Raw genomic sequence first — 57,671 nt, 5'->3', positions numbered from 1 at the left:
GGCCTCACCCAGCAGGTTCATGGGGTCCGGCACGTCGCTACCTGCCAGCTGGACCGGAGAGGCACTGATGCCACAATTGCCCACCACCACGGTGGTCACCCCCTGACTTAGCTTGGGCAGCATGTCAGGGGTGCGCACCACATTGGTGTCATCGTGGGTGTGAACGTCGATAAACCCAGGCGTGAGGGTCAGACCTTGCGCCTCGATGACGTCGAGAGCCTCGTGTCCCGCCAACTGCCCCAGCGCCACGATGCGGTCGCCCTCGATGGCCACATCGGCGATGAACGGGTCGGCGCCAGTGCCATCCAGCAGGGTGGCGCCACGGATCAAGAGGTCATGCTGCATATCAGTCTCCCAGTGGCTGACGATTGTCGCCGCCACGATGGTCATCCAGTGCAATCTTCAATCGCCGCAGCTTGGCACGCGCCTGGTCGCGATGACGCATGGCCAGTTCCAGCGCCAGTACGTCGATCGCGGCCATCAGCGCGTAACGCGACGCCGAAGGGTGAAGAATGAAATCGGTTTCTCGGGTGGCGATAGGCAACACAACATCAGCCGCTGCGGCCAGGGGCGAACCAACAGCGGTTAGGGCGATGACCTGGGCTCCGTATTGACTGGCAATCTGAGCCGACTCGACCATCTCCGGGGTGTAACCAGACACCGACAGCACGACCACCACATCGTCGGGATCCAAGGTGGCGGCGACCATGCGCGGGACCAGGCCATGCGGATAGGCACTGACCGGATAGCCGAGGCGCATCAGCCGAAACTGCAGCTCCTGGCACATCACGCTTGAGCCTCCGCCGCAGCCGAAGGCCAGGATCTGACGTGCCTGGTCCAGTCGCTCCACCGCGCCGGCAATGTCCGCCTCGAGCAACAGTTCGCGATTGATCGCCAGCGTCTGGGTGGCAACGTCGTATACCGCAGCAGGGCCCCGAGCCGGGTCGGCGTCCTCGATGAAGCGGCGACCTGCCGCCAGCGCTCGATTCAGGCGCAGCTTGAGATCGCGCACGTTGTCACAGCCCACGGATCGCGCAAAGCGGGTCACGGTGGCATCACTGACACCAGAGCGTCTGGCGATGTCGGTGATGCTGGCCTCGGCCACGAAGTCGATATCCTCGAAGATCAACTCCGCCACCTTGCGCTCCGAGTCGCTCAGCGACCCGACAAGGGCAGTGATTCGGGACAGGATGTCGATCTGCTGACTCATGACAGGCTCCTAGCCGTTACCGCGATGGCAGGTCAATAAGCCCATCAAAAGGGCTCGCTATCGGTGTTGTCCTTACGCTATGTTAGTTTCTAACATCAATCCATAGTTTTATGAAAATTTCCTACAAAGGTCGTAGTCAGGTCAATTTTCATCGGTTGCCAATGGCCACGCCCGGCGTAACATGACCTTCGCTCAGCTCTCAGGAGAATCCTCATGTCACTGTCGTCTCACTCATCTGCGCGCTCCGCCGCGGCACTGGATACCAAGGGGTCCCACAAGGGCACGCTGGAAACCGGTCGTGGCCTGCTGGCGGATGTCAGCCTACCCGCTGCGGTCATTCATCAGCGTCCGTTGGCACATAACCTGGACTGGATGCAGCAGTTTGCCCGCCAACACGGGGCTGAGCTTGCGCCCCACGGCAAAACCACGATGACGCCTGAGCTGTTTCGTCGTCAGCTCGATGCCGGCGCCTGGGGCATCACCCTGGCCACACTGCCACAGTGCCGCGCTGCCTTTGCCGAGGGTGTCAATCGGCTGCTGGTGGCCAACCAGATGGTGGGCCAGGCGAACATGGCCATCGCCGCCGACCTGATCCGCGCAGGCGCCGAACTCTTCGTGACCGTCGACAGTGCGGAGAACCTGGATCAATTAGGCACTTTTTTTGGTGACGCTGGCATCACCCTGAATATCCTGATTGAGGTAGGTGTCGAAGGGGGAAGGTGCGGCCTGCGTGACGATGCCGAGGTAGTCGAGCTGGCACGCAGGGCCAAGGCCTTGCCCGGCATCGCTCTGGCCGGTCTGGAAGGCTATGAAGGGGTCGTGCACGGTGACGATCCCATCGCCGGGATTCGACGCTACGCCAAGCGGCTCATCGCCAACGTCAAGCAACTGGCGAGTGAAGGATTGATCGAGCGCGATCTGCCCATCGTCACCGCCTCAGGGTCTGCCTGGTATGACCTGATCGCCGAAGAATTCCGTGACGGTGGGTTGGACGGCAAGTTCACCCCAGTGCTGCGTCCGGGCTGCTATGTCGTCCATGACCACGGTATTTACCGCGAGGCCCAGGCCGGCGTTCTGTCCCGCCGCAAGGACCTTCACCAGGGCCTTGAGCCCGCACTAGAGGTGTTTGCCCAGGTGCAGTCCCTGCCGGAGCCCGGCATGGCTATCGTGGCGATGGGCAAGCGCGATATCGGCTTCGACCTGGCCCCGGAAGCGCTGCGCCGCTACCGGGAAGGCGGTCCTACCGACCAGACGCTGTCGGTAGACGGCTGGAAGGTCATCAAGCAGATGGACCAGCATACCTTTATCGAACTCCCGGCCGACGCTACTGACGTGCGTATCGGTGACGTCCTGGCCTTCGGCGCGTCGCATCCTTGCATGACCTTCGACAAGTGGCGTCAGCTGCATCTCGTCGATGACCAGCTGGAAGTGGTGGAGACCTGGGAAACGCGTTTCTGACCAGCGCGCATCCGGCGACCAAGTAGCGACGGCGGCCACACGGCCGCCGTCGCTTTCTCGCTGGCACCATCTGTTCCTCTCCCTTCATATCCCCCTCGTGCGGTGCAACAACGCCTGACCTCCCCTTCTCCTATGCCCAGCCGTTTCTCCTATTCCCCACCGTTTCTCCTATGCCCAACCGTTCAATCTAGGCCCGTTCGCCCGCCTGCTAGTCCTGGCGCAAGGTCGACGCCGCCACCTGCACGTACACTGACAGCGATGACCGGGCGTTTTCCGGGCGCCGCCAGCGAGAGCAAGGAAGGTCGATGGCCAAGAACGTGGCGTTGTTTTTCGATGGCACCTGGCAGGTGCCTGACACGGACCTGCAGGATGGGGATACCAATACCAACGTGAGTCGCCTGTACCAGGCGGTGCTCGAGAACCCCATGGCCGAGGGCGGCACGATAACTCGCTACTACCGGGGCGTGGGTAGCGGTCGCCGCTGGTACGAGCGACTGGTGTCGGGAGCCACGGGGCTAGGTCTTTCCGACATTCTGCTCGACGCCTATGTCGAACTCATCGACCTGCTGCGACCGGGCGACCGACTGTTTCTCTTCGGCTTCAGCAGGGGCGCCTACACGGCACGCAGCCTTAGTGGGCTGCTTCACACCACGGGGCTGTTGAGGCCCGCCCACCGTCAGCTGGCGTGCAGGGCGTACAGGCTCTATCGCGATCGCCGACGGGGGCCGCACTCCGCCGAAGCCAAGCGCTTTGCCTCACGCTATACCTGGATGCCAGACATTCACATGATCGGGGTGTGGGACACGGTGGGCAGTCTCGGCATTCCCCTGAGGAGCTTTGCCAACTTCAACCGACGTCTGTTCGAGTTTCACGATACCAGGCTGAGCCCTTTGGTCCGTCATGCCTATCAGGCGCTGGCCATCGACGAACATCGCGAGGCCTTCGCGCCGACCCTGTGGTCGCCGCAGACCACGACCGCCACGCTGGAACAGGCCTGGTTTCCAGGCGCTCACTCGAATGTGGGGGGTGGCGTCGAGCAGCGCGCACTCTCTGATATCAGCCTTGACTGGATGATGACGCGTGCCGCACTCCACGGCCTGACACTGGCGCCACACAGCCGACCGCTGTTGGGAGCGCCGCCCCGTGACGATGACATCGTCGACTCCTACGCCCTGTTTCTGTCAAACCTCTACCAATTGGTATCCCCGCTGCGCTACCTGAGGCCTGTCGGCTTTGCACGCTTCGGTAACGAGTGCCTGCATGCCAGCGTCGCCGAGCGCCAGACGGTGCTGCCACACTACCGGCCACGCAATGCCTTCCACCCCAGCCTGTCGCACTGCTCACGCTCCCCTTGAATCGACGTCAGCCAGCAGGGCATCTCTGAAACGCCAAGCGCCCACCGGATGGGGTGGGCGCTTGGCTCACGAGCCCGCGACATGGGGCTCGTTAGGCGAGAGCTCAGTGCGAGGGGAAGTTGAACTGAGCCTGCTCCTTCTGGCGCTGGCTGGGCCAGCGCTGCGAAATCGCCTTGCGTCGCGTGTAGAAGCGCACCGCGTCGGGGCCGTAGGCGTGAAGGTCACCAAACAGCGACTCTTTCCATCCGCCAAAGCTGTGAAAGGCTACCGGTACCGGCAGCGGCACATTGATGCCGACCATGCCCACCTCGATGGCATCGGCGAAGCGCCGCCCTGCCTCACCATCCCGGGTAAACACACAGGTACCGTTGCCGTACTGATGAGCGTTGATCAGCGCAATGGCCTCATCGAAGCTTGCCACGCGGACAACACACAGCACCGGTCCGAAGATCTCGTCACGATAGACGCTCATCTCCGGCGTTACCCGGTCGAGCAGGCTAGCGCCGAGAAAGTACCCCGGTGAAGCGGCCACCAGCGGATGCTCACGGCCATCCACGATCAGTTCGGCGCCCTCGTCGACACCCTGCTGGATATAGCCCGCCACCTTGTCGCGATGGCCCGCATTGACCAGGGCTCCCATGTCGAGGCCAGGCTCGGTGCCAGCACCGATCTTGAGCTCACGGGCTTGCTGGGACAGCCGTTGCACCAACCTATCGGCGGTGTCATCGCCGACACACACCGCCACGCTGATCGCCATGCAGCGCTCACCGGCGCTGCCGTAGGCGGCCCCGATCAGGGTGCTCGCGGCGTTGTCCAGGTCGGCATCGGGTAGCACCACGGCGTGGTTCTTGGCGCCACCGAGCGCCTGCACGCGCTTGCCGTTCTCGGCGCCACGCTGATAGATCGCCTTGGCCACCGGGGTCGATCCGACGAAGGACACCGCCTTCACATCGCGCGCATCGATCAGCGCCTCGACCACCTCCCGGTCGCCGTGGACAACGCTGAACAGACCATCCGGCAGTCCAGCCTCAGCCAGCAGTTCGGCCATCTTCACGGCTGCCGACGGCACCTGCTCGGAGGGTTTGAGGATAAAGGCGTTGCCGCAGGCCAGCGCCATCGGATACATCCACAGCGGCACCATGGCGGGGAAGTTGAACGGCGTGATCCCGGCCACGATGCCCAGCGGCTGATGATTCGACCAGGTGTCGATGGCCGGTCCCGCGTTGTGGGAATATTCCCCCTTCAGCAGCTCCGGCACGCCGCAGGCGTACTCGACGTTCTCGATGCCACGCTTGAGCTCGCCCATGGCGTCTTCCAGCACCTTGCCGTGCTCTTCGCTGACCAGCGCGCAGATCTCGTCGGCGTCGCGCTCCAGCAGCATCTTGAAGCGATACATCACCTGGGCGCGCTTGGCCGGCGGGGTGTCGCGCCAGGCAGGCTGGGCGCGGCGGGCCGCCTCGATGGCACACTCGACGGTAGCAGCGTCGCCCAGGGCGACACGCCCGACCGGCTCGGCGGTGGCCGGGTTGATGACATCCAGATGGCGCTGGGACGGCTGTGACTCACCGCCGATCCAATGATTCACGTCTTTCATCAAAACTCTCGATATGACTTTCTTACAAGGCGTCAGCGCCGGGCGGCCATCTCACATGCAGCCCGGCGCAGCATGGTACGCAGATGATGCGGCTCAGAACTGGCGGTCGAGCAGGGCCTCGTCGAAGGGATAGCGGGACAGCTTTTCGACGCCGGTGTCGGTGATCAGCACCTCTTCTTCCAGCTTGACCCCGTCGGCGGCGCCCACCTCGCCGATGTAGCTCTCCACGGACACCACCATGCCTGGCTCAAGCACGCCATCCTTGGAGAAGCGATCAAAGTCCATATGGTGGGCGACCAGCGGCGTTTCACCGTGCATGCCGACGCCGTGAATGATGGAGGGGTAGCGACGGTCCAAGAAACGCTCGGGGATCTTCCAGGCCTGCTCGGCGATCTCGCGATAGCTTATACCTGGCTTCAGGATGCCCATATTGTGGTGCACCTGGTCGTAGGCCATCCGATACAGCTCCTTCTGGTAGGCGCTGGGGCGATTCGGGCCGACGTGGAAGGTACGCGAAAAGTCCGAATAGTAGCCGTGACAACCGATGGTATCGGTGTCCAGCGCCACCAGCTCGCCCGGACGGATGACCCGGTCACTGGCCTCATTGAACCAGGGGTTGGTGCGTGGGCCGGAGGACAGCAGACGGGTCTCGATGAATTCGCCGCCCTGGCGGATAACGTTGCCGTACATGACCGCGAACAGTTCGTTCTCGGTGATGCCGGGCTTGATCGCGGCTTCAACCTCAGCGACTGCCGCCTCGCTGCCGGCCATGGACTGGGCCAGACAGGCGATCTCTTCCGGGGTCTTGATGCGCCGACAGTGCAGGGTATCCTGCATGCAGTCGAAGACCTCTAGCCCCTGGGCCTCGAGCGAACGGGCCAGGTTGAGCGCACAGCGATCCAGCCCGATCTTGCGGTTGCCGCGCCCGTGCTCTTCGATCAGCTCGGCGATCTCCACACCGAAGGGGTCCGAAGAGAGGTTGTCGCGCTGATTGACGGCGGACCACACCACCTTGGACGTGCGCGATTCATCGATGGTCTCGAGCCAGGTAGAGACGTGGGCGCTGCCCGGGTATTCGAACAGGATCACCGGCCCTTCCAGGGGCACATAGATGTAGCGGGTCGAGTTGCGCAGGAAGTAGCCGAACATGTTGCGCGACCCGGTGGCATAGCGCTGGTTGTTGGGGTCGAACAGTACCATGGCGGCGTAGCCTTGCTCCGCCATCGTCGCGCGCAGCCGCGCAAGGCGCCCGGCGCGCAGCTGTTTCGGGTCAAACGCCGTGGGGATGCTATCGCCGTTGGCCATCGGCGCTGATGGCACCACGGGAATGTGATCCGGTTCATTGTCGGTAAGGTTGTCGAAGTCGACGATGCTCATGTCAGGGTCCTGTTCAAACGGGCAGAAAATCACGCTGGGTGCGGCCTGTCCGGAGCTCTATGGACGGGCTCTCTGGGACGGGGCTCTCTGGGACAGGGCTCTGAGACGCTCAGCTAGAACCCGGCCGCCGCACTCCACGCTTAATCCGCCAGGGAATCGGTACGATTCATGCCTTCCTTCAGGAGGGTCTCGTGAATCGGCGCCATACGGCCGAAAATACGTTGGGCGCGCTCTGGGCGGCCGATGAAACCCGGCTCCTTGGCGTAGGCGAAGATCACGGTGTGGCGCTCTTTCTGGCCTTCCACCGGCGTCACGCGATGCAGAGAGTAGCGGCCAAAGAAGACCTGCAGGTCACCCGGCTGCAGATCCAGCGCCTTGAGACGCGAGCGATCGCCATCCAGCACCTTTTCGACCTCTTCGAAGCTCTCGCCTTCAGGACTACGAATGCCGGGGGCGTACTCGAAGCGCCCACCGCCGTGGGACTGGCGAGTCATCATGGTGACGATGAATTCGTTGGTGTCGTAATGCCACGGATGCTGGCAGCCCTCTCTCAGCACATTGACCACCAGGTCCGCCAGCGGGTCGGCATACTGATGAATCTCCTCCATGCCCACCACGGTGGCGATAAAGCGCTGGAAGTCCGGATGCTGGTAGACCTGACGAATGATCGTGTCTTCACCGATGCGGTCACCGGCGACAAAGCCGTTGGTGCGATCGTCGAAGCGATTAAGCGGATGCGACGCGGGCCGCTCGGGATCCCCGGCGTTGTTGTAGGGATTCGTTTCGGTCTGATTGTAGTGAGCATCCGGTGAGAGCCTTTCGGTCTCGCGCTCCAGCCGCGCCAGCGCATCGGCCGGCACGAAGTTCTTGAGCACCACGCAGCCGTCGTCGGCCAGCTGAGCGTGACAGCGCTGGATCAGCGCCCGGCCGGACTCGCCGTCCAGGTCATGAATCGGGTAGTGCTCAAGGTCGATCAGACCGTCCAGCGAGGACGTGGTGGGCGCATCGGTGGCCTGCATGAGAAGCTCCTGCCTGTCTGGTGTGTTGCTGGACAGGATAGGGAGCGGCTCTCCATAATAGAAATGAATGGTTGAGATGCTACTTATTTCAAAGGCTCATTAATCATGGACACAGACCTGCTCCGCGCCTTCGTCACCGTGGCCGAGTGCCAAGGCTTCAGCGCCGCAGGACGAGTGCTGCATCGCACCCAGTCCGCCGTCAGCCTGCAGATCAAGCGACTGGAGGACCAGATGCACAAGTCGCTGTTCGAGCGCACCAGTCGCAGCGTACTGCTGACGGCGGACGGGGAGCGCCTGCTGCCCTATGCCCGACACATGCTGACCCTGGAAGATGAGGCCAAAGCCGCGCTGGGAGATCATCAGCAGGGTGAAAAGATTCGCTTTGGTACCTCGGAAGAACAGGCCAGCGCCTACCTGCCGGAGCTGCTGCCACGCTTTGCAGAGGCTTATCCCAGCACACGTATCGAGGTCATCTGCGGCATCAGTGCTGGCCTGGTGGATAGCTTCCAGCAGGGGCTATTGGACGTGGTGCTCTCGATTCGCCATGGCCCTACCCAGTCCGGCCAGCTGCTTGGGTGGGAGCCGATGGTGTGGGTTGCCGCCCAAGGAGCAGACCCTACCCGCGGCCGGCGCCTGCCGCTCGCCCTCAACCCTGAAGGGTGCATCTTCAGAGCCCATGCCCTGGCGGCCCTGGGCAAGCAGGAACGCGCCTGGGAGTTGCGCTACTCGAGCCAATCACCGACTGGCATCAACCTGCCCGTTCAAGCAGGCCTGGCCGTGACCGTCAAGACGCCCCGCAGCGTTCCCGAGGGCTGCCGGATTCTGGATGACGCCCACGGTCTGCCGGCTCTCGGCCAGGTTGAAATTGAGATGCATCGCCGTCCGGGTCACGCCAGCGACGCCTTCAGTACCTTTTGCCAGCAGCTGGAGGAAATCGTGACGCATAACGATGCCGTCGCCGTGCCCGAGTTCCACGATCCGGCGCCATAGACCGCCAGCGACAAACAAGGCGTCACGGCGGCCACCATGTGCCGCCTGCGGCCTGCCATCCATCCGACCACGAGGGGGATGCCAGCGCCGTTACCTCGCTTCTTCAGGCAAGCTACCTCCTGATCACTATGTCGAAGCGACATGGACCATGTCACAGTGCGCTCAGCAGGTGTGCTCGCCTTCGCGCGCACCTTTCACTTGACCTGAAAAACGGTCGGGAGATAACGGTGACTGCAAGTCGCAACGATACCGCCAGCGGCGGCCAACCCTCCACAGAGGCCTTTCCAGCGCAGGGTGACCGGGGTGAAATGGCTGAGGAGCTTGCCCGGCTGAAGGATCGCCATAGAAAGCTGAGAGACAGTGTCACCAGCATACGTCACTACGCCGGCGACCATCTGCCCGCAAAGCCTGGGCTGGTCATCGTCAAGATGTTGGAAGATGCGTTAAAGGTCTAGCAGGCAGACAAGCGCTGCCCAGATGCATGTCACTCGTGCAAGCAATACTGCCACCCGTATAGAAAACATCTTTGCGCATACTACTGCATCACCTTCTGCACATGAGCGTCGCTACCACCCTCTTCGGCCGGTTTCTCCTGCCGGCCCTTGCGTTCCTTTCTTCGCCGCATTCTGCTACTTCTGACCACCTGACCATGGGACTATTCCGCCCCTTCCCTGCCTTTCCTATAACGTATAGCCGAAGCTATAGGTCTTTGTTTTAGCTTAATCTTGCAGCCTTGGTAAAGAGTTGCATCCTGTCAACAAGACGCTAATATCCCATGCAATGTCGCTATGGCAGTGATAGCCGAAAGGCGCGTGTCTGAGTCATTTTTTTCGATGACGTTGTTGGACGGGCTTGTGCCATCGGGCTTTCTCAACGGGCTATCCCAAAAGGCTTATCCAACGGGCGCTTCTCAAGTGGCTTTCGTCAGCGAGCATGACTCACAACGCGTCATCGCAGACATCAGCAGAGGCCATAGGCACTAAAAGCGCTACGATGCTGGAGTTTTAACAACGGTCATGGCCGCCATCACACCGCTGCCATTCTGCCCATAAAAAGCACGATAACGTTGCCATCATTTACCACAGTCACTGCTATTAAAGAGCCACCATGAATCCGACCTCCACCCTGCTGCTGGCTTTCTCCCTGTCGTCAGATGCCTTCGCCGCCTCTGTCAGCAAAGGGGCCTGCGTGCGACGGCTGCGTTTTATCGTGGCCCTGCAGACAGGGTTGATGTTCGGCCTGGTGGAGGCCACCACCCCGATTATCGGCTGGATGCTCGGTTCCAGCGCTCATGAGACCATTCGTGACTGGGATCATTGGATCATCTTCTTCCTGCTGCTGGCCCTCGGTGGAAAGATGATCCAGAGCGGCTTGATGCCCAGGGCAAAGGACTGTGCCAGCTGCGACTGCGGCGCCACCACTGACCGTACCCGCTGGTGGCTGATCATCGCGACCGCCGTCACCACCAGCCTCGACGCCATGGCCGTCGGTGTCGGCCTGGCCTTTATGGAAGCCAATATCTGGATCACCGCATTGACGATAGGCGCGGCCACAACGCTGATGGCGACCTTGGGCATGCTGTTAGGTCGCAAGCTCGGCAAGGCCGTTGGCCCACGAGCAGAAATTATCGGCGGCCTGGTACTGATCGGCATCGGTGCAACGACCCTGCACCACCACTTGCTGGGATAACGTCCCGCTTGGCTGAAACAGCGGCAAGGGACACCCTGCATAAATGCCTGCTTCGCCAATTCGCTGTTTTTAGCTGAGGCTGCACCGGCCATCCGTCAAAGCGAATGTCATAGCCCTGATCACAACAGAGCACCGGGTGCCTGGAAGGCTTTTGGTCGTGGCCTAACTGCCTTTTTTCGCTGGCTCAGTGATCCTGCAGTACCTATCTAGTCTCCCTCTAGTCTCTCGCTAATCACTCACTCGTCCCGAGCTCGCCCCTCACTAGCCCCGCGCTCGCCCCGCCCTCTTCCACAAATAAGCCAAATCAGCACAGGATGCGCACGCCAAGGCGCGGTTTCTCGATACTCTGCTGTGAGATACCGCTAGGTCTGAGTCTGTGCTATTTCACCCAATACGACAGATCAAGGCCTTGCTGATACCCCAACGGTGGATCCGCAAGGCTATCCCACGACTTTCTCTCCTTCCGGTTATTCTGTCGGCAGGCCTGCTGTCAGGCTGCGCCAGCTCGTCGCCTGACCGACAACCAAGACAGGCTTACTATCCTTCGGTACCCCCTGCACAGGCCAGCGCGTCAGAGTCCGAGCAGGTTGCATCCGCATCGCTGTCACCCTCGGCCCTGTCTCCCTCGGCCCTGTCTCCCTCGGCCCTGGCATCACCATCCTTAGCATCGCCTGCCCTGTCATCATCGGCTCACGCCTCTTCGACGCTGGTCAGCCAGTCCGTCGCTCGTATGGCCAGCGCCAGCCTGGTCTCCCAGGGAGTCGATGTCGCCCACACCGTTGGTGTCGATCACCTCAGCATGGGGGCGCAGCAGGCTGTGCATAGCTCGGCTGACTATCTGGAAAGCTCACTTGATGTTATCGACAGCGCGGTGGATACCCTGGCGTCACTTCCCCTGCTGCACCGCTTTGATGACCGGATCACCCGCGTACTGTCACTGGATCGCTACGGCCAACGTATCGGGCATGCCTTGGGATTCGGGGAACAGGACCTCTATCTCGCCGAACAGCAAGGACGTCTGGAGCGCTCACTCACCGCCCAGGTGGCAGACGTGCTACAGGCCGGACTGGAGCCTTTACTGATCACTACCGACTCGCTGTTGCTGCCCGGACTGGCAGCAGACCTGCTCGTGGCAGGAGGAGACGCCCTAAAGGAGGGAAGTGGCAGCGTGCTGAGCCGCACCGGCGAATGGGTCAGCCTGGCGGGTATCGTCCTGGGAGGACAGCACAATGATAACGGTCTCACCGGCGTCGCAGCCCGCAGCGTGTCGCGTCATAGCGGTATTCCCAGACTGGATGAGCAGGCCGTCATCGGCCTGGTGGACAGCGTCGGCAGTGACGACAAAAGTACGCTTGCGGCTACCGCGCTGCTGGGGCGCACCACCTTGAGCAATACCCTGGCGGTCGAACTGACGGGAATGAACCGTGATATTGGGGGCCAGCTGTCGCGGCCCAGTCAGCGACTACAGGATAGCGTCACGGACACGCTTGCCCCCGCACAGCAGCTGGGTGAGCTGGCGACCAGCCTGACCTCGATCATCGACGAGACGCAGACCACGCTTCACGGTATCCAAGGTCTCGTCGACGAAAGCCGTGACGTGTCGAGACGCCTGGACGGCCTGCCCCTGTCCAGCTCACTCAGCGACGGCGTCACGCTGTTAGGTCAGCTCGACGGCCGGCTAAGCTCCACCGGCCAGACGGTTCTGCCAACCGTCAGCACCGTCGCTGAAGGCCTGGCCTGGGCCGATGCCAGCACCCGGCAGCTGGCTCAGCGAGCGGGCGGTAGCCTGGCGCCGATCACCGACGCCCACATGGCAGGCGTTGAACGTCTGACGAACACCGTGATTCAGGCGCCCATGGCGGCTCGTCCGGTCGATGAACTCAGTGATGCCGTGCTGTCACTGGGTGACGGCATGGGCCTTGCCCCCATCGCCGCTGGGCTCGACTGGGTCATGGTAGTGCCAATACTTGGACTCGGGAGCTCGACAGGGAGCAATAGCACTGCCGGTACCCACTTTACTGGCGAACAGCTTGATGAGAACCAGTCCCCTCGCGCTTTCGGCAGCCGCACCCTACTCGGCTCCCGCGCTGACCAGATGCCCTGAGACGCATTGCTCCCTCTAGCCGAGTCCCCCGCGTCCCAAACACCAGGTTCCGTCCGGTCTGACGAGCACTGATGCTAGAGCTTGCGGCAGCGACGACGGGGCGACCAACATCGTTTAAGCGTAGCCCGCTGACGCTCTATGCAGGCCAGACTCCTGGAGATTGGCACAGCCTATATCAGCCCTCTCCAAGGCGAGTGACTCACAGCGGTAGCCGGCGTCGGCGCCAGCGGCAGCAAGGGCAGCAGGGTCGCCTGGAAGGCGTGGTAGATGTCCGGCTTGCCCTCTGGCCAGTAGCGCGCACGGGGCTGGCTGCTCTCGTCGAGTTCGTGAATCCAGCCACCCCGCTGGTGATCGATGATGTGGCGATCGATGTAGGCCCACCAGGTGGCGTACCAGTCGGCGTACTGCTGACGCCCGGTGCGCACCAGCAACGCATGCGCCGCTCCGACCGCCTCGCTGGTGACCCAGTGGCGGCGGGCGGTGATCACCGGTCGCTTGTCCCAGTCCAGCGTGTAGACAAAGCCCGGCTGTCTATCGGCCTGCCAGCCGTACTTGGCGGCGGCGGCAAACAGCCCTTCGGCGTCTTGCAGCAACCAGGCCGGCGCGGGCCGTCCGTGCCTGAGGCACGACGCTTCGAGATTGAGCAACAGGCGCGACCATTCCAACGAGTGACCGGGCGTCAGCCCGAAGGGCCGAAACTGGTCGGCGGGCAGGTCCTTGTGAAAGTCGTAGAGCACCGTCATCTGGCGATCGAAGTGCTCGGGGACCAGGTAGTCGTGCTCGCGGGCATGGGTGTGAATAAAACGCTCGGCAATGGCCACGGCACGATCAAGCCAGCGTGTCTCTCCGGTAGCGTCACATAGCGCCAGATAGGCCTCCACCGAGTGCATGTTGCTGTTGGCACCGAGATAGTCGCCAAGCGCCGTCCAATCTCGCTCATAGCTTTCCAGACACAACCCCATGCTGTCCGACCAGAAGTGGCGATCGATGACGTCGATGGCCCGATCCAGCAGCTCGCGGGTGTCATCACTGCCCATCGCCATGTGCGCCGACGACGCGGCCAGGGCGACGAAGGCGTGGGTGTAGGCGTGCTTGATAGTCGGTGCACCGGGCACCAGCTGTCCCTGGTACCAGCCTCCATATTGCTCGTCAGCGAGCTGCCAGAGCCCAGCAATGCCGCGCTCCACCTTGGCACGGGCGAAGGGCACGCCAAGGCGGTGGGCAAGTGAAAACACATGGGTGAGTCGAGCCGTTTGCAGGGTCGTTACCGGCCGCGAGGCGTCCAGCTTACCTGTGACATCGAGCCAGCCGTAGCCTCCCTGCGGGTGGTCGGCGGCAGCACCGAATTCGAGCAGTCGCATCCCAGTCTTGGCGAGCCAGCGTCGATGTTCATCCGTGCGCAACAGACAGTCATCCGGTGCAGCAATGTAAGTGGGGTGTGGCATGGCGTCCTCCAGGGTGACGAATCAAGGCGGCGTGTCGAGATGAGACCAAAGTGCTATACGTCCAGGCCTGACATCGCGTTCTCGCTATCCTAGTATGACTACCATACAAGTCATATCAGACCAAAGCTCAAAGGCCGGACGCCTCAGAAGCGACAGGGCTGAAACGCTAAACGACAGGTAGGAGCCCCCATGCTGACCCCCGCAATCGCTGAACTCTGGGAACAGGATGCTGCTGGTGGATCGGTGCGTCAGCGACTTTATCGTGTGCTACGACTCGCCATCATCCGGATGCAATTCGCCCCTGGGCAGGCGCTGTCCGAGAAGGAGATCTCCGATGCCTTCTCCGTCAGCCGTCAGCCAGTGCGCGAAGCCTTCATTCGCCTGTCTGAAGCAGGCCTGGTCGACGTTCGCCCACAGCGCGGCACTTACGTTGTGGGCATCTCGCAGAAATCGGTGCGCGAAGCACGCTTCGTCAGAGAGGCAGTGGAAACAGCGGTCAGCGTCTCTGCCGCCAAGCAAGGGCTCACCGACAAGGTGATCTATGAGCTGCGAGACCTGATCGAGCGCCAGGTACGCTGCGCCAGCAGCGGACAGTATGACCAATTCTTCATTCTCGACGAGGACTTTCACCGCGTGCTCGCACTTGGTGCCGGACACGAAACCGCCTGGCGCGTCATCGAAGAGGTCAAGGCTCAGCTCGACCGGGTGCGCTACCTCAGTGTGCCCGACACCACTCCCTTCGAGAAGCTGGTTCAGCAACACGCCGATATCGTCGATGCCATCGAACGAAGAAATGAGGACGAAGCCCGCCAGGCCATGCTGGTGCATCAGAGTGAGATTCTCATCTCCCTGCCCCAGATGGTGCAGCGTTTCTCGTCGATCTTCGAGGACACCCACAGCAGCTAGTTATCGACCCGGCAGACGCCTCTCATGGGCAAGGGCCACTCGGCCTCTGTCCTGCGGCCTGCCGGGCCACTCCCCCGGAAACAACAGCAACGACAACACCAGAAGCGACAACAACAAGCAACAAGGAGACGCCACATGCTCAAGAAGTCTGTCATTCTCGCCGCTGCCGTCCTCAGCAGCACCCAGGCGCTGGCGGCCTACGAACTGAACCTGTCCACCGCCCAGAGCAGCCAGGACCCCATGGTCAAGGCGATGGAAAACGCCGCCGAACGAATCGAACAAAGAAGCGAGGGCGAAGTCACCCTGAACATCTTCTCCAGCAGCCAACTCGGCGCCGACAACGACATGATCGAGCAGATCCGCAACGGCGCCAACATCGCGGTACTGACGGACGCTGGCCGCCTGTCCGAGTTTCAACCCGAGCTCGGGATCCTGGCTGCGCCCTACCTGGTCGATAGCCACGAGGACTACGACCGCATCACCTCTTCCGAGCCCTACCTCGAGTGGGTCGAGCTGCTGGCGGAAAACACCGGCATGCGCCTGATGAACTACAACTGGTTCCAGGGCACCCGCCAGATGTTCACCCAGATGCCGATCGAAGGTCCCGAGGACCTGGAAGGTGTGCGCGTCCGCACCATCAACTCCCCGGGCTGGATCAAGACCATCGAGGGCATGGGTGCGACCCCGGTTCCGCTGCCCTGGTCGGAAATCTACTCGGCCATCCAGCTCGGCACCATCGACGGCGCCGAGGCCCAGTTGACCGGCGCCCACGGCCTGCGGCTTCAGGAAGTGACCAGTAACGTCACCCTGACCAATCACATCCACTTGATGACGGGCCTGCTGGTCTCCGAGCGCTGGTATCAGGAGCTACCCGACGAACTGCGCACCATGCTCGACGAAGAGCTCAAGAAGGCCGGCGACGAGGCCACCCAGATGACGGTCGACGCCCAGGCCGATGTGCGCAAGGAAATGGAAGAGGCCGGCGTCGAGTTCGCCGAGGTCGATACCGAACGATTCAGCAGCCAAATGCAGGCGGTCTACGACGACATGGGCTGGACCGATTTGCGCGAGCAACTCGCGCCTGTGCTCAGCGCCGGCGAGTAACCCCCCTTCGATACCAAGCGTCCACCGCTGCCGACTTCGGCAGCGGCTGGGGAGGCCACATGTGGAAGCTCTATGACACTTTCGAGGAGTGGCTGGCCGTCGTGCTGCTGTTTCTCACCGCGGCCAGCATCCTGTTCAGCGCTACCACCCGGGCCATGGGCAACCCCATGCTCGGCGGCGCTGAACTGGCCCAGCTGTTCTTTATCTGGGCCTGCATGTTTGGTGCAGATATCACCCTGAAGAAGGGAGGCCAGATCCGGGTCGATGCCCTGCTGACCCGGCTGCCCCGGTCGGGCCAGTGGCTGGCGAATCTGGTGACGGTGGGCCTGATGATCGTCTTTCTGGCTTGCCTGGCACGCTATGGCTTCTCGTTGGCGTTTTCCAACTGGCAGCGTCCCCTCGGCTTTGCCGGGATCAGCTACGGCTATGTGACGCTGGCATTGCCCGTAGGTGCCGTACTGATGATCGTCTCGCTGATCAGGCGGCTTGCCTCGGTGGGCATTGTTCAGGCGCTGGAGCCCGACAGCGACCAGCAGGAGCAACTTCTGTGACGACACTCGCTATTCTGATTCTCGGCCTGGTACTGATGGCCATCGGCATGCCGGTCGCCTTCGCCATCGGCATGGCCGGTTTTACCTATTTCCTGTTGCCCGAGACCTTCCTCCCGACCAGTACGGCGGTACAGCGGATCGTCTCGGCCAGTCAGTCCTTTCCGCTGCTGGCGGTGCCGCTGTTCATCCTGATCGGGCACCTGATGAACGCCAGCGGCATCACCCCACGCCTGCTGCGCCTGGCCACCCTGCTGACCGGCTGGATGACCGGCGGTCTGGCCCAGTCGAGCCTGGCCCTGAGCGCCATGATGGGCGGCATTTCCGGCTCGGCAGTGGCTGATGCGGCGATGCAGTCCCGGGTGCTGGGCGGCAACCTGATCGCGCGGGGCTATTCGCCTGGCTTTACCGCTGCCCTTTTGTCCATCGGCGGCCTGATCACCGCCACCATTCCGCCGAGTATCGGCCTGATCATTTACGGCTTCCTCGGAGAGGTGTCCATCGGCCGGCTATTCATCGCTGGTGTGGTGCCGGGCATCCTGTTGCTGGTAGCGCTGATGATCGCCACCAGCGTGATGTCGCACCGGCGCGGCTATGTGCCTGAACTCGAGAAGTCACCGTCGCTGGCCGAAGTCTGGCAGGCGACCAGGAGCAGCATCTGGGCGCTGCTGTTTCCCGTTTGGCTGCTGGTGGGCATCCGCTATGGCCTGTTCACCCCGTCCGAGGCCGGCGCCTTCGCCATCGTCTATGCCATCGTGGTGGGCTGCTTCATCCACCGGGAGCTGACCCTGTCGTCGATCATCGATGCCTTCCGTGCCGGTGTCCGCGACGTCGGCATGATCATGCTGATCATCATGTTCTCCGGCGCCATCAGCTACGTGGTGTCCTTCGAGCGGGTGCCGCAGACCATCACCGAGGTCACCCTCGGGGTGTTCGAAAGCCCCACCACCCTGCTGCTGGTGCTGTCGCTGTTGCTGATCGTCCTGGGCATGCTGCTGGAGGCGACGGTGGTCGTCATGCTGCTGGCGCCCATCCTGGTTCCGGTGATCAAGGCCGCCGGCATCGACCCGGTGCACTTTGGCCTGCTGATGATGACGCTGGTGACCTTCGGCGGCATGACGCCACCCGTCGGGGTGTCGATGTACACCGTGTGCGGCATCCTGCGCTGCTCGTTCATTGCCTACACCCGGGAACTGCTGCCCTTTGCCCTTGCCGTGTTCGCCGTGGTGCTGGCCATCATCTTCTTCCCGCAGATCGTGCTCTTCCTGCCCGACTATCTGATGGGGTAGCGGATGCACAAGAAACCAACTCAGCGGACGTATCAATCACCCGCATCACCCCATCGACCGAGCCCACGGGCTTTGCTCCGGGCCTATCTCCGGGACTGAGGTACACAACAAGATGACCCACTTCGTTGAAGCGCCGCACATCGCCTGCGACATCGGTATCGTCCACCTGGGGCTCGGCGCCTTCCACCGGGCCCACCAGGCGGTCTATCTGGCGCGCCATCTCGAGCGCAGCGGTGACACCGCCTGGGGGCTGTGCAGCGCCAACCTGCGCTCCAGCGTCGGCCTGGTTGATGGGCTGCGTGCCGCTGGCCACCGCTACCATGTGGCCGAATTTACCGATAGCAACAACGTCACGCTCAGAGAGATCGGCGTGATGCAAGAGACGCTGTTCACCGGCCGCGATAGCACAGGCCAGCAGGGCCGCGATCTGGAAGCGCTGCTGACGCGACTGGCGTCCTCCAAGGTACGCATTGTGACGCTGACGGTGACCGAGAAGGGCTACTTTCTCAGCCCGACCAGCGGCAATTTGCTCGTCGAAGACCCGATGATAGAGGCCGACATTGCCTCGCCAGACGCGCCGCAAACCGCCCCGGGTATCCTGGTCGAGGCGCTGGCCCGTCGCCGCGCCGCCGGTCTGTCCCCCTTCACCGTGCTGTCCTGCGACAATATGCCGGACAACGGTCGCCGCACCCGCAACGCCGTCGTACAGCTCGCCGCCCAGCGCGATAGCGAACTGGCCGACTGGATCAGCCATCGGGGGGCCTTTCCCTGCAGCATGGTCGACCGCATCGTACCCGCGATGACCGAGACCGACTTCGCCCGGCTGGGCGAGCTGGGTGTCGATGATCCCAACGCGGTGGTCTGCGAGGCCTTTTCTCAGTGGGTCATCGAGGATGATTTTCCCCAGGGTAGACCCGCCTGGGAAGCCGAGGGGGTCGAGATGGTCGCCGATGTGGCCCCCTTCGAGACCATGAAGCTACGCATGCTCAACGGCAGCCACTCGCTGCTGGCCTACCTGGGTGCCATCGATGGCATCGAGACGGTCTTTGAAGCGGTCAGCCGCCCCGAATTCCGCACCCTGCTGCGTCGCTACATGATGCAGGAGGCGGCGCCAACGCTGCACATGCCGGATGGGGTCGATCTCGAACGCTATGCCGACGATCTGCTGGCCAGATTCGCCAATGACAGCCTGCGCCACCGACTGGCGCAGATCGCCATGGACGGCAGCCAGAAGCTGCCCCAACGCTGGCTCCAAGGCGCCGTCACGCGGCTGCAGGACGGCCACGAGGTGCCCTGTACCGCACTGGGACTGGCCGCCTGGATACGCTACACCTCCGGCGTCTCGCTCGACGGCCGTCAACATGAGGTGAGCGATCCGCTGGCATCGCGCTTCCTCGCGCTACATGAACGTCACGGCGATGCCCCTGAAGCGCTGGTGGCAGCCTTTCTGGCACAGGAAGACATCATCCCTGTGGCCCTTACTGCACAGCAGGATGTTGTCGATGCTGTCACCGATGGTTACCGCCGACTGATCACTACCGGGCTTGCGGCGTCACTGAGCACCCTCTAGCCGGACTCGAGAAAAGGAGATTTTCATGCAACACACCTGGCGCTGGTTCGGCCCAAATGACCCGATCCGACTCGAGGAGATTCGCCAGACCGGCGCGACCGGCATTGTCACTGCGCTGCACGAGGTGCCCAACGACCAGGTCTGGTCCCGGCAGGCCATCGCCGAGCGCAAGCAGATGATCGAGGACGCAGGACTTGAATGGTCGGTGGTGGAGAGCGTGCCGGTGCATGAAGCGATCAAGAAAGGACTGCCGGAGCGCAACGCTCTGATCACTCGCTACTGCGACACCTTGCGCAATCTGGCAGCCTGCGGCATCGATACGGTGTGCTACAACTTCATGCCGGTGCTCGACTGGACCCGCACCGACTTGCGTTGGGCGATGCCGGATGGCGCCCTGGCGCTGCGCTTTGACCAGACAGCCTTCGCCGCCTTTGACCTCTACCTGCTCGCCAGACCTGGCGCCGAAGACGAGTACAGTGACGACGAGAAGACTGCCGCAAGGAGCTATCTCGATAGCCTGGACGCCGAGGCCCGCCAGTCCCTGGTCGACACCCTCATCGCTGGCCTACCCGGCGCCGAGGAGCATTACACCCTGGAGCGCTTTCGCGAGGTACTTGCTGGATACGAAGAGATCGACGCCGAGCGCCTGCGCGAGAATCTCGGCTATTTTCTGAAAGCCGTCATCCCGGTCGCCGAAGAACTCGGCATCCACATGGCGATCCACCCCGATGACCCGCCCCGACCGCTGCTGGGTCTGCCCCGTGTGGTCTCGACGGCGGCGGACGCCGAGTGGATCCTCGGGGCCGTCGACAGCCCGGCCAATGGTCTGACATTGTGCACCGGCTCCTACGGCGTGCTCGCCGCCAATGACCTGGCCGACATGGTCAAACGCTTCGGTCCCAGGATTCACTTTGTGCACCTGCGCTCGACCCGGCGCGAGTCCCCCGACCCTCGCTCCTTCCACGAGGCGCCGCATCTGAACGGTGACGTCGACATGGTCGCGGTGATCAAGGCGCTGGTGGCCGAGGAACGCCGCCGCGAGCGCGACGGCGGCCGCCGGCTTCCGCTACGTCCCGACCACGGCCATCACATCCTCGACGATCAGCACCGCGCCACCGCCCCTGGCTACCCGCTCTACGGTAGACTGCGCGGATTGGCAGAGCTGCGTGGCGTCGAGACCGCCGTGCGTCAGCTCACTTGACGCTCAGGTAGCCCATGGGAGGTGACGGCGTAGATGCCAAGCCTAGAGGGTGCACCCCGCCACGACGCAAACCACCGGACGGGGAGCCCTTCCCCGTCTGGTGGGCTCAAGACAATACCCTGAGCAGACATCCTCTCAGGTCGGCAGATACTCCTCGCTCCAGCTCTCCGACACGACGCCTTCGGTGATCAACCGCTCGATCTCCTCGGGGCTGTGCCCCAACTCCTCCAGTACCTGACGGCTCGAACTACCGTATTTCTCCGACGGCGCCAGCGGATAGATGCGCCCTCGCTTGGGACGGATGGCATAGGGGTCAAGCTGCGTAATGACATGACCGCTGGGGTGCTCGTCGTAGACGGTGAAGGAATAGCTGCCACGATCGATGCCCGGGGTATTGTCCCAGCGCCGCGAATTGTAGGAGCGCAGGGCCTCGATGTTCTCGCACACCGCCGCAGCGATGCCGGCCTTCTGCAGCCGCTCCACCCAGTCGGTGGCCACCGCATTGATAAAGCGAGGTGCCAGATAGGCCGCTCGCTCCTCCGGAGCCACATCGACCACCCCTTCGATCCCCGGTACCAGGGCGAACTTGTGCAGGTCCCGCTCGTAGGCGCTGATCAGCACTACCCCGTCGGCGGTGAAATAGAAGCGCGACAGATCGTCGTAGCCGTTGAGTTCACGACCAGAGGGCTCGTCGAACAGGCCGCGCCGCTCGTAGTCGTAGCAGAACGGCATCTGGGCCAGGCCGCTGAGCGCCGACAGCGAGGTCTTGACCCGGCTGACCCGGCGGGTGCGCAGCTTCTGGTACAGAGCAGTGGCGACACCAAGCGAGGCACCGAAGCCGCACATCACGTCGATGGTGCCGACGTGGGCATGCTCTTCCGGCGTATCCATGCTGCCCCCGAAGCGCAGCATGATGCCGGTGGTGGCCTGCACCAGATCATCGTAGCCCAGGTAGTTGGTCCGGGGACCCGGCTTGACCCCGCTGAAGCAGTCGAGCTGGCAGAAGATCGCCTCGGGATTGATGCGCTGCATGTCTGCCTCGGTCAGCCCCATCCGCTCCACCTGCTTGTCGGTGGCATTCCACACCACCACGTCGCTCTGGCGGATCAGCTCATCTAGGATGTCACGCCCCCGAGGCACCTGAATATCGGTCAGCATGGAGCGCTTGGAACGCATATGCGACAGGCCGAAGATGACCGTGTTCCAGCAGTCGTAGAAGGGCTTGGCGGGGTCCACCTTGATGATGTCGGCACCGAAGCGTGCCAGAAAGGCCACCGAGTGGGGACCGGCGATGACGTTGCACAGATCCAGCACCTTGACGCCTTCGAGCCAGCCGTCCTTGGCGTTACGGGCACGTACCCGAGGCAGCTTGGTCTCGATGCGATGCAGCACCGCCAGCGCCTGGTCGAACGATACCCAGCGGCGCGGCGTCGGGGTGAGCATTTCATGGCCGCTGTCGTGCAGCCAGACCATCGGGCCGGGTTGGGTCATCAGGCCGAATTCGGGATCGTCCACTTCGATCATCAGCCCAGCGGTCTCGGCGTGGTCGTCGTGGATCCACTCCTGCAGCCAGCGCTGCGGTGCGCCGGGGAACTTGCCTCGGCCGAAGATCTTTTCCCACTCCTTGGAGGTGCGGGTCAGGAAGACCTCCTTCATGCGCGCGGCGATATGATCCGCCCAACGCTTAGGCAGTGGGTAGACGCCAAGCGACACGTCACTCTGCCACTGGCTGGTGGGCGCATAGGTGTCGGGCTCTTCCACCAGCCCCTCCTCCACCAACTCATCGTAGAGACCAAGCACCTTGAGGCAGCGCTTGGCGTGCTCCTTGTGACTCGGACAGACCACGTAAAACATGCGCCCGTCCTTGCACTTGTAGCTGCGATAGAAGGGGTCGAGCAGCTCCTGCAGTTCGTCGTAGTCCAGGTTCATCGGCGCGCCTTCGATGCGGCGACGCTCGATCTCCTTCTCGCGCTGGGTCTTGTAGCGTTCCGGCTGGCCCTCGATCTTGATGGAGTTGTAGCAGAGGCCTTCCATCAGGGCGCAGGCGATGGGGACTTCGATCTCGTCGCCGAGACCGGTACGCTCACGCGCCTGCAGCGCCAGGGTGACGGCGGTAGCCGCCAGCATGGTGCCGTAGGCCGAGCCCAGCGGCAGCGGCGAGAAGGACGGGTTGATGCCCATCAATACCCGGTTCAGCCCCATGTCGGTAAACACCCCCGAGTGGGCGGCGATGACGCTCTCGAAGGCCCGCCAGTCACGGCGCAGTTCGTCGTTGGAGGCAAATCCCGGCATCGACAGGGTGATCAGCTCCGGGCGCTCTTCGCGCAGCGCAGCGAAGTCGATGCCCAGGCGCTGCATGACACCGGGCCGGAAACTCTCGATCACGATGTCGGCCTCTTCGATCAGCGTCAGCGCCTGTTCGAGGCCCTCGGCGGTCTTGAGATCGATCGTCACGATCAGCTTGTTGCGCTGCAAGGTGGCGTTGGCCGGTGACTCCCACATGGGCCCCGCGGGCGGGTCCACGTGAATGACCGTGGCGCCAAGGTCGGCAAGGATCATCGCCACCGCAGGGCCGGCCATGTACTGACCGAAGTCGATGACCTTGACGTCCTTGAGCGGCAGTTGGGAATGAGGATTCGGTGACATCGGGGTCTTCCTGTAGAGCAAGGGTGGCAACGGGAGGAGGCCTAAGCCCCCTCGGTGACGTCAGTGTTTGCCGTCTTCGATGACCAGGTGGGGTTCAAGGACCTTCTTGGCGAAGTCCTGGCGCAGCCAGCGCACCAGAGACCAGGCCAGGATCGCTAGCACGGGGATCATCGGCAGCGCCACCACAATGGTGGAGGTCTGTACCGGCTTGAGCCCGCCAAGTTGAATCAGCGCCACTCCGACGCCGGCGATCAGAAACGCCCAGATCAGGCGGATCTTGCGCTGCGGCTCCTGATAGCCGGACAACTTGCGCGAGGTCACCGATGCCAGCACATAGGCAGAGCTATCCAGGGTCGTCGCCAGGAAGATGAAGCACAGCAGCACAAACAAGGTGGTAATCAGGCCGGACATCGGCAGGGTACCGAGGATCGCCTCGACGGCAGCGGGGATGCCCCCAGCCGACAGAATGGCCGCCACATCCAGGGCGCCGGAGATCTGCAGGTCCAGCGCGTAGCCGCCCCACACCGCAAAGAACACCCAGCATCCCAGGGAACCGAACACCATTTCGGCGATGATCAGCTCTCGGATGGTGCGACCGCGCGAGATGCGGGCGACGAACAGGCCCATCATCGGGGCGTAGGCAATCCACCAGGCCCAGTAGAACACCGTCCAGTCGCGCCAGAAGCTCGAATCCCCCACCGGGTCGGTCCACATGCTCATGGGCACGAAATTGGAAACCATCTTGCCGAGGCTGTTGACCCAGCCTTCCACCATGAATAGGGAGTCACCCACCACCAGGGTGAACACCAGCAGAACTCCCGCCAGCAGCACGTTGATGTCCGACAGGATCTTGATGCCCTTGGCCAGGCCGAACCACACGCTGGCGGAGAAGATAGCCGTCCAGATCAGCAGCACCGCGATATCCAGCATGAATGACGGCGACACCCCGAGCAGGCCGCTCAGCAGCTGCGATACCAGGGGAACCGCAAGCCCCAGCGAGGTACCGACACCACCGACGATACCGAAAACCACCACCGCATCCAGTAGCGCGCCCCACCAGCCATCGGCATGACGGCCCATCACCCCCCGCGCGGCCACGGACAGCCTGACGCCGGGACGGTTGTGGACGAACATCGAGTAGGCGATCGGGATGGCCGGCAGGCAATAGAAGGCCCAGGGCGTGAAGCCCCAGTGGAACTGGCCGTAGGTCAAGGCCCATTCTGCCGCCTCCTGGGAACGTGGTTCGACGCCAAAAGGTGGGCCAGTAAAGTAGTAGATGGGTTCGACCCAGGCCCAGTTGACGATGGCAATGCCGATGCCCCCGGCAAAGATCATCGCCACCCAGCTGAAGTAGGAGAACTCGGGCTTGTCATCGGGGCCGCCGAGTCGCACGTTGCCGTAGCGGCTGATGGCCAGTCCCACCAGAAAGACCACCACGGCGATGCCGGCAAGCAGATACAGCCAGCCGAAGCGCCCGGTGGCGAAGGCGAAGGCCGCATTGACCAGTGCGGCTCCCGACTCTGGAAATAAAATGATAGGCAGCATTAGACCCGCGATGACCAGCACGGCGGGCACGAAGACCCGCAGATCGAGCCGGTCGGCGTGTTGATCGGAGTGAGACTCTGGCGCGTTCATCAGGGATACCTTTATCGTTTGTTGTTGTGACGCTGGCTGCGCAGAACGCCGGTGTCAGCCGCCGGCCTCGAGCATCCAGCCTGCCGCTCGCTCGGCGATCATCAAGGTAGGCGAGTTAGTGTTGCCGCTGGTGATGGTCGGCATGACGCCGGCGTCCGCCACCCGCAGCCCCTGGATCCCCCTCACCCGCAAGCGCGAGTCGACCACCGCCATGGGGTCGTCGGCCTGTCCCATCCGGGTGGTACCGACCGGGTGAAAGATGGTGGTGCCGATGTCTCCGGCGAGCCGCCACAACTCCTCATCGGTCTGGTACTGGACGCCGGGCTTGACCTCTTCCGGTTCGTACTTGGCGAAGGCCTGCTGCTCGGCGATCCTGCGGGTGACGCGCAGCGAGTCCGCCGCCACCCGCCGGTCCTCGTCGGTGCTCAGGTAGTTGGGGGCGATGGACGGCGCCTGGGCCGGGTCGGCGCTCTGGATCCTGACGCTGCCGCGGCTGGTCGGATTCAGGTTGCAGACGCTGGCGGTCACCGCCGGATAGGGATGCAACGGCTGACCGAAGGCCTCCAGGCTCAGGGGCTGGACGTGGTACTGGATGTTGGGGTGCTCATGCTCGTCGCTGCTGCGGGTGAAGATGCCGAGCTGCGACGGTGCCATGCTCATCGGGCCGGTGCGCTTGAGCAGGTACTCCACCCCGATACCGGCCTTGCCCCACAGGGTGCTGGCCATGGTGTTGAGGGTCTTGGCGCCCTTGACCCGATACACCGAGCGAATCTGCAGGTGGTCCTGCAGGTTCTCGCCGACCCCCGGCAGTTCGTGGACGACGTCGATGCCGTGCTGCTTGAGCAGCTCACCGGGCCCGATGCCGGAGAGCTGCAGGATCTGGGGAGAACCGATGGCGCCGGCGGACAGCACCACCTCACGGTGCGCCCTGGCCACCTGGGTGGTGCCCTCGCGCTTGACCTCGACCCCTTCACAGCGCTTCTCGCCGTCAGTCTCGCCGCCCGCGACGATCAGCCGGTTGACCTGGGTGGAGTGCCACAGGGTCAGGTTCGGCCGCTTGAGCGCCGGACGCAGAAACGCCTTGGCGGTGTTCCAGCGCCAGCCGGAGCGCTGATTGACCTCGAAGTAATCGACGCCTTCGTTGCTGCCACGGTTGAAGTCCTGGGTACGTGGAATCCCCGCCTGGACCGCCGCCTCGGCGAAGTCATCCAGCACCTGCCAGTTCAACCGCTGCTTTTCGATGCGCCACTCGCCACCGTGACCGTGAAAGTCCCGGTGGGCGGCGTCGGCGTCACCGCCCTCGTCCAGGCGATAATGATCCTCGTGCTGGATGAAAGCCGGCAGGCAGTGCTCCCAACGCCACTGCTCGTCGCCGGTGACGTCGGCCCAGTGGTTGTAGTCCCGGGCCTGGCCGCGCATGTAGATCATGCCGTTGATGCTCGAGCAGCCACCGAGCGTCTTGCCGCGCGGGTACAGCAGCGAGCGTCCGTTGAGGCCCGCGTCTGGATCGGTGCGAAAGCGCCAGTCTGTGCGCGGGTTGTCGATGCAGTACAGGTAGCCCACCGGTACGTGGATCCAGTGGTAGTTGTCGCGACCACCGGCCTCGATCAGCAGCACCCGGTTGTTCGGGTCGGCGCTCAAGCGATTGGCCAGCAGGCACCCGGCGGTGCCTGCTCCGACCACGATATAGTCAAACTCGCTGTCGTATTGTTGTGCGGTTGTCATCGCGAATCCCTCGGTTCAGGGCATTATTTGGCGGTCGGCATCACGAACTCCGCGCCCGCCTCGATGGAGTCGGACCAGCGCTGCATGATCGACTTCTGCTTGGTGTAGAAGCGCACGCCCTCTTCGCCGTAGGCATGCATGTCGCCAAACAGCGAACGCTTCCAGCCACCGAAGCCATGCCACGCCATGGGCACCGGGATCGGAACATTGATACCGACCATGCCCACCTGGATACGACGACCGAACTCGCGGGCCACCTTGCCGCTCTCGGTGAAGCAGCTGACGCCGTTGCCGAACTCATGGTCGTTGATCAGCTCGATGGCGGTGGCCACGTCCGGCACGCGCACGCAGGCCAGCACCGGGCCGAAGATCTCCTCGCGGTAGATCGTCATCTCTGGCGTCACGTGATCGAACAGGGTGCCGCCCATCCAGAAGCCCTCGCTGCAGCCTTCACCGGTATGGCTGGCGTCGAAGTCGCGGCCATCAACTACCAGCTCGGCACCCTCCTCGACGCCCTTGTCGATATAGCCGGTAATCCGCTGGTGGGCCTGGGCGGTGACGATGGGTCCCATCTCGGCGTCCAGCTGCATGCCGTCCTTGACCTTGAGGTTGCGTGCCCGCTCGGCGACCCGCGCCACCACATCGTCGGCCACATCACCGACCAGCACCGCCACACTGATGGCCATGCAACGCTCGCCGGCGGAGCCATAGGCCGCACCGATCAGCGCATCCACCGCCTTGTCGAGATCAGCGTCGGGCATCACCACCATATGGTTCTTGGCGCCACCAAGGGCCTGCACACGCTTGCCGAGGGCAGCACCACGCTGATAGATCAGGTTGGCGATGGGGGTGGAACCGACGAAGGACAGCGCCTTGACGTCAGGATGATCGATCAGCGCGTCCACCGTTTCCTTGCCGCCCTGGACCACGTTGAACACACCGTCGGGCAGCCCGGCCTGCTTGAGCAGGTCCGCCATCATCAGCGAGGCGCTGGGATCGGTGGGGCTGGGCTTGAGGATAAAGCTGTTGCCGGCGGCGATGGCGACCGGGAACATCCACATCGGCACCATGGCCGGGAAATTGAACGGCGTAATGCCGGCGACCACGCCTAGCGGCTGACGCAGGGTCCAGTTGTCGATGCCGGTGCTGACCTGGTCGGTGAAGTCGCCCTTGAGCAGCTGCGGTATACCACAGGCGAACTCGACGATGTCGATACCCCGTGCCACCTCGCCCTGGGCGTCGGTGAAGACCTTGCCGTGCTCACGGGTGATCGCCTCGGCCAGGGCATCCTTGTTGGCGTTGAGCAATTCGAGGAAGCGGAACATCACCCGGGCGCGACGGATGGGCGGGGTGTCGGCCCAGCTCGGGAAGGCCGCCTTGGCCACCTCCACCGCCTTGTCGATCTCGTTGGCGGAAGCCAACGCCACGCGCCCGCTGACCTGGCCGGTCGCCGGGTTGTAGACGTCCTGATGGCCCAGGGATGCACCTTCGTCTCTCTGGCCGCCGATAAAGTGAGGAATCGTCGAGGTCATGGGGTACTCCTTTATAAGCATTGTTTAAGTAAATCGAGCCTGGGCGTCTGCAAAAAGGTGTCCAGCCTGCTCGTCTTGTCGCTGTACAGCCTATCGCTGATGGGGATCGGAGCAATTGAGTTATTTGGAACCCAGATATAAAGTTTTCAAATATCACGCTCGATTAAAGGAAGGCGCCATGCAGGACTACCCCACACTGCGAGCATTCGTCACGGTAGCGCGCCTCGGCAGCGTCTCTCGGGCCGCCGAGGCACTGCACCTCACCCAGCCGGCGATTAGCCTAAAGTTGAAGCAGCTGCAGGCAACGCTGGGTCTGACGCTGTTCCACCGCCGCCCCCAGGGACTGGAGCTGACCGCGGACGGTCAGGCACTGCTGCCCACCGCCGAGAAGGCGCTGGAGAGCGCCCGGGTGTTCGATCAGATGGCCCGCTCACTGCACACGACGGTGCGCGGTCTGCTGAGAATCGGCACCATCATCGATCCTGAGTTCATCCGCCTGGGCAGCTTCCTCAAGGTACTGGTCGAGCGCGCGCCGCAACTCGAAACTGAGCTGCGTCATGGCATGAGTGGTGTCGCCCTGTCACGGGTCGAGCGAGGGGAGCTGGACGCGGCCTTCTATCTGGCGCCACCAGGTGTCGGTGCCAGCAGCACCTCACCGGCGCTGGCACACGTTGAACTGACGCACTTTCGCTATCATGTGGTGGCCCCATCTGGCTGGGAGTCACGGGTTGCGGACACGGCATGGCCCGTCCTGGCCAGCCTGCCCTGGATCGTCACACCGGCAGATTCAGTGCACCATCGCCTGCTCAAGCGCGCCATGCAGCAAAGCGGCGTGACGCCCAGGCGGGTCGCCCAGGTCGACCAGGAAGCCTGCATGCTCGACCTGGTACGCGCCGGAGTGGGACTTAGCCTGGCCCGTGATTCGCTAGCCCTGGCCGAGCGCCAACGCAGCGGCCTGACCATCGTCGAGGGAGTGGCGCTGGACTGTGCGCTCTGTTTCATCTGGCGGCGAGAACGTACCGCTGACGCTCCACTGCAAGCGGCGCTGGAAACCCTTGAACAGGTCTGGCCCAGTCGGCCCCACTAACCACCGCCGGCTGGAAGCACCTACACAGAGATCAGTGACGAGGCTCGCTTAAAGGCGCCCAGGCCCGCGGCTAGTTTAAGGCGCCCGAGGACGCGCCTAGCTTAAGGCGCCCAGGGACGCGGCTAGTTTTAAGGCGCCCGAGGACGCGCCTAGTTTAAGGCGCCCGAGGACACGCCTAGTTTAAGGCGCCAGAGGACGCGCCTTGTCAGCGACGCCGAACCACGCGCCCTTGCAAGGGGATGTGGCGTGCTTCTTTGGGCGCAGACCCGGCGCCTAACCGGCTGCCAGCGGTGATACCATCAAGCACTCTTCCGCCTGGACGAAGGAACGCCCCATGACTGACCTGTCTCGCTTTCCGATTACCCAGAAATGGCCCCCCAGTCACCCGGATCGCCTCCAGCTCTACTCCCTGCCGACGCCCAATGGCGTCAAGATATCGATCATGCTGGAAGAAATCGGGCTGGCCTACGAGGCTCACCGAATCAACTTCGACAGCAAGGACCAGCACTCTCCGGAGTTTCTCTCTCTCAGTCCCAACAACAAGATTCCGGCGATCCTCGACCCGGACGGGCCGGAGGGCAAGCCACTCACGCTGTTCGAGTCAGGAACCATTCTGCTCTATCTCGCCGACAAGAGCGGGCAACTGCTGCCACAGTCCCCCCAGGCGTACTATCAGGCCCTTCAATGGCTGATGTTTCAGGTTGGCGGCGTCGGTCCCATGTTTGGCCAGGTCGGTTTCTTCCATTTCTTCGGCGGTAAGGAGTTCGAGGACAAGCGACCCTTGCAGCGCTACCTCGACGAGGCCCGACGGCTGCTCGGTGTGCTCGACAAGCAGCTGGAAGACCGCCAATGGGTGCTGGGAGATGACTACTCGATAGCGGATATCGCAATCTTCCCATGGGTGCGTAACCTGGTTGAGCGTTACGGTGCCGGCGAGCTGGTCGGCTACGACGACTTCCTCCAGGTCAAGCGGGGACTCAGCGCCTTCCTCGAGCGTCCAGCAGTGCAACGCGGCCTGACGGTCCCTAGCTAAAGCCCTCCCGCCGGCAACATAGTTCTCCAACTACGACTCGGCGGGCTCAAACTACAAGCGGTCTTTTATACCGTCAGGGCCATAGCGCGAAGGGAAGAAAGGAGGAAAAGCGAGGGTGGCAAAGAGAGAGGACAAAGAGAAGGGGTAAAGAGGGACCAAGAACGAAGCCCTAACAGTGAGATCTGGAAACGTAAAAGACAATTAGGGTTGGTGAGAGCGGGTGAGAGATGACGTGTACAGCACAATAAGCCGATAATCCCGTTGAGCGGCTCCGACCGGGCCGCCAGCTGTACACTATCGCCCCCTTCTCACGACCCCGGCAGCTAATGCCGGCTCATCTGGAGCTTGTCATGACGTTGCGTCACCTGCCCCCCCTGTGCGCTCTACTGCTGTCGTCCTTCGCTTACGCAAGTCCGCCAGCTTGCCAGAACGCTCAGCTCGACAAGACAGCACAGGCGTTGATGGACCGGCATGGGATTCCCGGCATGTCGGTAGCGGTGATCGATGCAGGCGAGGTGTGCCTCAGCCACTACGGCGTCGCGACGCAGGAATCCGGCACCGCCACCACCGCCGAGCTTACCAACGACACGCTGTTCGAGGTTGGCTCACTCAGCAAGACCTTTACCGCGGCGCTGGGTGCCTGGGTGCACGAGAACGGCGGCTTCGCGCTGAATGACACCGCCGCCAGCATCGAGCCCCGTTTCAGCGGCCGACCGGTCGGTGAGGTCAGCATGGCAGAGCTTGCCACCTACACCGCCGGTGGCTTCCCGCTGCAGTTTCCCGCGGGCGTAGACGACGACACCATTCACGACTACTTCGTGAACTGGCAGCCGGACTTCGCCGCCGGCACCCAGCGACTTTATTCGAACCCCAGCATCGGCCTGTTCGGCCTGCTCGCAGCCCAGAGCTACGGAGCAAGCTTCGCTGAGCTGATGCAGGACAGCGTGCTGCCCACACTTGGCCTCAGTGCCACCTGGCTTACGGTGCCCGACGACCAGGCCCACCACTACGCCCAGGGCTACAACGGTGATGAGCCGGTACGCGTCAACCCAGGCCCGCTGGATGCCGAGGCCTACGGCATCAAGACCACGACGCTGGACATGGCCCGCTTCATCCAGGCCAACATCGATGCCTATCAAGGCAACCAGAACACCCCGGACGACCAGCGCATGGCAAAAGCCCTGCTGACCACCCATCACGGCTACGCCGCCGTCGGTGACATGCAGCAGGGCCTGGGCTGGGAAAGCTATGCCCTGCCAACGACACTGGAGACCCTGATGGCAGGCACCACCGCCGAGATGGCCCTCGAGCCCCAGGCCGCTACCATGCTGGCAACCTCTGGCGAGCCTCAGCCCCAGCGCTGGTATCACAAGACCGGCTCCACCGGCGGCTTTGGCGCCTACGCCGCCTTTATCCCCTCCCGGGAACAAGGCATCGTTATCCTCGCCAACAAGCGCTACCCCAACGGCGAACGGGTAGAAGCCGCCTGGCAGATCCTGAACTCCCTGGACCAATAACCGAAAGACCAAAGGGCACACCATGCCCGATAAGAGCAGATAGGCGGAGGACCATCGCCCGTGATGGTCCTCCGCCAGCTGCCTAAGCTAGCGGTGAATGTTGCGCAGGCAGACCAGCGATGAAACCGGCCCACCAACGCTGGTACACTACGCGCCCTCTCAGCTCCGACCCGTGAACCCGATGACTGACCACGATCCCCTGGCCCAGGCCCGCCGCTTTTCTGTGGCACCGATGATGGATTGGACTACCCGCGACTACAGGGTGTTCGCGCGTGCGCTGACGCGCCAGGCGCTGCTGTACACCGAGATGGTGACCACCGGTGCCATCTTGCATGGTCGCCCTCGTGAACGGTTTCTTGGCTATGACAAGGTGGAGCACCCTCTGGCGTTGCAGCTGGGGGGCAGCGATCCGGGCGAGCTCGCGGAGTGCGCGGCCATCGCTCAAGAGTGGGGCTACGATGAGGTCAACCTGAACGTCGGCTGCCCGAGTGATCGCGTGCAGAATAACCTGATCGGCGCCTGCCTGATGGGCCATCCCGATAAGGTGGCGGTGGCTGTGGCCGCCATGCGTGAGGCCGTGTCGATCCCGGTGACGGTGAAGTGTCGTATTGGTATCGACGATCAGGATGAGGACGCAGACCTGGAGCACTTCATTACCAAGGTCGCCGACGCGGGCTGTGAAGTGTTCATCGTGCATGCGCGCAAGGCGTGGCTGCAGGGGCTGTCGCCCAAGGAAAACCGCGATGTGCCGCCGCTCAACTATCCACGTGTCCATCGCCTTAAGGCGAACCGGCCCGACCTGCATATCGGGATCAACGGCGGCATCAAAAGCCTGACGGAGTGCGAAGCGCAGCTTGAGCACGTCGACAGCGTCATGGTGGGACGCGAGGCATATCAAAATCCGTGGCTCTTGGCCCAGGTCGATGAGGCCCTCTACGGGGTGCCTGGCCCGGCTCAGAGCCGCCATGCGGCAGCGATGACGCTTCGCCCCTACATCCAGCGTCGCCTGGAGGAAGGAGCCAAGCTCAACCATATGACACGCCACCTGCTGGGCCTCTTCCAGGGTTGCCCTGGCGGCCGGAAGTTCCGTCGTCACCTCTCCGAAAACGCCCACAAGGAAGGTGCCGGTCTAGCCGTGTTCGATGATGCGCTGGGACTGGTACCCGACACCGTCGAGTCCTGAGCCTTGCTGCCGTGTTGAAGGCATTAAACGCCAGCGGCCGAGCACGAGGCTCGGCCGCTGGTTGGCATCAGGTTCCCCAGGAACGTCAATACAGGGCGTCCGGCGGTGGTTCCAGGCTGGACTGAAACGTCTCGATGGCACTCTCGGCCTCTTCGATGGCATCAAACCGAGCGACGTGAAATAGCGCCTCCCCCTCGTTGGCCAGAGGCAGTCGACTCATGCCGATCACGATGCCGTCAGCCATGGCCAAGACCTCGCCTTCGGTCTCGCCGAAGGGGTCTGCTACCTTCCCCAGTACCTGGCCCTTGGCTACCCGTGCGCCAAGTCGCACCTTGGGACGCAGAATGCCGTCGATAGGTGCCCTGGCCCAGCTCGATCCATTGGCGACTTCAGCGGCAGGCGGTGCGCGACGGCGCTGCTCGCCGGTGAGCATTCCAAGCCTGCGCATGACCCGTTGAACGCCGCGAACCCCTGCGGTGATCGCCCATTCGTCAAAGCGCAGTGCTTCACCCGCTTCATAGGTCAACACCGGCGTACCGCGACTCTGGGCATAGTGGCGAAGGCTTCCCTCGCGCAGTTCCGCATTGAGGATGACCGGAGCCCCGAAGGCATCCGCCATGCGTCGCGTTTCTTCGCCGGCATCGCCAAGCTGCGCGCGAATCTGTGGCAAGTTGGTGCGATGAATCGCGCCCGTGTGCAGATCGATGATGTGAGTCGCGTGATCGACGATCTGTTCACGAAACAGCGCCGCAATACGCCCGCCCAAAGACCCCGACTCACTCCCGGGAAAACAGCGATTAAGATCGCGTCGATCAGGCAGGTACCGGCTGTGTTGCACGAATCCAAAAATATTGACGATAGGCACCGCGATCAGGGTGCCCCTCAAGCGGTTGATCTGGCGGGAGCGCAGTAGCCGACGGACAATTTCAACGCCGTTGATCTCATCGCCGTGAATGGCGCCACATACCAACAGGGTAGGACCTGCCTGCCGTCCGTGGACCACTTCTACGGGGATATCCAAAGGGGCGTGGGTATAAAGCTTGGCCACGGGCACATCGATCTGCGCGCGACTGCCGGGCTTGACCGTGACTCCGGCCAGTTCAAAAGGGGCTCTCGCCATACAGGCTCCTTGGTCACCTTATCGGTCCGTCTACAGGAGGACGGCATGTTCGTTCTTATACGCCCACGCCGTCTCCAAAACGAGTCCAATTTACCTCGCATCACTCATCGACGTCACTGAACTCATTCGGTGAGTCCGGTAGAATACGTTACTTGACGATACCGCTGGAGTTGCCCGCCCACATGGCCCGCCGTACCAAGGAAGAAGCTGCCGCTACCCGAGCCGCCCTGCTCGATGCCGCCGAGGAGGTGTTTCTCGAACGCGGCGTGGCACGTGCCTCGTTGGACCAGATTTCACGACGGGCGGGGGTGACCCGCGGCGCGCTGTATTGGCACTTCCGCAACAAGGGCGATCTGTTCCGCGCCATGCTGGAACGTGTTCACCTTCCCTTTGAGGACCTGCTGAACAACCTTGATCATGCAGAGGTGGGCCATCGGCCACTGGAAGCGGTGCGCTTGGGCTGCCACACCGGCCTGAAGCAGTGCGATACCCCGAGACACCGACGTGTGCACGGCATCTTGCTGCACCATTGCGAACGTACCGATGACTTCGACCCGCTGCAGGCAAAGGCAGAGATAGCCAGAGAAACCTGTCAGGCCTTGCTGCGGCAGTTTCAACAGGCAGAAGAGCGCCATCAGCTGCGCCCAGGGCTGAGCCCGGAGCGCGCCACTGACTTGTTCCACTACGCCCTCAGCGGGCTGTTCTGGGAATGGCTGCGGGTACCCGATGCGTTCTCGCTCAGCCAGCGCGGCCCGGCGCTGGTGGATGACCTTATCACCCTGATCGGCAGCAGTGAGACGCCATAGCAGCGCAGCACCGGTCAGTGCTGGTGATGTCCGTGGTAATGACGATGTTGCCTGCTCTCGGCATTGTCCTGGGGTGGCACCGGCTCATGGCGCTCGATCAGCTTGAGTCGCACCAGGCGCGTGCGCGCATCGAGAAACTCGCGCTCGGCGACTGAGCGAAATCCATCTTGTTCATCCAGGTACTTGACCAGCACCCGCACCTCTCCTTCCTTGGGCATTGAGCCGGGCTTGCCCCTGAGGCAAACCTCCCGCGTGCCATCGGAACACAGCACCGCTCGACAACATCCCTGCTGATCGACAAAGCCCACCACTTGCACTCGCTCACCCAGCAGGCACCGCTGGTTGAAAGAAGGCCGGTCACGGTAATGACGCAACAACGCGCGGCAACTCTTGGCCGCAAGTGGTGACGCAAGAGCAAAGGCTCCCCACAATACCGCAATAGCCAAAGGCACGATCACCAGCGCCAGATCAAACCAGCGCAACACCAGTAGCTCGGCAACCAGCGTGATGACCGCCGCGTACACGAACAACACAGAAAGCGCCATGGTGACGGGCACGCCAGCAAACCCAAGCGACACCATGGTGCTGGCCAGGTGGTCGTCTCTCAGGCTATCGCGCTCAAACAGCTGCAACGGTGCCACCCTGACGGCGACCAGCAACCAGTAGATCAGGACCACGGGCAGTAGCAGCGTGAACAGAACAAGCGGAAAGCTGAATGCCGTTTCCTGGATGATCGCGATATTCATACGTCTCTCCCGTGGCGAAGGGTGGGCCTTCCACCTGCCCAGCAGCCGATGCCACTCGTTTAGTGTCTGATAAAAGCATAGCGCTCTCTACGTCAAACCTCGACCGGGCGGTGTGGATTTTTTCGTTACCGGACAACGTGTTGCGCTGCAGCAAGCGATGCACCAAGGCCTGGATATCCGCTCTCTGCGTGCGTCGGCCTGCCCCGAAAGACGGCCCAGCGGGAAGAAAAAAGGCGCCGTCCCAATGGGACGGCGCCTTGGTCAGCACCACGTGCAGATAAAGCGAGTGACACTATCAGGGGGTCGTCGGACGTTGCTCTTGATCACCTCTGTCATCACCCCTGTCATCACCCCTGTCGCCGCGTCTATCTTCGCCCTCGTCGTGGGACGAGTTGCTGCCGAATAGCTTGTGCGACAGCGTGGCGATCATGGCATAGAAGGATGGCACGAAGCAGCTGCCCAGCACCGCCACCGACGCCATGCCCATAGCCACCGTGGTACCGATGTGGTGACTACTGGTATCACTGGCGCCGGTCGCCATGGCCAGTGGCAAGGTGCCGAAGATGAAGGCCATGGAGGTCATGACGATGGGGCGGAAACGCAGCTCAGCCGCGGTGATGGCCGCCTCACGTATGCTCTTGCCCATTTCCTTGCGTTGCAGCTCGGCAAACTCGACGATCAGGATAGCGTTCTTGGCCGCAAGGCCGATCACCACCAGCACCCCGATCTGGACGTACACGCTGGTGTCCAGTCCACGCATGGCAATACCCGCGATGCCACCCAGGAAGGCAAAGGGCGTTGCCGTCAGCACCGCCAGCGGCAAGGACCAGCTTTCGTACTGGGCCGCCAGAATCAGGAATACCATAACCATGCCGAAGATAATGGCGATGGTACCGGCGTTGCCTGCCTCGCTTTCCTGATAGGCAGTACCGGTCCAGCCCATCCCCCAGTCACTGCCCAGGGTGTCCTCGACAATCCTCTCCATGGCCTGGATCGCCTGGGTGGAGGAATAGCCCTCAGCAGGACCGCCCTGGAACTGCGCCGCCGAGTAAACCCCAAAGCGGGTCACCACGGCAGGCGCCGCCTTGCGCTCGAGAGTCACGAACTCGGACAGCGGAATCCGCTCGCCATTGCCACCACGCACGTAGACATTGTTGATGTCGTCCGGGGTGTCGCGGTACTCCGCCTCGTTCTGCAGGTACACCTGGAAGTTACGGTTCTGGTAGCTGAAGAAGTTGACGAAGCCGTTACCGAAGGTATTCGACAAGGTCGCGTTCAGGTCGGTCAGCGACACGCCGTAGCTCAGCGCCTTCTGCTGGTCGATATCAGCCCGGAATGACGGCACGTTGACACTGAACGTCGAGAACACCTGATTCAGCGCGGGATCCTGATTGGCTGCCTGCATGACCTTGAGCGAGGCCTGGTAGATCTCCTCGGGTGTGGCACCGGAGAACGACTGCAGATAGCCGGTGAACCCGCCAGTGGTGGAAAGACCAATGATCGGCGGCATATTGAAGGCCATGACCGTGCCGCCATCCACCTCGGCACCGATCTGAAAGATCCGTCCGATCAAGTCATCAACGGTGGTCTCCCGCTCGTCCCAGTTATCCATGTTGATGAAGATGATGCCGCGGGCCGTATTGACCGAGCTGGTCAGCATGTCGTAGCCAGCGATGGCCGATGAGTACCTCACACCGGGCACCTCCTCGATACGCTTGCTGACTTCCGCCATGTAGGCCTTGGTACGACTCAGCGACGCCGAGTCCGGCAGACTGACGGCCGCCAAGGCGATGCCCTGATCGGTCTCGGGCACCAGGGTCGACGGCGTGTTCTCGTACAGCCAGAACGAACCGACGCCCACCAGGGCCACCAGCGCCAGGGTCAGTATCCAGGCCTTGACCAGCCCCTTCACCGCCAGCATGAACAGCTTGGTGACCCCGTCGAAGAAGCGATCGAACAGCCTCAGCGGGGTGCGCACCGCACGCATGAAACCGGATTCTTTCTTGTGCAGGTCATGCTTGATGAAGATCGCGGACAGGGCCGGAGTGAAGGTCAACGCCATCAGCGCCGAGAAGGCCACCGATATGGCGATGGTCAACGCGAACTGCTGATAGATCTGCCCGGTGAAGCCACCAAGGAACGCCACCGGCACGAACACCGCCGCCATGATCAATGACGTCGCAATGACCGGACCGCCCACTTCCTTCATGGCCTGAACCGTCGCCTGACGAACGCTGATGTCTTCGTCTTCGGAGAGCACTCGCTCGACGTTCTCCACCACCAGGATGGCGTCATCCACCACGATGCCTATCGATAGCACCAGGGCAAACAGGGTCAGCAGGTTGATCGAGAAGCCGAACGCATAGAAGCCTGCAAAGGTCGCCAGCACAGACACCGGCACCACCGACATGGCGATCACGGTGAAACGCCAGTTCTGCAGGAAGATGAACAGAATGACGCCAACAATCAGGAAGGCTTCGATAAAGGTGTGGAAGACGGTTTCCACCGACGCATCAATGAACAGCGTGGTGTCGTAGGGCACCACGAATTCCAGCCCCGGCGGGAAGCGCCCTTCCAGCTCCGTCATTTTCTCCTTCACCAGATCCGCGGTATGCAGCGCATTGGCGCCAGGCTGCTGCTGAATCATGATCGGCGTCATGATGGCGCCGTTAAGACGCGCTTCGACACCATAGAAGGAGGCGCCCAGCTCGATGCGAGCCACATCATCCAGACGCAGTGCAGACCCGTCTTCGTTGGTACGCAGCAGGATGTTGCGGAAGTCGTCGGCACTGGACAGACGTCCGCCGGCGGTAATGGTGTAGGTAAAGGCTCGCGGGCTGTCGATGGGTGTCGACGCCAGGCTGCCCGCAGGCACTTCCGTGTTCTGGGCGCGGATCGCCGCCGCCACTTCAGTCGGCGTCAGGTCGTACTCGGCCAGCTTGTTCGGGTCCATCCAGATGCGCATGGCAAACTCGCCGCCGCCCAGCACCTCGGCCTCACCGACGCCGGGAATCTGGCGCAGCTCATCGAGAATGTTGAGGGTGGCGTAGTTCTGCATGTAGATGTTGTCGTAGTCTCCCTGGGGAGAGATCAACGACACCAGCATCAGGATCGAGCTAGAACGCAACTCGACCTGAACCCCTTGCTCCTGCACCGCTTCGGGCAACTGGGACAGCGCCCCTTGCACCCGGTTGTTGACGTTGATGGTATTGATATCACCGTCAGTGCCGATGTCGAAGGCGACACTCAGGCTCATGGAGCCGTTATCGGAGCTGGTCGAGTTCATGTAGAGCATGTTCTCAACGCCGTTGATGGCTTCCGCCAGGGGAGCCGCGACGGTTTGCGCCACGGTCTCGGCGTCAGCCCCGGGGAAGGTCGCGCTCACCGACACCGTCGGAGGCACCACGCTGGGATACTGCTCGATCGGCAGTACCCGCATGCTCATCGCACCGATGATGGTCAGGATGATCGCCAGGACCGAGGCAAAGATCGGCCGTTTGATGAAGAAGTTGGCGAAATTCATTCGTTGCCCTCTCCTTCAGCCTCCTCGGCCTCCTGGTTGCCCTGCGGTGCCTCCATTGACGCCTGGTCGGCGCCCTCTCCCGCAGCGGCCTCAGCCTGCTCGCCGGGAGCCTGTCCTGCGCCACCCTGGCCACCTTGCTGTGCCTGCTGCTCGTCGTACTGGGCCGCCTGCATCAGCGCCTCGGCATCACCGTCAAAGGGTTGCGGGTCAATCGGGGTGCCTGGCTTCAAGCTGCCCGGATCGCCGACTACCACACGCTCGCCAGGCTCGACGCCATCCAGGATGATCTGCCACGGACCGGCCAGTTCACCCAGCTGCACCGGGCGCGCGCGGGCGACGTTGTCGTCATCCAGCACGTATACCTGCGGTCCCATCAGCCCCTGAGTCAACGCCAGCTCGGGAACCGCCAGCACACCGAAGCGCGCAAGTCCCTCGATCTTCACGCGCACGTATTGCCCGGGCAGCACCGCGCCGTCAGGATTGGCGAAGGTAGCCTCTGCCTGCACCGTGCTGGTCTCGGCATCGACTCGGGACCCCAGAAAGTCCAGGTGACCGCTCAATACAGTGGGCGCCTCACCGCGAGAAGAGAACGCTTCCAGCGAGGCAACAATGTCTTCGATGCTCATGTCTTCAAGCTGACGACGCAGCTCGAAGGCATCGTTCTGGGGCATCTGGAAGCGCACCTCGAGCGGGTCCAGAGGGGTAATGGTGGCCAACTCGGTATTCGGCGACACCAGGTTGCCGACGTTGACTTCGCTCAAGCCAATCACGCCGGACACCGGGGCCGTGACATCCGCATAGTTCAGGTCAAGCTGAGCACTCTTCAGGGCCGCCTCGGCCTGGGCCACGCTGGCACGTGCTACCCGCGCGTCCGCCAATGCCTGATCCACCTGCTGGCGGCTGACAGAGTTCTGCGCGGCCAGCTGCTGGAAACGGTTGGCATCACGGTCCGCCCGAGCCACCTCGGCCTGGGCGCTGGCCAGATCTGCCTCACGCTGCGCTACCGTTGCCTCATACAGGTCAGGCTCGATCGTATACAGGCTATCGCCCTTCTCCACCTGATCGCCGGGCTCGAACTTGCGCTCTTCCAGCACACCAGTGACGCGCGCCACGAGCGTGACCTCCTGCTCGCTCATCAACTTGGAGGGGTACGATTTGTCCAGCGGAATGTCCTGATAGGCCAGCTCAGCCACTTCAATAGGCTTTGCCGGCGGCTGGCCGCCCGCCTGGGCGTCAGACTGTCCTTCATCCTGGCCACAGCCAGCCAGCAGCAACGCCGCCGCCAGTGCGGCCCAGGGGCGACCGCGCGTCATGGTGGTTTTCATCCCGTCATTCCTTGGGGTTCGTGATGTCGTAAGGCTGAAAGACATCCGGCCACCGCGGTGGTGGCCGGACCGGCGCTGGCGGGAACTACGAGTCCTGACGCGGAGGCGCGCCAATGTCCAGCACTGCGTCGTAGCCGTCGGCTTCGCTCTGCTCGGGAAGCGTAAAGTTGACCTGCCCTTCTTCTACCAGGAAGGCGTTCAGTTCAGCGATATCGTCAGCGTCGAGCACGCCGGCCTGGCGATGCAGGCTCAGCAGGTCGACCACGTAGTTGTATCGAGCATCGGCGTAGTCGGCGATGGCGTTATACAGGCTCTGTTCGGCATTGAGCACGTCAACAATGTTACGTGTGCCGACCTCATAGCCCGCACGAGTGGCGTCCAGAGCGCTCTGGTTGGAGACGATGGCCTGCTTGCGCGCCGCCACGGTGGACACGTCATTGCTGACCTGGGTGTACAGCGAGCGAATCTGCAGCACGGTCTCGCGGCGCTGGGACTCGAAGTCGTACTGACTCGACTCCAGCTGGTAGGTCGTCTGGCGCACGGAGGCACTGGTGCGTCCGCCGGTGTAAAGCGGCATGCTCGCACTCACGCCCACCTGGCTGTTCGAGTTGTAGTCCTCGTAGCCGTCCCGCTCATCATCGCTGTAGGCGTAGTTGGCAAAGGCCTCGAAGACCGGTAGATCCGCCGCGCGAGCCACATCGATCTGCTCGCGAGCCACATCGACACCGGCCTGCTGCGCCAGCAGTTCGGGATTGCGCTCAATCGCAAGCTCGATCCAGGCATCGCGGCTGGCCGGCTCAGGCAGCGCAATGGGCAGGTCGTCCTGGAGCATCTCGATGCTGTCGTAACGCTTGCCGGTCAGTCGCTCGAGGGCCTCGAAGGCTACCTGCAGGTTGCTTTCAGCGGTAATGCGGTCCGCCCGAGACTGGTCGAAGCTGGCACGAGCTTCTTCCACATCAGTGATGGCGATCAGGCCCACATCGAACTGCTCCTGGGCTTGCTCGAGCTGACGCCCGATAGCACGCTCCTGGGCACGGCGTGCTTCCAGAATTTCATACGCACGGAGAATGTCGAAATACGCCGAGGATGTGTCGATCAGCACCTGCTGCTCGGTCGCGGCCAGGCTGAAGGTCTGCTGCTCGAGCTGCGCCTTGGCCACGTCGACCTCACGGCTGTTCAGCGCGTCGTACAGCTTCTGAGTGGCCTGCAGGTTGATTCCGTAGCTGATGTAGTCATCATCCATACCGGTGCCGCTGAAACCGGACTGGGATTGCGTCTCGAAGATGTGGTTATAGGCCGCTTCACCTGAAGCGGATACCTGCGGATTGAGGTCCGCCTGCTCGACGTTGATGCCCTCTTCCACGCCACTGGTTGCAGCGCGTGCCGATGCCAGCTCGGAATTGTTTTCCAGGGCGTCGCGGGTAATGGTCAGCAGGTCAGCACCCTGGGCCTGTCCCACCATCAAGGCAGCTACAACGGCACACAGCAGGTGGCGGCGCACGCGTACCGGCGTACTCCGGGAATCAGAAACTGGATGGGAAGGCGTCATTAAAAGCATCCTCGGTATGTTGCTTGGCGTTGTCCACAAGTCCCATCACACCGGCCCGGAGGGCTCCTTCCAGGCAATCAGGACCGGTACAGCAGCGGGGCGCGTCATTGACACAGCGTGGTCGACTCCCGCGCCATCCGCGAGATTCGATCTTGCATCGGGTCAACGATCTTTCACTTGCAGCATACGCCAATAGTAGCAATCGATATACATACATTGTCGCATGTTTGATGGACTATTCTACCGCCCTTCGTGCAAGGATGGTGAAAATTTCGCAATTTCGCACGCACCCTCTAGCTCGACTAGAATGATGCAATGCAGCATTTGCATCCTCGCCGTCAGACCACCCGTCAGGAGCTGCCATGGATCATCTGAGCCTGGTCACACATCGCGAACTGGAGATCGCCGTGCGCGTTTTCCACCCCGAAGCACCGAAAACGGTAGTGGCCTGGCATGGGCTGGCGCGCCATGGTGGCGACTTCGCAGCCCTGGCAAGAGAGCTGGGTCCAGAATGGCGCGTTCTTGCTCCTGACACCCCCGGGCGGGGGCTCTCCAGCTGGTCCATGTATCCGGCCAATGACTATGTATACGCCCATTACATGACAGTAGCGTTAGCTGTACTCGACCACTTTTCGCTGGACAGCGTCCCCTGGATCGGTACCTCCATGGGAGGCCTGCTGGGCATGTTGCTGGCGGCAGATCCTGCCAGCGCATCCCGCATCGAACGCCTGGTGCTCAACGATGTCGGCCCCGAGCTCGACCCCTCGGGGCTGGCCGAGCTGGCCAGCTACTTTACGGTCCCCCATCGATTCACGCGGCTGGGACAGCTTGAAGCAGAGCTACGTCGCCACTACGCCGGCTTTGGCATTGACACCGAGGACGGTTGGCGCCAGCTGACACTGGAGAGCGCTCGGCGCCTGCCGGACGGCAGCTGGACCTATCACTACGACCCCCGGATAGGCGAGCAATTTGTCCATGACACGCCGCGGGATACCTGGTCCGACTGGAGGGCCATACGTTGCCCTTTGATGGTCATTCGTGGCGAAGATTCCACGCTGATCAGCGAAGACATTGTCCAGCGCATGGGCGAAGCACAGCCAACACTCGAGACATTGAGCGTACCTGGCTGTGGACACGCTCCCATGCTCGATCGCCCCCAGCAAGTCGACCCCATCAAGGCCTTTCTGGAATCCACCACCAGCGCCCAGCAGGAGGCCGTGGACGCCAACGCCTTGCCATGGTGGAAGCGCTGGCTGGGTATCGGGCACTGACACACCCCGGCTACACTTGGCGGTTCTTGACGGGTCTAGCCTGCCCGGTGGGCAGGCAGTCGCAGGCCCTCATGCACTGTTGCTCCAGGGAGACGTTATGTACAAGCTCGCCTTTTTCGTACCACACGACCATGCGGAGGCGGTCAAGGAAGCGGTCTTCGCCACCGGTGCTGGCCGTATCGGCGACTATGAAGCCTGCTGCTTTCAGACCGCCGGGGAAGGTCAGTTCAGGCCCTTGAACGGCGCGGATCCGCATATCGGCCGAGTCGGTGAGCTCGAGCGAGTACAGGAGTTCAAGGTCGAAATGGTGTGTGCAGATGAGTTGATTGAAGCGGCAGTGTCGGCACTGAAACTGGCACACCCTTATGAAGAAGTAGCCTATGACGTCTGGCGCCTGGCCGAACTGTGACGTCTGGCGCCTGGCCGAGCGGCGACCTCCTGCTCCAGCTCGGCTCAAGCTTCGGCTCACGCTCGGCTCACGCTCAGGCACTGCCGAAGAAGGCGGAGCGCTGCTCTGGGGTGATGTCACTGACGTGCAACGGGAAGTGATCAGTGCCCCGGTCTTCGAAAAAGTGCCGCAAGGTGCGCTCGATGGTGGGAAAGGCAAGCTCATCCCAGGGTATCTCGTGTTCTTCAAAGAGTTGCACGTCCAGGCTCTCCGGCCCCGCCGCATAGCTGCCGTTCAGCTCCGCCAGAAAGATCATGAAGACCTGGTCGATGTGGGGCAGATTGATCATGGTGTACAGCCCCGCCAGCGCCACATCGGCGCAGGCTTCCTCGCGGGTCTCCCGCCGGGCCGCATCCGGTGTCGTCTCTCCGTTCTCCATAAAACCTGCCGGCAGCGTCCAGTACCCTTCTCGGGGAGCTATGGCCCGCCGACACAGCAATACGCGAGAGCCGCACACCGGCAAGGTCCCCGCCACGATCCTGGGATTCTGGTAATGAATCGTGCCGCAGGCATGGCACAGGAAACGCGGGCGGTCATCCCCCTCAGGGATGGCAAAGCTGACCGGCTCACCACAGTGGCTGCAAAAATTCATGGGCTGCAATCGTTCTTGTCGTTCCCTGGCAGGGAGTGGGAGACAGGCTTGACGCCGCTACGTAGGGCTGGGTACAACGAACGAAACCCAGCGGACACCCCATGTTAGAGAAACTACGCAAACGCCTGCAAGCGCATTCCCCGCGGCAGCTAAAGGTCAAGCTGCCAGAGGCAGCGGTGCTGATCCCAGTGATCGACCGACCAGAGCCGGGCCTGTTGTTCACGCGTCGCGCCAGCCATCTGTCGACCCACAGCGGCCAAGTGGCCTTCCCTGGCGGCAAGCGCGAGGATCAAGATGACCACCTGCTGGCCACGGCCTTGCGTGAGTCGGAAGAGGAAATCGGCCTGGAGGCCCATCACGTCGAGGTGATCGGTCAGCTGTCCGACGTGCTTTCCCTGCACGGGCTCAAGGTCACGCCCTTTGTCGGCATCATACCGCCGGGGCTCCCGCTGGCGCCGGATCAGGGCGAGCTGGACGCCATCTTCGAGGTGCCGCTGGCTCACTTCCTTGACGATCATCGCACCCATACCGATGTCATCCCGGTCGACGGCAATAACCTCTACGTGCCCAGCTACCTGATCCCTGCCGACCAAGGCGAGGACTACGTGATCTGGGGGCTATCGGCGATGATGCTGGTGGAGCTTCTGGCGGAGGGATTCGGCCAGGAAATGAGCCTCTCGCGCCGCCCTGAGGGTACACTGCGCCACCTGCCTCCGCGACGGGCCCCACATGCCTGACGCAGACAGCCACCACTGGCTCGCAAGGGCACATGACATCACCTGGCAAGAGACGACTTCGGCACTATGAGCTATCCAGACGCTTGCCCTCTACCCCCTGGCCGCCTCGACGAGTTGATCGAGGCGCTGGTGGAGCAAGGCTTTTATATCGGCAAGGAACTGCTGGATCCGGCGCTTTGCCAGGCCCTGCACAGCGAAATCGAGGACCGCGCTCGTCTAGAGGCCCTGACCAGGGCAGGTATAGGACGCGGCAACGAGCACGAAACCCGCGATGATATTCGCGGAGACGCCATCCATTGGCTCGACCGGGAAACCCTGGCTCAGCGGCGCTACCTGGACACCATGGGGGAATTGCAGCAGGCCCTCAATGCCAGCCTGTTTCTCGGCCTGTTCGAGTATGAAGCGCACCTGGCACGCTACCCCAGCGGCGCCTTCTATCGTCGCCACCTCGACAGCTTTCGCGGCCGCGCCAACCGTGTGGTCTCCACGGTCGGCTACCTCAATCCGGACTGGCCTGAGGACGGCGGCGGTGAGATGGTGATCTACGCAAGCGATGACCAGGATCGGGAAGTGGCGCGTGTGGCGCCACAGGCAGGGACCCTGGTGTGCTTCCTGTCAGAGCAAGTACCCCATGAAGTGTTGCCAACGCGACACCCCCGGGCCAGCATCGCGGGCTGGTTCCGACGCAACGCCTCACTCGGGGGCATGATCGACCCCGCGCGCTGAGTCAGCCGCCCTGTGTGACCTGCGCTTGCCAGACAAGCCATACCGCTATCGAGTGTGCCCATGTCCACCACTACCGACACCCGGCTGCGTGAGCTCGAGCAAACCATCGCGCGGCTGGAAGAAGAAAAACGTCACTATCAGTGGCTGGCGGAAAGCACCACCGATCTGATCTCGCGGCACGACCAGGACGGCGTCTTTCTCTATGCGTCCCAGGCCTCGCAGTCGCTGCTCGGCTTTGCGCCGGAAGAGCTGGTGGGCATCTGCGCCTATGACATGTTTCACCCCGACGACCTGGCCGCCCTGCTGAGCAAATCACCCAGCATTTACTACCATGAAGGCTTCTACGAGCAGACCTACCGTTTCCGCACCCGTGCAGGCCACTACATCTGGTTCGAGACCACGAGTCGAACTCGCCGAGACCCCGCCACCGGCGACTTGATCGACATACTCTGCGTATCCCGCGATGTCAGCCGGCGGGTCGAGGAAGAAGCGAGACGTCAGCGCCTGGCACGGGTGGTCGAATCGACCACGGACTACGTGCTGTTCTGCGATGAAGACGAGACGCTGGTCTACTCGAACCAGGCGGCTCGCGAGCTGCTGGGCCTTGCCAAGGACAGCCCCTCGCTTGCCATTCGCCAGCTGCTGACCACCCAGGCCACCCAGACCTGGTGCCAGCAGGTACTGCCAGCCATTCACCAGCATGGACGCTGGAGCGGAGAGTTGGCCCTGGCCAGCCCTGGCGGTGACATTCCGGTGCTCAGTGTGGTCCAGCAACACCGTGAACAGGCAGGCCATGCCCAGCTATCCCTGGTCAATCGAGACCTCAGCCTGCGTCTGGAAGCAGAAGCGCAAGCGCGGCGCCACCAGGAACAGATTACTCATGCCAATCGGCTGGCCTCCCTCGGCGAGTTGGCCACCACGATTGCCCACGAGTGCAACCAGCCATTGGCGACCCTCAGCAACTATGCCAGTGGCGCGCTGATGCAGCTTGAACGCAACCCCCAACAGCCCGCCAGTGAGCTCACCGTTCCACTCACCCGAATCAGCCATCAGATTCAGCGGCTATCGGACCGTCTCAAGCATATTCGCCGGTTTGTTCGCCGTGGCAGCCTGCACCTTGCCCCCCAGGACCTCTCCGCCATCATCTCTGCGGCGGTCGACCTGTGGGAGCCACAGTGCCGCCACGAAGGGGTTCAGCTCATCTGGTGCATGACGCCTCCTGGCCTGTACGTTACTGCCGACGCCGAGGGACTGGAGCAGGTGTTGGTAAACCTGATTCGTAACGCGCTAGACGCCTGCCGCGACACGGTGGCCACTACCTCGCCTCCCCGTATCCTCGTCGATGCCTATCCCACCGGCGCAGATACGGTATGCATCGACATTCTGGATGACGGGCCAGGCGTCCCTGAAGATCAGCGTCCACAGCTCTTCACACCTTTTGTCAGCAGTCGCCCGGAGGGCCTTGGCATGGGGCTATCGATCAGTCTGTCATTGCTGGAGGCCATGGGCGGAGGGCTGACGCTTGAGGACACTGGTCGTGACGGCGCAACCTGCCGAGCTCCAGTGCCAGAGGATTCTCAGCGCTTCCAGGTGTCTTCCCCCTTTACCGGTGCACGCTTTCGCATCAGCCTCGCGCGCGTCTAGGCACCAGCGCCAGCGCGATGAACAGTCCCCGGCAGGGCCCCAATCGGATAGGATAACGACGTCTCTTGTTTTCTGTTATCGGCGGTCAGCATGTGCTCACCACATGTCCAGGCTCGCCAGACCACCTCGGTAACTGCCATGTCCCATGATGTTCCGCCTGCCACCGTCGCCATCGTCGATGATGACGAAGATCTGAGGGAGTCGCTGGCCTGGCTGCTGCAGTCGGTAGGACTCGGCGCTAGAGGCTACTCCAGCGGTGATGACTTTCTTGCCTCGACCCATTCGCATCAGGTGCTATTGCTGGATGTGCGCATGCCAGGACTCAGTGGGCTTCAGGTCCAGCAGCGGCTAGCCCAGCGCGACCAGCACCTGCCGTTGATCATGATGACGGGGCACGGTGATGTCCCCATGGCGGTGGCAGCCTTGAAGGCAGGCGCCTTCGATTTCATCGAAAAGCCCTTCAACCAGCAGCAGCTGATCGACACGATTCAACAGGCGCTGGATCTCCATCACTGCCAGATGAACCACTGGTCGCGACAGCAGGAGCTGAAGCGTCGCTACGACACGCTGAGAGCCAATGAGCAAGCCATCCTGCGGGAGGTGGCGCGGGGCCTGACCAGCCGTGAAATCGCTGAACAGCTATCCCTCAGCGCCAAGACCATTGAGGTCTACCGTCAGCGCATCATGAAGACGCTGGGTGCCGCCAATCTGGCTGAACTGATTCGAATGGCCGTTGCGCTGGAGTTGGTCGATGCGCTTCCGGCCACTCACTAACATCGCGCACTCGCCTGGCGAGTATCGCCACCTCGAACACCTTCTCGCCTCAGGCCGAATCACGCCATCGGTCAGGGCCGGCGCTTCGCTCCTGACGCCAGGAAGGCCCCTGAGGTGAACCCCGCAGCCGGGCCAGGCGCTGAGAGAGCGGCTCCAGCCCCAGCGCCTGTCGGCGTCGGTCCACGTCGGCAGGGTTCTCGATCTCACCAGGGACCGGCCAGCCATCCTCACCAATCTCGAACTGGGTGCCGTAACGCTGCGGCTGTCCCATCAGCACGCGCATCCGATCCTCCAGGTAGGCCAGCTGCCACCCGGGAGCCTGACTGTCGCCAACGGCCTGCTTCAGGGCAACACAGCAGCGCTGCATGAAGTCGACGTCAAACACCGCATGCATGGCGATATGCCACGCCGCCTCGCAACCATCCTCGCCTGCGGCATCGCGGCCAGGCCAGCCCTGACGATCGATGATCCCCGACAGCCGCTCGGCATTGTCCTGATACAACGCCCGAACCCGCGGGTGATAATCCATCGAGGGAAGTTCCCCGGAAGCGCTGAGTTCCTCCAGCAACGTCCGGTCCTGTTGCAGCAGCGTGATCATCTGCTGGGCCAACACTCCTTTGCGTATCGTCATCCCGAGCACCTCGTATCCGCTGATCTGCCACGCTTGATCACAGACTCCTAGGGTTAATGGTCTGCATCAATAGTCGATTCTCCGACCGCTCCGTAGGAAAACATCGACAAAGCAGGCTTGTTTCAGCAAAGAAAAGACTGGCGTCACCGAGCGCAGCGTGGGGTCAACCCGCATGCTAGAGTCCATGGGAACACCCTGGCATCCCTCCTCCGAGGCATCCCAGGCCTAGCAGACGACGCTGTCAGTGCTGCCACTTATGAGGACATGCTGATGAATGAGACCGACCTCCATCACCTGCGCCGTTGCATCGAACTGGCACAGCAGGCCCTGGACAAGGGCGACGAACCCTTTGGTTCGCTGCTGGTCGATGGCCACGGCAAGATACGCTTTGAGGACCACAATCATGTCGCGGCGGGTGACGCGACTCAGCATCCCGAGTTTGCCATCGCCCGTTGGGCCGCCACCCACCTGTCAGCAGAGGAGCGCAGGGCAGCCACGGTATACACATCGGGAGAACACTGCCCGATGTGTGCCGCCGCCCACGGTTGGGTCGGCCTTGGCAGGATTGTCTACGCCAGCTCGTCTGAACAACTGGGTCAATGGCTGGCGCAGTGGGAGGTCGCCCCGGCACCGGTGGCACCGCTACCGATTGGATCCATTGTTCCGGGCCTTCAGGTCGACGGGCCAGTCGCAGCGTTCGGCGATACGATTCGCGAACTGCATCGCCGGTACCACCAGGAGAAGCGCCTCAGAGGGTGACAGGACGCTGGCTTGCTTCCAGGTGGTCGCCGACCCTGAGCACGGCACCGACACCGTCTTCGATGATGGCATTCTGACCGAAGTAGGCGCCTTTCCAGCCAGGCTGTGTGTCCATTTCGACCAGCGTCTTGAGCGGCTCCTTGGGGGAAGGCGCAGCGCCACTGCGCTGATCAAGGGTAATGATCTTGCAACGCTTGCAGGGCTTGCGTAGCCCCAGTCGATAGCCTGGGCCCGCCAGGCTGCTCCAGTCACGCTCAGCAAAGGCGTCAGCGCCCGACACCACCAGGTTGGGACGGAAGCGCTCCATCGGGACGGGGTCTTCTCCCTTGGCCAGCAGTCGCTCGTTGAGCGCCGCCAGAGACGCCTCGCACGCAATCAGCAGTGGATAGCCGTCGGCAAAGCCAGTATGAACCACGCCCTGTTCCTGGGGGGACAGGTAATCAGTTTCGACCAGCCTTCTGGCGGAATCGGGGAGTCGCACCAGGCGCAAGGATCCTTGAGGAGCGCCCAGCGCAGCGGCGAGCCACTGTGACGCCTCAGGGCCCTCATCCTCCGCCTGGCAGTCACTTGCCCAGACCCTCACATCCAGCATGGCCCCACTGGTATCCGCCAATGGCACCACCAAGGGCGGCATATCCGCATGACGCAGTTGTAGCGCTGTTTCGGTCAGGACGACACCGATGGTCGCCAGCGCTGGCAGCTCGCGCTGGGTGACGAATTTGCCCGCGGGATTGACCAGCATCCAGCGACGATCATGGGCCAGGCCGCGCTCGGTAAGTTCCGCATGGGACAGGGTGATTCCCTGCAGGGACTTCACCGGATAGCAGGCGAGAGAGGACAGCTTCATCAACGTTCCTTGTCAGTGGTGGGTGCGCTCGACGTGGCGGTGAGCGGTAGCCATGCGATCTTACCCGACAATGCCGACACGCTGTCGTAACAGACTGTCGTGACGATCTATCACAGCGAGCTGTCGTGGCACGCTGTCGTGACATGCTTTCGTGACACGCTTTCGTGACACCCTATCGTGTCACCCCAGCGTGACAGCGCCCACAGGATCCATGACGCCGCTGTGGTAAGTGTCAGGTAAGCTGGCTGAGCTCAGCCAATGGCCAGTTCTACCGCCCTTTTCGCGTGGATCGCCGTGGTGTCGTACAGCGCCACCGCGGTATCCTGCTGATTGACCAGCAGCGCAATCTCGGTGCACCCCAGAATCACGGCCTGGGCCCCATCAGCGGCAAGCTCCTCCATGATGGCCAGCATCTCATCGCGAGACGTTGGCACGATCTGGCCATGACACAGTTCATCGTAAATGATGCGATGCACTTGCTCGCGCTGGGGCTTGTCAGGGACCCTGACGTCAATTCCGAAGGCCTCGAGCCGATCCTTGTAGAATCCCTGCTCCATGGTGAAACGCGTACCCAGTAGCCCAACACGCTTGATCCCGTCCATGACCAGTGCATCCGCAGTGGCGTCGGCGATGTGGAGCAAGGGAATATCCACGGCCTTCTCGATCTGACGTGCCACCTTGTGCATGGTGTTGGTGCACAACACGAGCATGTCGGCGCCGGCTTCCTGCACCTGCCAGGCAGCGCCTGCCAGCAAGGCGGCAGCGTCTTCCCAGCGCCCCTGCCGCTGGAATGCCTCGACTTCGGCAAAATCGACGCTGACCAGGACGATCTTGGCCGAGTGGTGTCCCCCAAGGGTCTCGTTGACGCCACGATTGAGGTACTGGTAGTAGCTCACCGTGGATTCCCAGCTCATTCCACCCAACAAACCGATGGTCTTCATGCCCGCCCTCCCGGAATCATCCCTGACGTCAGTATCGTCTAACCCACAGCATACAGGGACCCGCTGAGAGGAACAGTATCCATCAGCTCAACCCTTTGCTGCTCCTCAGTGGGCTGCGCGATTATGAACAACCGCTTTCTCCAGGCCCAGCACCTGGCCATGGGGAGTCGGGCAGCCTCGCACCTGCTGATACCCCTGTCGCTGATACCATGACACGGCGCGACTCCCCGACAGCACACGCAGGCGAAGGCATTGAGCACCCGACAAGCGCGCCATGTCTTCCCACAGTGCGAGCAAGTGCGTACCGATTCCCTTGCCGCGTTCATCCGGCACCACATGCAGCTCCCGCAGCACGGCAACATCAGCACTCCGCTCCCATGCCAGCAACCCCACTCGCCCACGGTCGCAGACCGCCCAGCGCCAGCACCTCTCGGGGAAACGCTGGTGAAACCGGTCACTGTCCCAGGTCAGCCCGTGGCGAAGGTAGTCATCTGCCATCTGATGACGCACTAGCGTTTCTGCCGCGTCTGCCTCTGCGCATCCCTCGAGCGTCACCCTATCGCCGTCCATGCTCCATGCCCCTTCCCATCCCCTTCCTACAACAACACGGCCCTGGTAAACACCAGGGCCGTGTTGTTGAGGCTATGACAAACCCGCGCCGTCAGAAGTTGGGTTTGCGTTTCTCGACGAAGGCGCTCATGCCTTCACGCTGCTCGTCGGATGCGAAGCACAGCGCGAACAGGCTGGTCTCCAGCGCCAACGCACTGTCCAGATCCTGATCCATGCCATCGTGGATGACCTGCTTGGCACTGCGCACGGCTCCCGGACCATTGCCAGCGAGCTGCTTGGTCAAGGTCTGGGCATAGTCTTCCAGCTCCGCCTGGGACATCACCTGATTGACCAGCCCGATACGCAGCGCCTCGGCGGCATCAATCTTGCGTCCGGTGGTGCACAGATCCAGCGCCATGGCCGGCCCCACCCGGCGCGGCAGGCGCTGTGAGCCGCCGAAGCCAGGAATCACGCCCAACAGAACCTCCGGCTGACCAAACACGGCGTTGTCGCTGGCCACCGCCCAGTCACAGGCCAAAGCCAGCTCGCAGCCGCCTCCGAGGCAAAAGCCGTTGACCAGGGCCACCACGGGCACTGGCAGCGTCTCAAGTCGCTTGACGGTCTTCAACGCCTGGGCCGCGAAGTCGCGCGCCTGCTGAGGTGACATCTCACGCATCTCGGTGATGTCGGCCCCTGCCACGAACGACTTTTCGCCAGCGCCGGTCATCAACACCGCACGCAGCCCTTCGCGGCCTTCCAGCTGGTCCAGTACGTCTTCCAACGCCTGAATGACACCGCTGTTGAGAGCGTTCAGCGCCTTGGGGCGGTTGATGGTCAGACGAACAACGCCGCCTGTATCGGTCATCTCGACCAATTGCTCACTCATGCAGGGACTCCTGTACGTGAAGGGACAGACACCGCTGTGAAGGCTTCAGCCGCCCTCCGACACTCGCCCGGGACGGGTGACGGGCCAGACGCCCCGAACAAGCATGGGATCTAGCGCGTGCTTCACAACGCTGTGCTCGAAACCGTGATAGTTAGGCCTTGCTCTCAAGACCGAGCTTTCATGACCGGGCTTTCAAGACCGAGCTTTCATGACCGGGCTTTCAAGACCGGGCTTTCAAGACCGGGGGTTCAAGACCAGGCGTTCGCATCACCCTAGCGAACGCTTGGTAGGCTCACAAGCCATTCTTTTGGCGCATATACGCCGCATCAACCACTGTAGTCGTGGAATCCTCGCCCGCTCTTGCGGCCCAGATAACCTGCATCGACCATTCGCTTCAGCAAGGGGCAAGGACGGTACTTCGGATCCCCGAAGCCTTCCGCCAGCACATTCATGATCGCCAGGCAGACATCCAGGCCGATAAGGTCGGCCAAGGCCAAGGGCCCCATGGGGTGGGCAGCGCCGAGCTGCATGGACGTATCGATATCGTTTACGCTGGCGACGCCTTCCTGCACCAGGAACGCTGCCTCGTTGATCATCGGCACCAGCAGTCGGTTCACCGCAAAGCCCGGCGAGTCTGAAATCGCCACAGACGTCTTGCCCATGGCCTCCGCCAGCGCCTCGACACGAGCCACCGTGGCGTCACTGGTCTGTTCAGCGCGAATGATCTCGACCAGCTTGAGCACCGGCACCGGATTGAAGAAGTGCATACCCACCACCTGTTCGGGACGTTGGCACACGCCGGCCAGTCGAGTGAGCGACAGCGAGGAGGTATTCGAGGCCAGAATGGCCTGGTGATTGAGCGCGTCCAGCTCCTTGAACAACCGTTCCTTGAGCTCTGCGGCTTCAGGGGCGGCTTCAATAATCACCTGCCGATCTGCCAGTGCATCAAGCGACGTGGACGTCGCCAGGCGGGCACTGGCAGCCTGCTGATCCTGCTCGCTGAGGCGACCTTTCTCCACCAGCCTGCCAAGTCCCTTGGCTATTCCTGTCTGCGCGCGCTCAAGGGCTTCCTCAGCGACATCACACAGCGTGACCTGGAAACCACTCTGAATCAGCACCTGGGCTATCCCCTGCCCCATGGTACCGCCTCCTACGACTCCGATCAGAGTCTCGCTCATGGCATCGTCCCTCTAGGTTTCATTCAATGGTTAATCGGTGATACATCTGCGACATATCTGTGTGAGTGCACGACCACGCTGGATCATATAGCAACGCCGCCGGAGATGACCGGCGGCGTCGTGCAACGTTCCTCGGCAGGTGGCATACCCTAGGCGGGTGGCGTCAGCTTTCCTTGGCTTGCTGACGCAGCATGAATTTCTGGATCTTGCCAGTGGAGGTCTTCGGCAGCTCGGCAAACACGATGCGCTTGGGCACCTTGAACCGCGCCAAGCGCTCGCGACAGTGTTCGATGATGTCCTGTTCGGTCACCTCAGAATGAGCCGCCTTGAGCTTGATAAATGCACAGGGACTCTCCCCCCACTTTTCGTCGGGCTGCGCCACCACGGCGGCTTCCTCGACGCCAGGATGCGCATACAGCACATCCTCGAGCTCAATCGTCGAGATATTCTCGCCCCCGGAAATGATGATGTCCTTGGAGCGGTCCTTGATCTCGATATAGCCATCGGCATGCCAGACCGCCAGGTCGCCGGTGTGGTACCAACCGCCATCCAGCGCCTCTCGGGTGGCGGCCTCATTCTTGAGATACCCCTTCATGACATTGTTGCCGCGCATCATGATCTCGCCAATGCTCTCCCCATCCTTCGGCACAGGCTCCAGCGTCACCGGATCGGCCACACAGAGTGCTTCCAGCATGTGACCACGCACACCCTGGCGGGCCTTGAGGCGGGCGCGCTCCTGCAGCGGCAACGCATCCCAGGCTTCGCGCCAGGCACACACGGTGACCGGACCGTAGACCTCGGTCAGACCATAGACATGGGTCACGTCGATTCCCATCGCTTCAACGCCCGCGATCACCGCCGCTGGCGGTGCTGCGCCGGCCGTCGTCGCCTTGACCGGATGATCGATGGGTCGACGGTCTGCCGCCTCAAGGTTGACCAGGCCGTTAAGTACGATCGGCGCCCCGCTGAAGTGGCTGACCTTCTCGTCTGCGATCAACTCCATGATGCGCTTGGGGTCAACCTTGCGAAGGCATACGTTGACCCCGGCGTTGGCGGCGATGGTCCAGGGAAAACACCAGCCATTGCAGTGGAACATGGGCAACGTCCACAGGTAGACGGGATGGTGTGGCATGGCCCATTCAAGAATATTGCTGACCGCATTCAAGTAGGCGCCTCGGTGATGGTAGACCACCCCCTTGGGCTTGCCGGTCGTACCCGAGGTGTAGTTCAGCGAGATCGCGTCCCACTCGTCCTCGGGCAGCCGATAGGGATACTCAGGGTCACCTTCCGCCAACAGCGCTTCATACTCCAGCTGCCCCAGACGCTCGGCGTTCCCCTCGAACTCAGGGTCCAGCACATCAATGATCAAAGGGGGATGCTCGAGGCCTTTCACCGCCTCGCCCACCACCTCGACGAACTCCGGGTCTACCAGGATGGCCTTGGTCTCAGCATGCTCCAGCATGTAGGCGATGGCCGCCGCATCCAGGCGAATGTTCAAGGTATTCAGCACGCAGCCTGCCAGGGGCACGCCGAAGTGGGCCTCGAACATGGCCGGCACGTTGGGCAACATCACCGATACGGTATCCCCCTTGCCAAGCCCGCGCTGCTCCAGCGCCGAGGCCAGGCGACGGCAACGCTGCCAGGTGGTGGCCCAGTCGCGGCGCACCTGTCCGTGCACGATGGCAGGCAGGTCGGGATAGACGCTGGCCGTACGTTCGATGAAGGTCAACGGAGAGATCGCCACATGGTTGGCTGTGTTGCGTGGCATCCCCTGGTCATAAAGACTACTCATTAGTAACTCCTTATTTTATGGCGCATGTTGACCCAGTGACGGCCTGCGTCTTCCGTTGGCGAAGGATAAATGGCAAGTGGAATGGGCCTGAAACAAAGATAGCCGCCGAGAAGCCTCGGCGGCCACGAGATCACGCGAGTGACAGTGACAGCCAGTCCTGGTAACCGGCTTCGATCACAGACCGTTGCGCGCGCCCTTCGGGCAGCCAGTGACGAATCGCAAAGTCGGCACAGACCAGCTTGCGACGATAGAACTCGTCATCCTGCCCGGCGTCCAGAGCGGCTCGTGCGACCAGAGCCGCACGCCCCATCTGCCATGCACACAGGACATGTCCTGCCAATGACAACAAGGGGGTGGCGTAGGCTTGCACCGCATCCGGCCCGCTGTGTTCGTCGCTGCCCTCTTCCAGCACCCTGGCAAGGCAGGCCCGGAGATCCTGGGTCGCCGCCGCCAGCTCATGGCCCAGCTTTTCGAGTGACGGGTGAGACCCCAGCGCCTGGGCGGTGCCATCGACGTCATCCAGCAGGCTCGACATCGCCGCGCCACCATCACGTTGCAGCTTGCGCCCGGCAAAATCCAGGGCCTGAATGCCATTGGTACCTTCGTAGATCGGCGCGATGCGCACATCTCGCAGCAGCTGGGCAGCACCGGTTTCCTCGATAAAGCCCATGCCGCCATGCACCTGCACCCCCATGGAGGCAATCTCCACGGCCTGATCGGTGGAAAAGCCCTTGACCACAGGAATCAGCACATCCACACGGGCCTGGGCGGCCTGTCTGACGCTGGCATCATCGTGATGCCGTGCAACATCCAGCTGCTGCGCACAGAGCAACGCCAGGGCGCGCAGGGCGTCAGTCCGGGTCCGCATCGACAGCAGCATGCGGCGCACATCAAGGTGCTGGGCGATATCACAGGCCTCGCCACCTCGGGCTGGCGGTGTTCTTCCCTGGGAGCGCTCGTTGGCGTAGGCCACGGCATGCTGGCAGGCACGCTCAGCCACACCGATGCCCTGAATCCCTACCTTGTGACGTGCCTCGTTCATCATGGTGAACATATGATTCAGGCCGCGTCCGGGTTCACCGACCAGATAGCCGATGGCCCCGTCCTTTTCACCAAAGCTGAGGGTGCAGGTGGGGCTGCCATGAATCCCCATCTTGTGCTCGATGGACGCGCACACGACGTCATTGCGCTCGCCCAGACTACCGTCTTGATTGACCAGAAACTTGGGTACCAGAAACAGCGAGATGCCCTTGTTGCCTTCGGGCGCATCAGGGGTGCGTGCCAACACTAGGTGGATAATATTGTCCGCTGCATCGTGCTCCCCCCAGGTAATGAAGATCTTCTGACCGAACACGCGGAAATGATCGCCCTCTGGCACCGCTCGGGTGCGTACGCGTGACAGGTCAGAGCCTGCCTGGGGCTCGGTCAGGTTCATGGTACCTGTCCAGCTACCCTCGACCAGACGCTCCAGGTAGCGTTCGCGCAGTGCTTCATCGCCATGGTGCGCCAGTGCTTCGATCGCACCGGCTGTCAGCATAGGGCACAGGCCCAGCGCCATGTTGGCGCCATGCAACATTTCCTGGACAGCACTGGCCACCACCTCCGGTAAC

48 protein-coding genes (2 of these 48 running past the window's edge) are annotated in these 57,671 nt (G+C 62.5%); 24 read left to right on the top strand and 24 right to left on the bottom strand.

Annotated features, from left to right (window positions below; translation table 11 throughout):
- Both KUV41_RS00705 and KUV41_RS00700 read right to left on the bottom strand, forming a co-directional pair.
- Positions 1-345, bottom strand: partial view of an N-acyl-D-amino-acid deacylase family protein gene (locus tag KUV41_RS00705; RefSeq protein ID WP_222483700.1) — the 5' portion only. It extends 1,116 nt beyond the left edge of the window; the window shows 345 of its 1,461 coding nt (coding positions 1-345); its start codon is at positions 343-345; the stop codon falls past the left edge of the window.
- 1 nt (position 346) lies between these two features.
- Positions 347-1,210: a MurR/RpiR family transcriptional regulator gene (locus KUV41_RS00700; protein ID WP_206944288.1), complete on the bottom strand. Its 864-nt coding sequence runs from the start codon at positions 1,208-1,210 to the stop codon at positions 347-349.
- A gap of 213 nt (positions 1,211-1,423) precedes the next feature.
- On the opposite strand from KUV41_RS00700, the gene KUV41_RS00695 reads away from it, so the two are divergent.
- Positions 1,424-2,668: an amino acid deaminase gene (locus KUV41_RS00695; RefSeq protein WP_206944290.1), complete on the top strand. Its 1,245-nt coding sequence runs from the start codon at positions 1,424-1,426 to the stop codon at positions 2,666-2,668.
- 305 nt (positions 2,669-2,973) lie between these two features.
- On the top strand, positions 2,974-4,023 hold the full coding sequence (locus KUV41_RS00690) for a DUF2235 domain-containing protein (RefSeq protein ID WP_222483699.1): 1,050 nt from the start codon (positions 2,974-2,976) through the stop codon (positions 4,021-4,023).
- A gap of 103 nt (positions 4,024-4,126) precedes the next feature.
- Here the strand turns inward: KUV41_RS00690 and KUV41_RS00685 are convergent, their stop codons facing one another.
- The 3 genes from KUV41_RS00685 to KUV41_RS00675 form a co-directional block, all read right to left on the bottom strand.
- Complete coding sequence (locus tag KUV41_RS00685; protein ID WP_206944293.1) at positions 4,127-5,617, bottom strand: CoA-acylating methylmalonate-semialdehyde dehydrogenase; 1,491 nt, start codon at positions 5,615-5,617, stop codon at positions 4,127-4,129.
- A 93-nt stretch (positions 5,618-5,710) separates the two neighbouring features.
- Positions 5,711-6,994 carry a M24 family metallopeptidase gene (locus KUV41_RS00680; protein WP_206944295.1) on the bottom strand — a complete coding sequence of 428 codons (1,284 nt, stop codon included), beginning with the start codon at positions 6,992-6,994 and terminating at the stop codon, positions 5,711-5,713.
- 140 nt (positions 6,995-7,134) lie between these two features.
- Complete coding sequence (locus KUV41_RS00675; protein WP_206944297.1) at positions 7,135-8,013, bottom strand: hypothetical protein; 879 nt, start codon at positions 8,011-8,013, stop codon at positions 7,135-7,137.
- A 105-nt stretch (positions 8,014-8,118) separates the two neighbouring features.
- Here KUV41_RS00675 and KUV41_RS00670 point away from each other — a divergent pair, with 105 nt between their 5' ends.
- The 4 genes from KUV41_RS00670 (at position 8,119) to KUV41_RS00655 (ending at position 12,796) form a co-directional block, all read left to right on the top strand.
- Positions 8,119-9,003 (top strand): LysR family transcriptional regulator, encoded by an 885-nt coding sequence (locus tag KUV41_RS00670; protein WP_222483697.1) that lies wholly within the window; start codon positions 8,119-8,121, stop codon positions 9,001-9,003.
- A gap of 227 nt (positions 9,004-9,230) precedes the next feature.
- Complete coding sequence (locus KUV41_RS00665; RefSeq protein ID WP_222483695.1) at positions 9,231-9,458, top strand: hypothetical protein; 228 nt, start codon at positions 9,231-9,233, stop codon at positions 9,456-9,458.
- A gap of 652 nt (positions 9,459-10,110) precedes the next feature.
- Positions 10,111-10,692: a manganese efflux pump MntP family protein gene (locus tag KUV41_RS00660; protein WP_206944302.1), complete on the top strand. Its 582-nt coding sequence runs from the start codon at positions 10,111-10,113 to the stop codon at positions 10,690-10,692.
- Between the two features lie 730 nt (positions 10,693-11,422).
- Positions 11,423-12,796: a hypothetical protein gene (locus tag KUV41_RS00655; RefSeq protein WP_222483692.1), complete on the top strand. Its 1,374-nt coding sequence runs from the start codon at positions 11,423-11,425 to the stop codon at positions 12,794-12,796.
- A gap of 170 nt (positions 12,797-12,966) precedes the next feature.
- Here KUV41_RS00655 and KUV41_RS00650 read toward each other — a convergent pair whose 3' ends face one another.
- Complete coding sequence (locus KUV41_RS00650; RefSeq protein ID WP_222483689.1) at positions 12,967-14,241, bottom strand: AGE family epimerase/isomerase; 1,275 nt, start codon at positions 14,239-14,241, stop codon at positions 12,967-12,969.
- A 189-nt stretch (positions 14,242-14,430) separates the two neighbouring features.
- Between KUV41_RS00650 and KUV41_RS00645 the strand changes: the two genes are divergently transcribed.
- From KUV41_RS00645 to uxuA, 6 genes are all read left to right on the top strand, one after another.
- Positions 14,431-15,147, top strand: coding sequence for a GntR family transcriptional regulator (locus KUV41_RS00645; RefSeq protein WP_206944305.1), 717 nt, complete (start codon positions 14,431-14,433; stop codon positions 15,145-15,147).
- A gap of 135 nt (positions 15,148-15,282) precedes the next feature.
- Entirely contained in the window at positions 15,283-16,251 is a 969-nt protein-coding gene (locus tag KUV41_RS00640; protein WP_222483687.1) for a C4-dicarboxylate TRAP transporter substrate-binding protein, read from the top strand.
- A gap of 59 nt (positions 16,252-16,310) precedes the next feature.
- A complete protein-coding gene (locus KUV41_RS00635) occupies positions 16,311-16,802 on the top strand; it encodes a TRAP transporter small permease (RefSeq protein ID WP_206944307.1) in 492 nt (163 codons plus the stop codon).
- A complete protein-coding gene (locus KUV41_RS00630) occupies positions 16,799-18,088 on the top strand; it encodes a TRAP transporter large permease (protein WP_222483686.1) in 1,290 nt (429 codons plus the stop codon). The genes KUV41_RS00635 and KUV41_RS00630 overlap by 4 nt, the downstream gene beginning before the upstream one ends.
- A 112-nt stretch (positions 18,089-18,200) precedes the next feature.
- The gene (locus tag KUV41_RS00625; protein ID WP_222483680.1) at positions 18,201-19,658 is read left to right on the top strand and encodes a mannitol dehydrogenase family protein; all 1,458 of its coding nucleotides are present in this window, start codon (positions 18,201-18,203) and stop codon (positions 19,656-19,658) included.
- Between the two features lie 25 nt (positions 19,659-19,683).
- Positions 19,684-20,859 carry a mannonate dehydratase gene (uxuA, locus tag KUV41_RS00620; RefSeq protein WP_206944312.1) on the top strand — a complete coding sequence of 392 codons (1,176 nt, stop codon included), beginning with the start codon at positions 19,684-19,686 and terminating at the stop codon, positions 20,857-20,859.
- A gap of 135 nt (positions 20,860-20,994) precedes the next feature.
- Here the strand turns inward: uxuA and KUV41_RS00615 are convergent, their stop codons facing one another.
- The 4 genes from KUV41_RS00615 to KUV41_RS00600 are packed head-to-tail and all read right to left on the bottom strand — an operon-like array spanning position 20,995 to position 28,397.
- A complete protein-coding gene (locus KUV41_RS00615) occupies positions 20,995-23,505 on the bottom strand; it encodes a CoA transferase (RefSeq protein ID WP_222483679.1) in 2,511 nt (836 codons plus the stop codon).
- Between the two features lie 60 nt (positions 23,506-23,565).
- Positions 23,566-25,140, bottom strand: coding sequence for a BCCT family transporter (locus KUV41_RS00610; RefSeq protein ID WP_222483678.1), 1,575 nt, complete (start codon positions 25,138-25,140; stop codon positions 23,566-23,568).
- A gap of 54 nt (positions 25,141-25,194) precedes the next feature.
- Positions 25,195-26,865: a GMC family oxidoreductase gene (locus KUV41_RS00605; RefSeq protein ID WP_222483677.1), complete on the bottom strand. Its 1,671-nt coding sequence runs from the start codon at positions 26,863-26,865 to the stop codon at positions 25,195-25,197.
- 23 nt (positions 26,866-26,888) lie between these two features.
- Entirely contained in the window at positions 26,889-28,397 is a 1,509-nt protein-coding gene (locus KUV41_RS00600) for a CoA-acylating methylmalonate-semialdehyde dehydrogenase (protein WP_222483676.1), read from the bottom strand.
- A gap of 178 nt (positions 28,398-28,575) precedes the next feature.
- Here KUV41_RS00600 and KUV41_RS00595 point away from each other — a divergent pair, with 178 nt between their 5' ends.
- The 4 genes from KUV41_RS00595 to dusA all read left to right on the top strand — a co-directional run bounded on the left by KUV41_RS00595 (position 28,576) and on the right by dusA (position 33,217).
- Positions 28,576-29,484, top strand: coding sequence for a LysR family transcriptional regulator (locus tag KUV41_RS00595; protein WP_222164354.1), 909 nt, complete (start codon positions 28,576-28,578; stop codon positions 29,482-29,484).
- Positions 29,485-29,818: 334 nt separating this feature from the next.
- A complete protein-coding gene (locus tag KUV41_RS00590; protein ID WP_206944323.1) occupies positions 29,819-30,517 on the top strand; it encodes a glutathione S-transferase C-terminal domain-containing protein in 699 nt (232 codons plus the stop codon).
- Between the two features lie 350 nt (positions 30,518-30,867).
- Positions 30,868-32,034, top strand: coding sequence for a class C beta-lactamase (gene ampC, locus KUV41_RS00585; RefSeq protein ID WP_222483675.1), 1,167 nt, complete (start codon positions 30,868-30,870; stop codon positions 32,032-32,034).
- Positions 32,035-32,215: 181 nt separating this feature from the next.
- Positions 32,216-33,217, top strand: a complete 1,002-nt coding sequence (gene dusA, locus KUV41_RS00580; protein ID WP_222483673.1) for a tRNA dihydrouridine(20/20a) synthase DusA — start codon at positions 32,216-32,218, stop codon at positions 33,215-33,217.
- A gap of 85 nt (positions 33,218-33,302) precedes the next feature.
- Here the strand turns inward: dusA and KUV41_RS00575 are convergent, their stop codons facing one another.
- Positions 33,303-34,337 (bottom strand): succinylglutamate desuccinylase/aspartoacylase family protein, encoded by a 1,035-nt coding sequence (locus KUV41_RS00575; RefSeq protein ID WP_206944329.1) that lies wholly within the window; start codon positions 34,335-34,337, stop codon positions 33,303-33,305.
- A 182-nt stretch (positions 34,338-34,519) separates the two neighbouring features.
- On the opposite strand from KUV41_RS00575, the gene KUV41_RS00570 reads away from it, so the two are divergent.
- Positions 34,520-35,143 carry a TetR family transcriptional regulator gene (locus tag KUV41_RS00570; RefSeq protein WP_206944332.1) on the top strand — a complete coding sequence of 208 codons (624 nt, stop codon included), beginning with the start codon at positions 34,520-34,522 and terminating at the stop codon, positions 35,141-35,143.
- A 14-nt stretch (positions 35,144-35,157) separates the two neighbouring features.
- Here the strand turns inward: KUV41_RS00570 and KUV41_RS00565 are convergent, their stop codons facing one another.
- From KUV41_RS00565 to KUV41_RS00550, 4 genes are all read right to left on the bottom strand, one after another.
- On the bottom strand, positions 35,158-35,889 hold the full coding sequence (locus tag KUV41_RS00565; protein WP_261395872.1) for a hypothetical protein: 732 nt from the start codon (positions 35,887-35,889) through the stop codon (positions 35,158-35,160).
- A gap of 295 nt (positions 35,890-36,184) precedes the next feature.
- Positions 36,185-39,412, bottom strand: a complete 3,228-nt coding sequence (locus KUV41_RS00560) for an efflux RND transporter permease subunit (RefSeq protein WP_222483672.1) — start codon at positions 39,410-39,412, stop codon at positions 36,185-36,187.
- Positions 39,409-40,737: an efflux RND transporter periplasmic adaptor subunit gene (locus KUV41_RS00555; RefSeq protein WP_222483670.1), complete on the bottom strand. Its 1,329-nt coding sequence runs from the start codon at positions 40,735-40,737 to the stop codon at positions 39,409-39,411. The genes KUV41_RS00560 and KUV41_RS00555 overlap by 4 nt, the downstream gene beginning before the upstream one ends.
- Positions 40,738-40,822: 85 nt before the next feature.
- The gene (locus KUV41_RS00550; RefSeq protein WP_206944337.1) at positions 40,823-42,286 is read right to left on the bottom strand and encodes a TolC family outer membrane protein; all 1,464 of its coding nucleotides are present in this window, start codon (positions 42,284-42,286) and stop codon (positions 40,823-40,825) included.
- Positions 42,287-42,648: 362 nt separating this feature from the next.
- Here KUV41_RS00550 and KUV41_RS00545 point away from each other — a divergent pair, with 362 nt between their 5' ends.
- Positions 42,649-43,557 carry an alpha/beta fold hydrolase gene (locus KUV41_RS00545; RefSeq protein ID WP_222483669.1) on the top strand — a complete coding sequence of 303 codons (909 nt, stop codon included), beginning with the start codon at positions 42,649-42,651 and terminating at the stop codon, positions 43,555-43,557.
- A gap of 97 nt (positions 43,558-43,654) precedes the next feature.
- Positions 43,655-43,966 carry a YqfO family protein gene (locus KUV41_RS00540; RefSeq protein ID WP_206944339.1) on the top strand — a complete coding sequence of 104 codons (312 nt, stop codon included), beginning with the start codon at positions 43,655-43,657 and terminating at the stop codon, positions 43,964-43,966.
- 73 nt (positions 43,967-44,039) lie between these two features.
- Here KUV41_RS00540 and KUV41_RS00535 read toward each other — a convergent pair whose 3' ends face one another.
- On the bottom strand, positions 44,040-44,597 hold the full coding sequence (locus tag KUV41_RS00535; RefSeq protein WP_206944340.1) for an NUDIX hydrolase: 558 nt from the start codon (positions 44,595-44,597) through the stop codon (positions 44,040-44,042).
- 101 nt (positions 44,598-44,698) lie between these two features.
- On the opposite strand from KUV41_RS00535, the gene KUV41_RS00530 reads away from it, so the two are divergent.
- From KUV41_RS00530 to KUV41_RS00515, 4 genes are all read left to right on the top strand, one after another.
- Positions 44,699-45,334 carry a CoA pyrophosphatase gene (locus KUV41_RS00530; RefSeq protein ID WP_206944341.1) on the top strand — a complete coding sequence of 212 codons (636 nt, stop codon included), beginning with the start codon at positions 44,699-44,701 and terminating at the stop codon, positions 45,332-45,334.
- Positions 45,335-45,400: 66 nt separating this feature from the next.
- Positions 45,401-46,060 carry a 2OG-Fe(II) oxygenase gene (locus tag KUV41_RS00525; protein ID WP_206944342.1) on the top strand — a complete coding sequence of 220 codons (660 nt, stop codon included), beginning with the start codon at positions 45,401-45,403 and terminating at the stop codon, positions 46,058-46,060.
- Positions 46,061-46,120: 60 nt separating this feature from the next.
- Positions 46,121-47,704 carry a PAS domain S-box protein gene (locus KUV41_RS00520; RefSeq protein ID WP_222483668.1) on the top strand — a complete coding sequence of 528 codons (1,584 nt, stop codon included), beginning with the start codon at positions 46,121-46,123 and terminating at the stop codon, positions 47,702-47,704.
- A gap of 138 nt (positions 47,705-47,842) precedes the next feature.
- The gene (locus KUV41_RS00515) at positions 47,843-48,478 is read left to right on the top strand and encodes a response regulator transcription factor (RefSeq protein ID WP_206944345.1); all 636 of its coding nucleotides are present in this window, start codon (positions 47,843-47,845) and stop codon (positions 48,476-48,478) included.
- Between the two features lie 49 nt (positions 48,479-48,527).
- Here KUV41_RS00515 and KUV41_RS00510 read toward each other — a convergent pair whose 3' ends face one another.
- Complete coding sequence (locus KUV41_RS00510; RefSeq protein WP_222483667.1) at positions 48,528-49,109, bottom strand: DUF6624 domain-containing protein; 582 nt, start codon at positions 49,107-49,109, stop codon at positions 48,528-48,530.
- Positions 49,110-49,379: 270 nt separating this feature from the next.
- Here KUV41_RS00510 and KUV41_RS00505 point away from each other — a divergent pair, with 270 nt between their 5' ends.
- Entirely contained in the window at positions 49,380-49,868 is a 489-nt protein-coding gene (locus KUV41_RS00505; protein WP_315900524.1) for a nucleoside deaminase, read from the top strand.
- On the opposite strand, the gene KUV41_RS00500 is transcribed toward KUV41_RS00505, so the two are convergent.
- The 7 genes from KUV41_RS00500 to KUV41_RS00470 form a co-directional block, all read right to left on the bottom strand.
- The gene (locus KUV41_RS00500) at positions 49,858-50,715 is read right to left on the bottom strand and encodes an MOSC domain-containing protein (RefSeq protein WP_206944349.1); all 858 of its coding nucleotides are present in this window, start codon (positions 50,713-50,715) and stop codon (positions 49,858-49,860) included. The two genes, KUV41_RS00505 and KUV41_RS00500, sit on opposite strands and share 11 nt — an antisense overlap.
- A 251-nt stretch (positions 50,716-50,966) precedes the next feature.
- Positions 50,967-51,656, bottom strand: coding sequence for an aspartate/glutamate racemase family protein (locus tag KUV41_RS00495; protein WP_222164224.1), 690 nt, complete (start codon positions 51,654-51,656; stop codon positions 50,967-50,969).
- A gap of 105 nt (positions 51,657-51,761) precedes the next feature.
- A complete protein-coding gene (locus KUV41_RS00490; protein WP_222483666.1) occupies positions 51,762-52,226 on the bottom strand; it encodes a GNAT family N-acetyltransferase in 465 nt (154 codons plus the stop codon).
- 91 nt (positions 52,227-52,317) lie between these two features.
- Positions 52,318-53,091, bottom strand: a complete 774-nt coding sequence (locus KUV41_RS00485; RefSeq protein WP_206944353.1) for an enoyl-CoA hydratase-related protein — start codon at positions 53,089-53,091, stop codon at positions 52,318-52,320.
- 326 nt (positions 53,092-53,417) lie between these two features.
- A complete protein-coding gene (locus KUV41_RS00480; protein WP_222483665.1) occupies positions 53,418-54,269 on the bottom strand; it encodes a 3-hydroxybutyryl-CoA dehydrogenase in 852 nt (283 codons plus the stop codon).
- 163 nt (positions 54,270-54,432) lie between these two features.
- Entirely contained in the window at positions 54,433-56,061 is a 1,629-nt protein-coding gene (locus KUV41_RS00475; protein WP_222483664.1) for an acyl-CoA synthetase, read from the bottom strand.
- Positions 56,062-56,191: 130 nt separating this feature from the next.
- A protein-coding gene (locus KUV41_RS00470) for an acyl-CoA dehydrogenase (protein ID WP_222483662.1) crosses the window boundary here: on the bottom strand, positions 56,192-57,671 show its 3' portion. Its footprint extends 308 nt past the window's final position; 1,480 of the gene's 1,788 nt are visible here — the last part of the coding sequence; the start codon falls outside the window, past its right edge; it ends in the stop codon at positions 56,192-56,194.

Source organism: Halomonas sp. DP8Y7-1 (assembly GCF_019801685.1).
GTDB lineage: Bacteria > Pseudomonadota > Gammaproteobacteria > Pseudomonadales > Halomonadaceae > Halomonas > Halomonas litopenaei_A.
This window is presented reverse-complemented; position numbering and strand designations above follow the sequence as displayed.

Bases quoted from the DNA above. Each gene is read 5' to 3' on its own strand.
- KUV41_RS00595 (WP_222164354.1), top strand. From the start codon at position 28,576: ATGCAGGACTACCCCACACTGCGAGCATTCGTCACGGTAGCGCGCCTC.
- KUV41_RS00530 (WP_206944341.1), top strand. From the start codon at position 44,699: ATGTTAGAGAAACTACGCAAACGCCTGCAAGCGCATTCCCCGCGGCAG.
- KUV41_RS00610 (WP_222483678.1), bottom strand. From the start codon at position 25,140: ATGAACGCGCCAGAGTCTCACTCCGATCAACACGCCGACCGGCTCGAT.
- KUV41_RS00500 (WP_206944349.1), bottom strand. From the start codon at position 50,715: ATGAAGCTGTCCTCTCTCGCCTGCTATCCGGTGAAGTCCCTGCAGGGA.
- KUV41_RS00540 (WP_206944339.1), top strand. From the start codon at position 43,655: ATGTACAAGCTCGCCTTTTTCGTACCACACGACCATGCGGAGGCGGTC.
- KUV41_RS00700 (WP_206944288.1), bottom strand. From the start codon at position 1,210: ATGAGTCAGCAGATCGACATCCTGTCCCGAATCACTGCCCTTGTCGGG.
- KUV41_RS00640 (WP_222483687.1), top strand. From the start codon at position 15,283: ATGCTCAAGAAGTCTGTCATTCTCGCCGCTGCCGTCCTCAGCAGCACC.
- KUV41_RS00575 (WP_206944329.1), bottom strand. From the start codon at position 34,337: ATGGCGAGAGCCCCTTTTGAACTGGCCGGAGTCACGGTCAAGCCCGGC.
- KUV41_RS00625 (WP_222483680.1), top strand. From the start codon at position 18,201: ATGACCCACTTCGTTGAAGCGCCGCACATCGCCTGCGACATCGGTATC.
- KUV41_RS00680 (WP_206944295.1), bottom strand. From the start codon at position 6,994: ATGAGCATCGTCGACTTCGACAACCTTACCGACAATGAACCGGATCAC.
- KUV41_RS00655 (WP_222483692.1), top strand. From the start codon at position 11,423: ATGGCCAGCGCCAGCCTGGTCTCCCAGGGAGTCGATGTCGCCCACACC.
- KUV41_RS00475 (WP_222483664.1), bottom strand. From the start codon at position 56,061: ATGAGTAGTCTTTATGACCAGGGGATGCCACGCAACACAGCCAACCAT.
- KUV41_RS00650 (WP_222483689.1), bottom strand. From the start codon at position 14,241: ATGCCACACCCCACTTACATTGCTGCACCGGATGACTGTCTGTTGCGC.
- KUV41_RS00590 (WP_206944323.1), top strand. From the start codon at position 29,819: ATGACTGACCTGTCTCGCTTTCCGATTACCCAGAAATGGCCCCCCAGT.
- KUV41_RS00510 (WP_222483667.1), bottom strand. From the start codon at position 49,109: ATGACGATACGCAAAGGAGTGTTGGCCCAGCAGATGATCACGCTGCTG.
- KUV41_RS00695 (WP_206944290.1), top strand. From the start codon at position 1,424: ATGTCACTGTCGTCTCACTCATCTGCGCGCTCCGCCGCGGCACTGGAT.
- KUV41_RS00635 (WP_206944307.1), top strand. From the start codon at position 16,311: ATGTGGAAGCTCTATGACACTTTCGAGGAGTGGCTGGCCGTCGTGCTG.
- KUV41_RS00660 (WP_206944302.1), top strand. From the start codon at position 10,111: ATGAATCCGACCTCCACCCTGCTGCTGGCTTTCTCCCTGTCGTCAGAT.
- KUV41_RS00495 (WP_222164224.1), bottom strand. From the start codon at position 51,656: ATGAAGACCATCGGTTTGTTGGGTGGAATGAGCTGGGAATCCACGGTG.
- KUV41_RS00480 (WP_222483665.1), bottom strand. From the start codon at position 54,269: ATGAGCGAGACTCTGATCGGAGTCGTAGGAGGCGGTACCATGGGGCAG.
- KUV41_RS00645 (WP_206944305.1), top strand. From the start codon at position 14,431: ATGCTGACCCCCGCAATCGCTGAACTCTGGGAACAGGATGCTGCTGGT.
- KUV41_RS00545 (WP_222483669.1), top strand. From the start codon at position 42,649: ATGGATCATCTGAGCCTGGTCACACATCGCGAACTGGAGATCGCCGTG.
- KUV41_RS00670 (WP_222483697.1), top strand. From the start codon at position 8,119: ATGGACACAGACCTGCTCCGCGCCTTCGTCACCGTGGCCGAGTGCCAA.
- KUV41_RS00525 (WP_206944342.1), top strand. From the start codon at position 45,401: ATGAGCTATCCAGACGCTTGCCCTCTACCCCCTGGCCGCCTCGACGAG.
- KUV41_RS00485 (WP_206944353.1), bottom strand. From the start codon at position 53,091: ATGAGTGAGCAATTGGTCGAGATGACCGATACAGGCGGCGTTGTTCGT.
- KUV41_RS00520 (WP_222483668.1), top strand. From the start codon at position 46,121: ATGTCCACCACTACCGACACCCGGCTGCGTGAGCTCGAGCAAACCATC.
- KUV41_RS00690 (WP_222483699.1), top strand. From the start codon at position 2,974: ATGGCCAAGAACGTGGCGTTGTTTTTCGATGGCACCTGGCAGGTGCCT.
- KUV41_RS00490 (WP_222483666.1), bottom strand. From the start codon at position 52,226: ATGGACGGCGATAGGGTGACGCTCGAGGGATGCGCAGAGGCAGACGCG.
- KUV41_RS00515 (WP_206944345.1), top strand. From the start codon at position 47,843: ATGTCCCATGATGTTCCGCCTGCCACCGTCGCCATCGTCGATGATGAC.
- KUV41_RS00555 (WP_222483670.1), bottom strand. From the start codon at position 40,737: ATGAAAACCACCATGACGCGCGGTCGCCCCTGGGCCGCACTGGCGGCG.
- KUV41_RS00675 (WP_206944297.1), bottom strand. From the start codon at position 8,013: ATGCAGGCCACCGATGCGCCCACCACGTCCTCGCTGGACGGTCTGATC.
- ampC (WP_222483675.1), top strand. From the start codon at position 30,868: ATGACGTTGCGTCACCTGCCCCCCCTGTGCGCTCTACTGCTGTCGTCC.
- uxuA (WP_206944312.1), top strand. From the start codon at position 19,684: ATGCAACACACCTGGCGCTGGTTCGGCCCAAATGACCCGATCCGACTC.
- KUV41_RS00535 (WP_206944340.1), bottom strand. From the start codon at position 44,597: ATGAATTTTTGCAGCCACTGTGGTGAGCCGGTCAGCTTTGCCATCCCT.
- KUV41_RS00615 (WP_222483679.1), bottom strand. From the start codon at position 23,505: ATGTCACCGAATCCTCATTCCCAACTGCCGCTCAAGGACGTCAAGGTC.
- KUV41_RS00605 (WP_222483677.1), bottom strand. From the start codon at position 26,865: ATGACAACCGCACAACAATACGACAGCGAGTTTGACTATATCGTGGTC.
- KUV41_RS00505 (WP_315900524.1), top strand. From the start codon at position 49,380: ATGAATGAGACCGACCTCCATCACCTGCGCCGTTGCATCGAACTGGCA.
- KUV41_RS00600 (WP_222483676.1), bottom strand. From the start codon at position 28,397: ATGACCTCGACGATTCCTCACTTTATCGGCGGCCAGAGAGACGAAGGT.
- dusA (WP_222483673.1), top strand. From the start codon at position 32,216: ATGACTGACCACGATCCCCTGGCCCAGGCCCGCCGCTTTTCTGTGGCA.
- KUV41_RS00560 (WP_222483672.1), bottom strand. From the start codon at position 39,412: ATGAATTTCGCCAACTTCTTCATCAAACGGCCGATCTTTGCCTCGGTC.
- KUV41_RS00565 (WP_261395872.1), bottom strand. From the start codon at position 35,889: ATGAATATCGCGATCATCCAGGAAACGGCATTCAGCTTTCCGCTTGTT.
- KUV41_RS00550 (WP_206944337.1), bottom strand. From the start codon at position 42,286: ATGACGCCTTCCCATCCAGTTTCTGATTCCCGGAGTACGCCGGTACGC.
- KUV41_RS00570 (WP_206944332.1), top strand. From the start codon at position 34,520: ATGGCCCGCCGTACCAAGGAAGAAGCTGCCGCTACCCGAGCCGCCCTG.
- KUV41_RS00685 (WP_206944293.1), bottom strand. From the start codon at position 5,617: ATGAAAGACGTGAATCATTGGATCGGCGGTGAGTCACAGCCGTCCCAG.